Origin of the sequence: Pseudomonas sp. SWRI111 (genome assembly GCF_014268555.1) — a bacterium.
In the GTDB taxonomy this organism is placed as follows: Bacteria; Pseudomonadota; Gammaproteobacteria; order Pseudomonadales; family Pseudomonadaceae; genus Aquipseudomonas; species Aquipseudomonas hamedanensis.
The window spans coordinates 113,732-171,402 of sequence record NZ_JABWQQ010000012.1 but is presented as its reverse complement, the minus strand read 5'-3'; the positions used below and the strand labels follow the sequence as shown (position 1 = coordinate 171,402).

Annotated in this window: 48 protein-coding genes (2 of these 48 running past the window's edge); 32 read left to right on the top strand and 16 right to left on the bottom strand. The window is 59.7% G+C overall.

The window, feature by feature from the left end; translation table 11 throughout:
• Window positions 1–707 carry the final stretch of an ABC transporter transmembrane domain-containing protein gene (locus HU755_RS15945; protein ID WP_186634312.1) on the top strand. 1,060 nt of this gene lie to the left of the window's left edge, so only the last 707 of its 1,767 coding nucleotides appear in the window; the start codon falls outside the window, past its left edge; it ends in the stop codon at window positions 705–707.
• A 58-nt stretch (window positions 708–765) separates the two neighbouring features.
• Window positions 766–1,065 carry a Fic family protein gene (locus tag HU755_RS15940; RefSeq protein WP_186634309.1) on the top strand — a complete coding sequence of 100 codons (300 nt, stop codon included), beginning with the start codon at window positions 766–768 and terminating at the stop codon, window positions 1,063–1,065.
• A gap of 113 nt (window positions 1,066–1,178) precedes the next feature.
• Here the strand turns inward: HU755_RS15940 and HU755_RS15935 are convergent, their stop codons facing one another.
• On the bottom strand, window positions 1,179–3,107 hold the full coding sequence (locus HU755_RS15935; RefSeq protein WP_186634306.1) for a transglycosylase SLT domain-containing protein: 1,929 nt from the start codon (window positions 3,105–3,107) through the stop codon (window positions 1,179–1,181).
• 214 nt (window positions 3,108–3,321) lie between these two features.
• On the opposite strand from HU755_RS15935, the gene HU755_RS15930 reads away from it, so the two are divergent.
• Window positions 3,322–5,244, top strand: a complete 1,923-nt coding sequence (locus tag HU755_RS15930) for an ATP-binding cassette domain-containing protein (RefSeq protein ID WP_186621870.1) — start codon at window positions 3,322–3,324, stop codon at window positions 5,242–5,244.
• 174 nt (window positions 5,245–5,418) lie between these two features.
• On the opposite strand, the gene HU755_RS15925 is transcribed toward HU755_RS15930, so the two are convergent.
• A complete protein-coding gene (locus HU755_RS15925) occupies window positions 5,419–5,856 on the bottom strand; it encodes a universal stress protein (protein ID WP_093099866.1) in 438 nt (145 codons plus the stop codon).
• Window positions 5,857–5,958: 102 nt separating this feature from the next.
• Here HU755_RS15925 and HU755_RS15920 point away from each other — a divergent pair, with 102 nt between their 5' ends.
• The 7 genes from HU755_RS15920 to HU755_RS15890 all read left to right on the top strand — a co-directional run bounded on the left by HU755_RS15920 (window position 5,959) and on the right by HU755_RS15890 (window position 14,355).
• Entirely contained in the window at window positions 5,959–6,396 is a 438-nt protein-coding gene (locus tag HU755_RS15920; protein WP_186634303.1) for a hypothetical protein, read from the top strand.
• Between the two features lie 517 nt (window positions 6,397–6,913).
• Window positions 6,914–9,061: a fatty acid oxidation complex subunit alpha FadB gene (gene fadB, locus HU755_RS15915; protein WP_186550366.1), complete on the top strand. Its 2,148-nt coding sequence runs from the start codon at window positions 6,914–6,916 to the stop codon at window positions 9,059–9,061.
• A 29-nt stretch (window positions 9,062–9,090) separates the two neighbouring features.
• Window positions 9,091–10,266, top strand: coding sequence for an acetyl-CoA C-acyltransferase FadA (gene fadA, locus HU755_RS15910; protein ID WP_186634300.1), 1,176 nt, complete (start codon window positions 9,091–9,093; stop codon window positions 10,264–10,266).
• Window positions 10,267–10,360: 94 nt separating this feature from the next.
• The gene (locus HU755_RS15905; protein ID WP_186634297.1) at window positions 10,361–10,597 is read left to right on the top strand and encodes a DUF1653 domain-containing protein; all 237 of its coding nucleotides are present in this window, start codon (window positions 10,361–10,363) and stop codon (window positions 10,595–10,597) included.
• Window positions 10,598–10,711: 114 nt separating this feature from the next.
• On the top strand, window positions 10,712–13,345 hold the full coding sequence (topA, locus tag HU755_RS15900) for a type I DNA topoisomerase (protein WP_186550368.1): 2,634 nt from the start codon (window positions 10,712–10,714) through the stop codon (window positions 13,343–13,345).
• A 145-nt stretch (window positions 13,346–13,490) separates the two neighbouring features.
• Complete coding sequence (locus HU755_RS15895; protein ID WP_186634294.1) at window positions 13,491–14,015, top strand: DUF6586 family protein; 525 nt, start codon at window positions 13,491–13,493, stop codon at window positions 14,013–14,015.
• A 106-nt stretch (window positions 14,016–14,121) separates the two neighbouring features.
• Window positions 14,122–14,355: a hypothetical protein gene (locus HU755_RS15890; protein ID WP_186550372.1), complete on the top strand. Its 234-nt coding sequence runs from the start codon at window positions 14,122–14,124 to the stop codon at window positions 14,353–14,355.
• 96 nt (window positions 14,356–14,451) lie between these two features.
• Here the strand turns inward: HU755_RS15890 and sulA are convergent, their stop codons facing one another.
• Window positions 14,452–14,925 carry an SOS-induced cell division inhibitor SulA gene (gene sulA, locus HU755_RS15885; RefSeq protein ID WP_186634291.1) on the bottom strand — a complete coding sequence of 158 codons (474 nt, stop codon included), beginning with the start codon at window positions 14,923–14,925 and terminating at the stop codon, window positions 14,452–14,454.
• A gap of 10 nt (window positions 14,926–14,935) precedes the next feature.
• Window positions 14,936–15,544, bottom strand: coding sequence for a transcriptional repressor LexA (gene lexA / locus HU755_RS15880; RefSeq protein WP_186550376.1), 609 nt, complete (start codon window positions 15,542–15,544; stop codon window positions 14,936–14,938).
• A 231-nt stretch (window positions 15,545–15,775) separates the two neighbouring features.
• Here lexA and HU755_RS15875 point away from each other — a divergent pair, with 231 nt between their 5' ends.
• From HU755_RS15875 to HU755_RS15860, 4 genes are all read left to right on the top strand, one after another.
• Entirely contained in the window at window positions 15,776–16,483 is a 708-nt protein-coding gene (locus tag HU755_RS15875; protein WP_186550378.1) for a TetR/AcrR family transcriptional regulator, read from the top strand.
• Between the two features lie 158 nt (window positions 16,484–16,641).
• On the top strand, window positions 16,642–17,652 hold the full coding sequence (nagZ, locus tag HU755_RS15870) for a beta-N-acetylhexosaminidase (protein WP_186634288.1): 1,011 nt from the start codon (window positions 16,642–16,644) through the stop codon (window positions 17,650–17,652).
• 12 nt (window positions 17,653–17,664) lie between these two features.
• Window positions 17,665–18,402, top strand: coding sequence for an S-methyl-5'-thioinosine phosphorylase (locus HU755_RS15865; RefSeq protein WP_186634285.1), 738 nt, complete (start codon window positions 17,665–17,667; stop codon window positions 18,400–18,402).
• Between the two features lie 9 nt (window positions 18,403–18,411).
• Entirely contained in the window at window positions 18,412–21,705 is a 3,294-nt protein-coding gene (locus HU755_RS15860; RefSeq protein WP_186634282.1) for a DEAD/DEAH box helicase, read from the top strand.
• A gap of 126 nt (window positions 21,706–21,831) precedes the next feature.
• Here HU755_RS15860 and HU755_RS15855 read toward each other — a convergent pair whose 3' ends face one another.
• From HU755_RS15855 to mfd, 3 genes are read right to left on the bottom strand one after another with little or no spacing between them, the layout of a single operon-like run.
• Entirely contained in the window at window positions 21,832–24,522 is a 2,691-nt protein-coding gene (locus HU755_RS15855; protein ID WP_186634279.1) for a DEAD/DEAH box helicase, read from the bottom strand.
• Between the two features lie 11 nt (window positions 24,523–24,533).
• The gene (locus HU755_RS15850) at window positions 24,534–25,115 is read right to left on the bottom strand and encodes a CsiV family protein (RefSeq protein WP_186550388.1); all 582 of its coding nucleotides are present in this window, start codon (window positions 25,113–25,115) and stop codon (window positions 24,534–24,536) included.
• Between the two features lie 10 nt (window positions 25,116–25,125).
• The gene (gene mfd, locus HU755_RS15845; protein WP_186634276.1) at window positions 25,126–28,575 is read right to left on the bottom strand and encodes a transcription-repair coupling factor; all 3,450 of its coding nucleotides are present in this window, start codon (window positions 28,573–28,575) and stop codon (window positions 25,126–25,128) included.
• Window positions 28,576–28,929: 354 nt separating this feature from the next.
• Between mfd and HU755_RS15840 the strand changes: the two genes are divergently transcribed.
• Window positions 28,930–30,393: a glyceraldehyde-3-phosphate dehydrogenase gene (locus HU755_RS15840; protein WP_186550392.1), complete on the top strand. Its 1,464-nt coding sequence runs from the start codon at window positions 28,930–28,932 to the stop codon at window positions 30,391–30,393.
• A 205-nt stretch (window positions 30,394–30,598) separates the two neighbouring features.
• On the opposite strand, the gene HU755_RS15835 is transcribed toward HU755_RS15840, so the two are convergent.
• A complete protein-coding gene (locus HU755_RS15835) occupies window positions 30,599–31,897 on the bottom strand; it encodes an MFS transporter (protein ID WP_186634272.1) in 1,299 nt (432 codons plus the stop codon).
• 76 nt (window positions 31,898–31,973) lie between these two features.
• On the opposite strand from HU755_RS15835, the gene HU755_RS15830 reads away from it, so the two are divergent.
• Both HU755_RS15830 and sthA read left to right on the top strand, forming a co-directional pair.
• On the top strand, window positions 31,974–33,020 hold the full coding sequence (locus HU755_RS15830) for an FAD:protein FMN transferase (RefSeq protein WP_186634269.1): 1,047 nt from the start codon (window positions 31,974–31,976) through the stop codon (window positions 33,018–33,020).
• A 201-nt stretch (window positions 33,021–33,221) separates the two neighbouring features.
• Window positions 33,222–34,616 carry a Si-specific NAD(P)(+) transhydrogenase gene (sthA, locus tag HU755_RS15825; RefSeq protein ID WP_186550398.1) on the top strand — a complete coding sequence of 465 codons (1,395 nt, stop codon included), beginning with the start codon at window positions 33,222–33,224 and terminating at the stop codon, window positions 34,614–34,616.
• Between the two features lie 42 nt (window positions 34,617–34,658).
• On the opposite strand, the gene HU755_RS15820 is transcribed toward sthA, so the two are convergent.
• Both HU755_RS15820 and HU755_RS15815 read right to left on the bottom strand, forming a co-directional pair.
• Window positions 34,659–35,381 carry a glycerophosphodiester phosphodiesterase family protein gene (locus tag HU755_RS15820; protein WP_186634266.1) on the bottom strand — a complete coding sequence of 241 codons (723 nt, stop codon included), beginning with the start codon at window positions 35,379–35,381 and terminating at the stop codon, window positions 34,659–34,661.
• A gap of 14 nt (window positions 35,382–35,395) precedes the next feature.
• Window positions 35,396–35,977 (bottom strand): PilZ domain-containing protein, encoded by a 582-nt coding sequence (locus HU755_RS15815; protein WP_186621850.1) that lies wholly within the window; start codon window positions 35,975–35,977, stop codon window positions 35,396–35,398.
• Between the two features lie 94 nt (window positions 35,978–36,071).
• Here HU755_RS15815 and HU755_RS15810 point away from each other — a divergent pair, with 94 nt between their 5' ends.
• The 3 genes from HU755_RS15810 to HU755_RS15800 all read left to right on the top strand — a co-directional run bounded on the left by HU755_RS15810 (window position 36,072) and on the right by HU755_RS15800 (window position 39,321).
• Window positions 36,072–37,322: a lipoprotein-releasing ABC transporter permease subunit gene (locus tag HU755_RS15810; RefSeq protein WP_186634263.1), complete on the top strand. Its 1,251-nt coding sequence runs from the start codon at window positions 36,072–36,074 to the stop codon at window positions 37,320–37,322.
• A gap of 7 nt (window positions 37,323–37,329) precedes the next feature.
• Window positions 37,330–38,013 (top strand): lipoprotein-releasing ABC transporter ATP-binding protein LolD, encoded by a 684-nt coding sequence (gene lolD, locus HU755_RS15805; RefSeq protein ID WP_186634260.1) that lies wholly within the window; start codon window positions 37,330–37,332, stop codon window positions 38,011–38,013.
• A gap of 63 nt (window positions 38,014–38,076) precedes the next feature.
• Window positions 38,077–39,321: a lipoprotein-releasing ABC transporter permease subunit gene (locus tag HU755_RS15800; RefSeq protein WP_186634257.1), complete on the top strand. Its 1,245-nt coding sequence runs from the start codon at window positions 38,077–38,079 to the stop codon at window positions 39,319–39,321.
• A gap of 99 nt (window positions 39,322–39,420) precedes the next feature.
• Here HU755_RS15800 and HU755_RS15795 read toward each other — a convergent pair whose 3' ends face one another.
• Together HU755_RS15795 and HU755_RS15790 are read right to left on the bottom strand one after the other, a co-directional pair.
• Window positions 39,421–40,767: a heavy metal sensor histidine kinase gene (locus tag HU755_RS15795; RefSeq protein WP_186634254.1), complete on the bottom strand. Its 1,347-nt coding sequence runs from the start codon at window positions 40,765–40,767 to the stop codon at window positions 39,421–39,423.
• Window positions 40,767–41,447 (bottom strand): heavy metal response regulator transcription factor, encoded by a 681-nt coding sequence (locus tag HU755_RS15790; RefSeq protein ID WP_186634252.1) that lies wholly within the window; start codon window positions 41,445–41,447, stop codon window positions 40,767–40,769. The genes HU755_RS15795 and HU755_RS15790 overlap by 1 nt, the downstream gene beginning before the upstream one ends.
• A 163-nt stretch (window positions 41,448–41,610) precedes the next feature.
• On the opposite strand from HU755_RS15790, the gene HU755_RS15785 reads away from it, so the two are divergent.
• Both HU755_RS15785 and queF read left to right on the top strand, forming a co-directional pair.
• Complete coding sequence (locus tag HU755_RS15785; RefSeq protein ID WP_186634249.1) at window positions 41,611–42,144, top strand: plastocyanin/azurin family copper-binding protein; 534 nt, start codon at window positions 41,611–41,613, stop codon at window positions 42,142–42,144.
• 61 nt (window positions 42,145–42,205) lie between these two features.
• Window positions 42,206–43,036 (top strand): NADPH-dependent 7-cyano-7-deazaguanine reductase QueF, encoded by an 831-nt coding sequence (gene queF, locus HU755_RS15780; RefSeq protein WP_186634246.1) that lies wholly within the window; start codon window positions 42,206–42,208, stop codon window positions 43,034–43,036.
• 166 nt (window positions 43,037–43,202) lie between these two features.
• On the opposite strand, the gene HU755_RS15775 is transcribed toward queF, so the two are convergent.
• Window positions 43,203–43,469: a DUF4404 family protein gene (locus HU755_RS15775; protein ID WP_186634244.1), complete on the bottom strand. Its 267-nt coding sequence runs from the start codon at window positions 43,467–43,469 to the stop codon at window positions 43,203–43,205.
• Window positions 43,470–43,577: 108 nt separating this feature from the next.
• A complete protein-coding gene (locus HU755_RS15770) occupies window positions 43,578–44,198 on the bottom strand; it encodes an HAD family phosphatase (RefSeq protein ID WP_186634241.1) in 621 nt (206 codons plus the stop codon).
• A 199-nt stretch (window positions 44,199–44,397) separates the two neighbouring features.
• Here HU755_RS15770 and HU755_RS15765 point away from each other — a divergent pair, with 199 nt between their 5' ends.
• The 3 genes from HU755_RS15765 (at window position 44,398) to rssC (ending at window position 47,096) form a co-directional block, all read left to right on the top strand.
• Window positions 44,398–45,087, top strand: a complete 690-nt coding sequence (locus tag HU755_RS15765) for a VacJ family lipoprotein (RefSeq protein ID WP_186550422.1) — start codon at window positions 44,398–44,400, stop codon at window positions 45,085–45,087.
• A 345-nt stretch (window positions 45,088–45,432) separates the two neighbouring features.
• Window positions 45,433–46,614, top strand: coding sequence for a two-component system response regulator RssB (gene rssB, locus HU755_RS15760; RefSeq protein ID WP_186550424.1), 1,182 nt, complete (start codon window positions 45,433–45,435; stop codon window positions 46,612–46,614).
• On the top strand, window positions 46,614–47,096 hold the full coding sequence (rssC, locus tag HU755_RS15755; protein ID WP_003226553.1) for an anti-sigma factor antagonist RssC: 483 nt from the start codon (window positions 46,614–46,616) through the stop codon (window positions 47,094–47,096). Before rssB ends, rssC begins: the two co-directional genes overlap by 1 nt.
• Window positions 47,097–47,307: 211 nt before the next feature.
• Here the strand turns inward: rssC and tal are convergent, their stop codons facing one another.
• On the bottom strand, window positions 47,308–48,234 hold the full coding sequence (gene tal / locus HU755_RS15750) for a transaldolase (RefSeq protein WP_186550426.1): 927 nt from the start codon (window positions 48,232–48,234) through the stop codon (window positions 47,308–47,310).
• A 203-nt stretch (window positions 48,235–48,437) separates the two neighbouring features.
• The gene (locus HU755_RS15745) at window positions 48,438–49,394 is read right to left on the bottom strand and encodes a glycosyl hydrolase family 5 (protein WP_186634238.1); all 957 of its coding nucleotides are present in this window, start codon (window positions 49,392–49,394) and stop codon (window positions 48,438–48,440) included.
• A gap of 288 nt (window positions 49,395–49,682) precedes the next feature.
• Between HU755_RS15745 and HU755_RS15740 the strand changes: the two genes are divergently transcribed.
• The 7 genes in view from HU755_RS15740 to HU755_RS15710 are tightly spaced (at most 42 nt apart) and all read left to right on the top strand, a layout consistent with a single transcriptional unit that may run on beyond the window.
• On the top strand, window positions 49,683–50,123 hold the full coding sequence (locus tag HU755_RS15740) for a low molecular weight protein-tyrosine-phosphatase (RefSeq protein WP_186621841.1): 441 nt from the start codon (window positions 49,683–49,685) through the stop codon (window positions 50,121–50,123).
• Window positions 50,124–50,162: 39 nt separating this feature from the next.
• Entirely contained in the window at window positions 50,163–52,385 is a 2,223-nt protein-coding gene (locus HU755_RS15735; RefSeq protein ID WP_186634235.1) for a polysaccharide biosynthesis tyrosine autokinase, read from the top strand.
• A gap of 42 nt (window positions 52,386–52,427) precedes the next feature.
• The gene (locus HU755_RS15730; RefSeq protein WP_186634233.1) at window positions 52,428–53,510 is read left to right on the top strand and encodes a glycosyltransferase; all 1,083 of its coding nucleotides are present in this window, start codon (window positions 52,428–52,430) and stop codon (window positions 53,508–53,510) included.
• 15 nt (window positions 53,511–53,525) lie between these two features.
• Window positions 53,526–54,638, top strand: coding sequence for a polysaccharide pyruvyl transferase family protein (locus HU755_RS15725; protein WP_186634230.1), 1,113 nt, complete (start codon window positions 53,526–53,528; stop codon window positions 54,636–54,638).
• Window positions 54,635–55,867, top strand: coding sequence for a phosphoribosylaminoimidazole carboxylase (locus HU755_RS15720; protein ID WP_186634226.1), 1,233 nt, complete (start codon window positions 54,635–54,637; stop codon window positions 55,865–55,867). The genes HU755_RS15725 and HU755_RS15720 overlap by 4 nt, the downstream gene beginning before the upstream one ends.
• The gene (locus HU755_RS15715; protein ID WP_186550440.1) at window positions 55,858–56,961 is read left to right on the top strand and encodes a hypothetical protein; all 1,104 of its coding nucleotides are present in this window, start codon (window positions 55,858–55,860) and stop codon (window positions 56,959–56,961) included. Before HU755_RS15720 ends, HU755_RS15715 begins: the two co-directional genes overlap by 10 nt.
• A gap of 12 nt (window positions 56,962–56,973) precedes the next feature.
• Window positions 56,974–57,671, top strand: partial view of an acyltransferase family protein gene (locus HU755_RS15710; protein WP_186634223.1) — the 5' portion only. 349 nt of this gene lie beyond the right edge of the window; the window shows 698 of its 1,047 coding nt (coding positions 1–698); it begins with the start codon at window positions 56,974–56,976; the stop codon falls past the right edge of the window.

Here is a 57,671-nt window from a genome sequence, read left to right as displayed (position 1 = left end):
CCTACCCGTCGCGCCCAGAAAGCTATGCGGTCGATGGCTTGGATCTGACGGTGAAGGCGGGCGAAACCCTCGCTTTGGTCGGGCCGTCCGGCGCGGGCAAGTCCACGGTTTACGATTTGTTGTTGCGCTTTTACGATCCGCGCGAGGGCCAGATTCTGCTCGATGGCGTGCCGCTGACCCGTCTCGATCCACTGGATCTGCGCCGCTGTTTTGCCCTGGTCTCGCAAACGCCTGCGCTGTTTTTCGGCAGTGTGGAGGAAAACATTCGCTACGGTTGCCCGACGGCCACGCTCGCGCAGGTCAAGGAAGCCGCACGAATCGCCCACGCCCACGACTTCATTGAACAAATGCCCGACGGTTACCAGACCCATCTGGGCGACGGTGGCCTCGGCCTGTCCGGCGGCCAGCGCCAGCGCCTGGCCATCGCCCGCGCGCTGCTGGTGGACGCGCCGATTCTGCTGCTCGACGAAGCCACCAGTGCTCTCGACGCGCAAAGCGAGCATTTGATCCAGCAGGCGCTGCCAACGCTGATGCAAAATCGCACCACGCTGGTGATTGCCCACCGCTTGGCCACGGTGAAAAACGCCGATCGGATCGCGGTGATGGACCAGGGCAGGCTGGTGGCCGTCGGGACACATCAGGAATTGATCGCGAGCAATCCGCTGTATGCGCGGCTGGCGGCGTTGCAATTCAATGATGGCAATTGAGACGACTAAACAGGACTGATGCCTTGCGCCCACATCGGGCATCATGGCGAACTAATACATGCTCCACGCGTTGAGCCTTGCACTGCGCGAGGCGGTCGAAAGTGAGCAAGCGACCGACCCAGTAACCGACCCAGTAAAGAAGCTGTTGCAAGCATTGGAAAACCGGGCGCTGAGAACCAGCGAGCTAATGGGTGAGTTGGGCCTTACACATAAAGCGACATTCAGATCCAACTACCTTAAACCCGCGCTGGCGGCGGGATTTGTACAAATGACGGACCCCCAGAGTCCGAACAGTCCCGTTCAGAAATACCTGCTCACCGAAGCCGGCAAGCTCAAGATGATGCAGGCACTACGATAGATTTACAGCGCTCAAAAAAATGCCCGCATCCAGATGCGGGCATTTTCCATGTAGCAAAAACGTTCGATCGCGTCCTGAGCCTTCGGCCGCTTCTGCGTAACCAGTATTACCGATTACTGATCATCAAAATACCGCTCATGCCAATCCACCAGTGGCTGTGGCGAGTTGAGCTTCTGGCCGTAGATCACCGAGTACGACAGCACGTTCTGCACGTACTGGCGGGTTTCGTCGAACGGGATGCTTTCCACCCACACGTCGAAGCTCAAATGATCGGCGCCGCGCAGCCACTGACGTACGCGGCCCGGGCCCGCGTTATAGGCGGCGGAGGCAAGAACGCGGTTACCGTTGAACTGGCTGTGCACCTGGCTCAGGTAGGCGGCGCCCAGTTGAATATTCTTGTCCGGATCGAGCACTTGCTGCGGTGAGGCCAGCGGGATGCTGAACTTGCGTGCGGTTTCCTTGGCGGTGGCGGGCATCAATTGCATCAGGCCGCTGGCGCCAACGCCGGAGCGCGCGTCGTCCATGAACGCGCTTTCCTGCCGCGTGATGGCGAATACCCAGCTCGAATGCAGGCCGCGGACCTTGGCTTCACGCACCAGGGTGTCGCGGTGGGCCATCGGGAAACGGATATCCAGATCGTCCCAATATTGCGCCTGGCTGATGGTGCGGATCGCCGGGAAATACCACTTCAGGTCATAGGCCAGTTTGGCCTGGGCAACCATTTCGTCACGGTTGAAATGGCGGCTGACGTGATACCACTCGCGACGGCCATCGACGATCTGCCCGCGGGCGTGGAATTCGAGGGCGCGGCGTACGCCCGGTGTGTTGCGGACTTTGTTGATCAGCGCCTGGCTGAGCACCAGCGGCTTATTGTTCAGCGAGTACGGCGATTGCGAGCGGTCGGCCGCGAGGAAACCGTAGAAGTCACGTTCCCGCGCAAGGTTCTTGTACAGGCTCTGGACTTGCGGGTTCTGCGGCTGTGCCAGTTCCAGGCTGCGCGCCTGCCAGTAGCGCCAGCGGTTGGTGGTGGCCAGATCTTGTGGAAGGCGTTTGGTCAGTTCATACGCGTCGTCCCAGCGAGCCAGGCGCAGCAACAGACGCAAGCGCCATTCCGACACGGTGTTGTCACGCAGTTCCGGGTCGTATTTGGTCATCACGTCCAGCGCGCGGCTGTCGAAACGCCGGGCCAGAGTCAGACCGATTTCCCGGGCGATCGCGACTTTTTCATCGCGGGAAAAATGCATGCTGCTGGCGTAGCCGTCGAGCAAGGCCATGGCCTTGTCCGGGTCCTGACGGGCGAGGCGGCGCAGGCCGAGGCTGACCACGTCGGACATCGGCTCATCAGCCGGGGTGAAACGCGAGGGTTGGTTGAGTAGCTCGGGTTTCTGCGCGACGTCAACCAGTAAACGACCGCGCGGGGCGAGGGTGGTCAGGCCGTTGATCAGGCTGTTGGCCAGCGGATAGTTGCGCGCCTGGGCTGCGAGTTTGGTGCGTTCCCAGCGTTTCTGTTCGGTGAGCTGGCCGTCGGCAGCCCAGATACCGAACAAGGCGTCACAGGCGGCCGGTTGCGATTTACCGGTCAGCCAGAGTTTTTCAGCGTTGGCGTAACCCTCGGCCTTCTGGTTATGGCTGATCTGGTACTGCGCGTTGAGGCAGTCGAGTTCGGTGAAATTGAGCTTCGGGTCGTAATACTTGACGAAGGTTGCCCAGTCGCCACGGTCGGCCAGCCAGCGCAACCAGCGCAGTTTCATCCAGTTGGCCTGGGGCAGGTCGCCATGTTCGGCGAGGAACTTCTCGATTTCCGCATTGCTCGCGGTTTTCAGGCGCGCGGTCAGTTCGTCGTAGGCCAGGTACGGCTCCAGCGGATAATCGGCCAGCGCCTGGCTATAGCGAAAATACGGGCCGGTATCGCCCTTGGCCAAGGCGCGCTTGGCTTCATCGTAATACTGGCGTTGGGTGGACAGGTCCACCGCCTGGGCGGATTGAGCGGCAGCGGCGGTAAGTAGCAAACACGACAAAACACTGAAAAGGCGACTGCGCATGAGACATCCGGGCAGAGAAATCATGACAAGTGCCGACCTCGATCAGCACTGAATTGTCTGTAGCTTAGCCTTTTGCCAGCAAGCGGCGAAAGCTTTGCAAGCCTCGTTGCACAAGTTCGCAACAAATGTTGTGCATAGTGCTTCGACAGACAAATTGCCGGCCTGTTGAAGCCCTAAGTCAGGTAGAATGCGCGCCCGGTTTTTGGAGAAGCTCATGACCCTGCTCAAATTCAGCGATGTGTCCCTTGCGTTCGGCGCTATGCCGTTGTTGGACAAGGTGTCCTGGCAGATCGCCCGTGGTGAGCGGGTGTGCATCATCGGTCGCAACGGCACTGGCAAGTCCAGCATGATGAAACTGGTCAAGGGCGACCAGAAGCCCGATGACGGCTCGGTGTGGCGTGCCCCCGGTCTGAAAATCGGCGAATTGCCGCAAGAGTTGCCGGTGGCCGACGAGCGGACGGTATTCGACGTGGTCGCCGAGGGCCTCGATGGCGTGGGCGCCTTGCTTGCCGAATATCATCACCTGAGCCAGAACATCGTCACCGATGCCGATCTGGACAAGCTGATGCACGTCCAGCACGACCTCGAAGCCCGTGACGGCTGGCGCTTGCAAACGCTGGTCGACAGCACTCTGAGCCGCCTGCAATTGCCGGCCGACAAAACCCTCGCCGAACTGTCCGGCGGCTGGCGTCGCCGTGTCCTGCTGGCGCAGGCGCTGGTCTCCGAGCCGGATCTGCTGCTGCTCGACGAGCCCACCAACCACCTGGACATCGGTGCGATTGCCTGGCTCGAAGAAGCGCTGAAAGATTTCCAGGGCGCCGTGCTGTTCATCACGCACGACCGTTCCTTTCTGCAAAACCTCGCCACGCGCATTCTCGAACTGGACCGCGGCGGTCTGATCGACTGGAACGGCGACTACGCCAGTTTCCTCGTCCACAAGGAGGCGGCGCTGGCCGCGGAAGAAACCGCCAACGCGCTGTTCGACAAAAAACTGGCCCAGGAAGAAGTCTGGATCCGTCAGGGCATCAAGGCGCGCCGGACCCGTAACGAAGGCCGCGTCCGCGCTTTGAAAGCCTTGCGCGTCGAGCGTAGCGAACGTCGTGAGCGCACTGGCAAGGCTAACATTCAGTTGGATACTGCCGACAAGTCCGGCAAGCAAGTGATGGTGCTCGAGAACGTCAGCTTCGCGCACCCGGGTGGCCCGTTCCTGATCAAGGATTTCTCGATGGTGCTGACGCGCGGCGACCGTATCGGTCTGCTCGGCGCCAACGGTACCGGCAAAACCACACTGTTGAAGCTGATGCTCAGCGGTCTGCAACCCACCAGCGGCAAGGTCGAAGAGGGCACCCGGATCGACGTCGCCTACTTCGACCAGTTGCGCCACCAACTGGATCTGGAAAAAACCGTGATCGATAACGTCGCCGAAGGTCGCGACTTTATCGACATCGATGGCCAGAGTCGTCACGTACTCAGCTACCTCGGTGACTTCCTGTTCAGTCCGCAGCGTGCCCGCACGCCAGTCAAGGCGCTGTCGGGTGGTGAGCGTGCGCGGCTGTTGCTGGCCAAGCTGTTCAGCAAGCCGGCCAACCTGCTGGTGCTCGACGAACCGACCAACGACCTCGATGTGGAAACCCTCGAGTTGCTTGAGGAAGTCCTGTTGACCTTCAACGGCACCGTGCTGATGGTCAGCCACGACCGGGCATTCCTCGATAACGTGGTGACCAGTACGTTGGTCTTCGAAGGTGAAGGCAAGGTCCGTGAGTACGTTGGCGGCTATCAGGACTGGATCCGTCAGGGCGGTTCGCCGCGTCTGTTGGGCGTGACCGAGAGCAAGTCGGGCAAGGCTGACCTGAACTCGGCTGTGGTGACCGCTGAGCCGGCTCCGGTGGCTGCGCCTGCCGCAACTGCGCCGGCGGCGAAGAAGAAATTGAGCTACAAGCTGCAGCGTGAGCTGGAAGCCCTGCCGGGCGACATCGACGCCAAGGAACAGCAGATCGCAGCGGTTGAAGCCGAAATGGCTGAAGCCGGTTTCTATCAGCGTCCGCCGGCGGAGACGGCCAAGGTGATTGCCTCGCTGGAGCAATTGCAGGCTGAGCTGGATGCGCTGGTGGAACGTTGGGCCGAGCTGGATGCCTGATTGATGCGCACGTGAAAAAGCCCGGCGCTCAGTGATGAGCGCCGGGCTTTTCATATGTCAGCGCTGAACCTCTGTAGGAGTGAGCCTGCTCGCGATAGCGTCCTGATATTCGACACTTTCGTCGCCTGAAAAAACGCCATCGCGAGCAGGCTCACTCCTACATTGATCGGTGTTTCAGCGTTTGACCAGGTGCACCGCCAATACATCGCAAGGCGCACCGTGCAGCACGTCATTCGCGGTCGAGCCAAGCAGCAATGCCAGACCATGGCGGCCATGGCTGCCGACCACGATCAGATCGCAGGTTTGTTCCTTGGCGAAATGGTGGATTTCCTGGCGTGGCTGACCATAGGTCAGGTGACAGTTGGCGCCTTCGAGTTCGGTGTATTTGAGCTTCAGGCGTTCAAGACGCTCCTTGGCCTGATCGAACTGCTGTTGTTGCAGTTGTGACAGGTCCATTGGCACGTCGCCGCCGAACGCCATGGCCATCGGTTCAACGATATGCACCAGTGACAGCTTGGCGCCATTACTCACCGACAACTCGCGGGCGCGGTGGATTACAGGGTCGCACTCTTCAGTCAGATCTACAGCGACCAGGATGTGGTGGTAGGGCATGAGGTGCTCCTCCGAAGGTTCAATATTGGTAAGTATGGCTGGTTTCAAGCGCATTGGTTGCGAAGTGACGCAATGGGCTCATCAAAAATCGGGAGTAGAGATATGACGGTCTGGATAGTGGTGTCAATCCTGCTGGTGGTTTTAAGTCCGCTGGCCTGGTTGCGCCCCTCGCGCGCGCAAAGCGGTCGCATCGCCCTGCGCATGGAGGCTCGCCGCATCGGCCTGGCCATGCAACTGGCGCCGCAGGAATGGCCGCACTGGCTTTCCCAGGAGCCGCCCAACCCTTGCGCGCAGTACCACCGGCCCCGGCGCGGCAGTCAACCTGCATGTTGGACTTATTGGCAGAAGACGCCTGGTGTCTGGGTCAATCAATGGCAGGAAGTGTGCGAAGACCGGTTGCTGCTCAATCATTTCGAAAAGTTGCCAGGCAACGTTTTCAAAATCGAGGCCGACAAGCAGATGATCGCTTTGTACTGGGGCGAAAAGGGCGATGCCTCGATTTTGCAGACCTTCGACGCAACACTGAAAGCGCTGGCGTGATGCTCGGACTTTTCGCACTGCAACGGTGCGAAGCGTCCGGCAGACGAGCAATAAAAAGCCCGACATGATTCATCGGGCGGGATTGGCCAGGCAGGCCGGTCATTCTTTCGGGCCGATCACGCTCGGCACATCTCAAGGTAGTCCCGCCAGCGTAGCCTGTTAAACAAGGCCGTGAAGGTATTAGGGCGAATTTTCTAATTATTGATTCTATGAATGGCTGTGCATGCAGGTGCGTGTTGCTTCTCCTTGTCTTACGGAAATGACCGCAAAGTCGCGTTTCAACCGGCATTTTGGGCGATTGACAATTGTCAGAAATTCCGTGAAGGTGACGTACCCGAATCAAACGGGCGTATGAATTGAGCGTTTGTCTTACTGACCGCTCCTACAGAATCCCGACTATCGCGTTGGCGGGTGTGCCGGGTGGATTGGCGTTAGCATCGACGAAAAAGCGTCCTGCCGAGCCATTCGCCTGCGTCCGACGTGTACTGTTCAGCTTCCATATCGTGGAGATCAGTTGATGATTTACGAAGGTAAAGCCATCACGGTTAAAGCTCTTGAAAGTGGCATCGTCGAATTGAAATTCGACCTCAAGGGTGAGTCCGTCAACAAGTTCAACCGTCTAACCCTGAACGAGCTGCGTCAGGCCGTTGACACCATCAAGGCAGATGCTTCGATCAAGGGCGTGATCGTCAGCAGTGGCAAGGACGTGTTCATCGTCGGCGCCGACATCACCGAATTTGTCGAGAACTTCAAGCTGCCGGATGCCGAGCTGGTTGCTGGCAATCTCGAAGCCAACAAGATCTTCAGCGATTTCGAAGACCTCAACGTACCGACCGTAGCCGCCATCAATGGCATCGCGCTGGGCGGCGGTCTGGAAATGTGCCTGGCGGCTGATTACCGCGTCATGTCCACCAAGGCCAAGATCGGCCTGCCGGAAGTCAAGTTGGGTATCTACCCGGGCTTCGGCGGTACCGTACGCCTGCCGCGCCTGATCGGCGTCGACAACGCCATCGAGTGGATTGCCGCCGGCAAGGAAAACCGTCCCGAAGACGCGTTGAAAGTCAGCGCCGTCGACGCCGTGGTTGCGCCTGAGAAACTGCAGGAAGCTGCCCTTGAACTGATCAAGCGCGCCATCTCCGGTGAGTTCGATTTCAAGGCCAAGCGTCAGCCGAAACTTGAAAAACTCAAGTTGAACGCCATTGAACAGATGATGGCTTTCGAAACCGCCAAAGGTTTCGTCGCCGGTCAGGCTGGCCCGAACTACCCGGCGCCGGTTGAAGCGATCAAGACCATTCAGAAAGCCGCCAACTTCGGTCGCGACAAGGCGCTGGAAGTCGAAGCCGCCGGTTTCGTCAAACTGGCCAAGACCTCTGCCGCGCAGAGCCTGATCGGTCTGTTCCTGAACGATCAGGAACTGAAGAAAAAGGCCAAGGCCTACGATGAAATCGCCAAAGACGTGAAGCAGGCCGCCGTACTCGGCGCTGGCATCATGGGGGGCGGTATCGCTTATCAGTCGGCTTCCAAAGGTACGCCGATCCTGATGAAGGACATCAACGAACACGGCATCGAGCAGGGCCTGGCAGAAGCCGCCAAGCTGCTGGTCGGTCGCGTTGATAAAGGCCGCATGACCGCCGCGAAAATGGCTGAAGTGCTCAACGGTATTCGTCCGACCCTGTCCTACGGTGATTTCGGTCACGTGGATCTGGTTGTCGAAGCCGTGGTCGAGAATCCGAAGGTCAAGCAAGCTGTACTGGCCGAAGTCGAAGACAAGGTCAAAGAGGACACGATCCTCGCGTCCAACACCTCGACCATTTCCATCAGCCTGCTGGCCAAGGCCCTCAAGCGTCCGGAAAACTTCGTTGGCATGCACTTCTTCAACCCGGTGCACATGATGCCGCTGGTGGAAGTGATTCGTGGCGAGAAGTCCAGCGAGCTGGCCGTTGCCACCACCGTTGCCTACGCCAAGAAAATGGGCAAGAACCCGATCGTCGTCAACGACTGCCCGGGCTTCCTGGTCAACCGCGTGCTGTTCCCGTACTTCGGCGGTTTCGCCAAGCTGGTCAGCGCCGGTGTCGACTTCGTCCGCATCGACAAGGTCATGGAAAAGTTCGGCTGGCCGATGGGCCCGGCGTACCTGATGGACGTGGTCGGCATCGACACCGGTCACCACGGTCGTGACGTGATGGCTGAGGGTTTCCCGGACCGCATGAAAGATGACCGTCGTTCGGCTATCGATGTGCTTTACGAGGCCAAGCGCCTGGGCCAGAAGAACGGCAAGGGCTTCTACGCCTACGAGGCCGACAAGAAAGGCAAGCAGAAGAAAGTTGCCGATCCATCGGTACTGGAAGTGCTCAAGCCGATCGTTTACGAGCAGCGCGAAGTCACCGACGAAGACATCATCAACTGGATGATGATCCCGCTGTGCCTGGAAACCGTGCGTTGCCTGGAAGACGGCATCGTTGAAACGGCTGCCGAGGCCGACATGGGTCTGGTCTACGGCATCGGTTTCCCTCCATTCCGTGGCGGTGCGCTGCGCTACATCGATTCGATCGGTGTGGCCGAGTTCGTTGCCCTGGCTGACCAGTACGCTGATTTGGGCGCGCTGTACCACCCGACCGCGAAGCTGCGCGAAATGGCCAAGAACGGCCAAAGCTTCTTCGGTTAAGCGCCCCCAACTAGAGTGAGAGTGAACTTATGAGCTTGAATCCTAGAGACGTCGTGATTGTCGACTTCGGTCGTACTCCGATGGGCCGCTCCAAGGGCGGCATGCACCGCAACACCCGTGCCGAAGACATGTCGGCGCACCTGATCAGCAAATTGCTGGAGCGCAATGCCAAGGTCGACCCGGCGGAAGTCGAGGACGTGATTTGGGGCTGCGTCAACCAGACCCTGGAGCAGGGCTGGAACATCGCGCGCATGGCGTCGCTGATGACCCAGATTCCGCACACTTCGGCCGGCCAGACAGTCAGCCGTCTGTGTGGTTCGTCGATGAGCGCGCTGCACACCGCTGCGCAAGCGATCATGACCGGTAACGGCGACGTGTTCGTGGTCGGCGGCGTCGAGCACATGGGCCACGTGAGCATGATGCACGGTGTCGATCCGAACCCGCACATGTCTCTGTACGCGGCGAAAGCCTCGGGCATGATGGGCCTGACCGCGGAAATGCTCGGCAAGATGCACGGCATCACCCGTGAGCAGCAGGACGCATTCGGCGTGCGTTCCCACCAGTTGGCCCACAAGGCAACTGTGGAAGGCAAGTTCAAAGACGAAATCATCCCGATGCAGGGCTACGACGAGAACGGTTTCCTGAAACTGTTCGACTACGATGAAACCATTCGTCCGGAAACCACCCTGGAAAGTCTGGCGGCGCTCAAGCCGGCATTCAATCCAAAGGGCGGCACCGTGACGGCCGGTACTTCGTCGCAGATCACTGATGGTGCTTCGTGCATGATCGTGATGTCGGCCCAGCGTGCGCAGGACCTTGGCATCCAGCCGATGGCGGTGATCCGTTCGATGGCAGTGGCTGGTGTGGATCCGGCAATCATGGGCTATGGTCCAGTGCCGGCAACCCAAAAAGCCCTGAAACGCGCGGGCCTTGGCATCAGCGATATCGACTTCTTCGAGCTCAACGAAGCTTTCGCCGCACAGGCCCTGCCAGTGCTGAAAGATTTGAAAGTTCTCGACAAGATGAACGAGAAGGTTAACCTGCACGGCGGCGCGATCGCCCTGGGTCACCCGTTCGGTTGCTCCGGTGCGCGTATTTCCGGCACCCTGCTCAATGTGATGAAGCAGAATAGCGGCACCTTCGGGGTAGCCACTATGTGCATTGGTCTCGGCCAAGGCATCTCCACCGTCTTCGAACGCGTTTAAGCGTCTCGTCGATGGAAGCCGGGGCCCAGTGCCCCGGTTTTTGTTTTTTGGGTTTTTTATTTTATTTTGAAAAAATTTCAGTGAGGGCCGAAGCATGCCGATACAACCTGGGCTCTACCAACATTACAAAGGTCCGCGGTACCGCGTATTCAGTGTTGCGCGGCACTCCGAGACCGAAGAAGAGGTGGTCTTCTACCAAGCCCTGTATGGCGATTACGGCTTTTGGGTGCGCCCGTTGAGCATGTTCGTCGAGTCCGTCGAAGTTGACGGCGAGCAGGTACCACGCTTTGCTTTGGTGCAAGCCGAACCGAGCCTTTTTGACAGGGTTTGAGGCGAGTGCGCACAGAACCCTGTGCTTGACCTCACCTTGTATCAACTATATATAGCGGTGCCGCGTCAGGCGCCAACCGCCTTTCACTTCTAGAATTCAGGAATTTTCTGATCCATGGGCAAATCGCTGGTCATTGTGGAATCCCCGGCTAAGGCCAAGACCATCAACAAGTATCTGGGTAACCAATACGTGGTGAAGTCGAGTATCGGCCATATCCGAGACCTGCCCACCAGCGGTTCGGCTAGCGCCAGCAAAGAGCCTGCTGCCAAGCGCGGCAAGGCTGCTGCAGGCGAAGGTCCGGTGCTCTCGCCGAAAGAGAAAGCGCGCAAGCAGCTGGTCTCGCGTATGGGCGTCGATCCCGAGCACGGCTGGAAAGCCCAGTACGAGATCCTTCCTGGCAAGGAAAAGGTCATCGAGGAGCTGCGCCGGCTCGCCAAGGATGCTGACACCATCTATCTCGCAACCGACTTGGATCGCGAGGGGGAAGCCATTGCCTGGCACCTGCGCGAAGCCATCGGTGGTGATGACAGCCGCTACAAGCGCGTGGTGTTCAACGAAATCACCAAGAAGGCGATTCAGGAGGCATTCTCCGAGCCGGGCGAGCTGGACATCGATCGTGTCAACGCGCAGCAGGCGCGGCGCTTCCTCGATCGCGTGGTCGGCTACATGGTTTCGCCGCTGCTGTGGGCCAAGATCGCCCGCGGTCTGTCTGCTGGTCGCGTGCAATCGGTTGCCGTGAAGCTGGTGGTCGAACGCGAGCGCGAGATTCGTGCCTTCAATCCGGAAGAGTACTGGGAAGTGCATGCCGATCTCGGCACCGCCAAAGGCTCGACTGTGCGTTTCGAAGTGGCACGCGAGAAAGGCGAAGCCTTCAAGCCGCTGAACGAAGCCCAGGCCATGGCCGCGCTGGAGAAGCTCAAGGCCTCCAGCTACAGCATCGTCAAGCGCGAAGACAAACCGACCAGCAGCAAGCCGTCGGCGCCGTTCATCACCTCGACCCTGCAGCAAGCCGCGAGCAACCGCCTGGGCTTCGGCGTGAAGAAAACCATGATGATGGCCCAGCGTCTGTATGAAGCTGGCTACATCACCTATATGCGTACCGACTCGACCAACCTCTCGGCTGACGCCGTGGCGATGGCGCGTACCTACATCGAAGACGAGTTCGGCAAGAAGTACCTGCCAGAGACGCCGAACGTCTACAGCAGCAAAGAAGGCGCACAAGAGGCTCACGAAGCGATTCGTCCTTCCGACGCCAACACCACGCCGAGCAAGCTTGCGGGCATGGAGCGTGACGCTGAGCGTCTCTATGAGCTGATCTGGCGTCAGTTCCTCGCTTGCCAGATGTTGCCGGCGCAATACCTGTCGACCACAGTCAGCGTCGGCGCTGGCGACTTCGAGCTGCGCGCCAAGGGCCGTATCCTCAAGTTCGACGGTTACACTCGCGTTATGCCGCAGATTGCCAAGCCGGGCGATGATGACGTTCTGCCGGACATGGCGCAGGGCGATGTGATGAAGCTGATCAAGCTTGATCCTTCCCAGCACTTTACCAAGCCGCCGGCCCGTTACTCGGAAGCCAGCCTGGTGAAGGAAATGGAAAAGCGCGGCATTGGCCGTCCTTCGACGTACGCAGCGATCATCTCGACCATTCAGGATCGCGGTTACGTGACCCTGCATAACCGTCGTTTCTATTCGGAAAAGATGGGTGACATCGTCACTGAGCGTTTGTCCGAGAGCTTCTCGAACCTGATGGACTACGGCTTCACCGCCGGTATGGAAGAGAATCTCGATGACGTGGCGCAGGGCGAGCGCGACTGGAAAAGCGTACTGGACGAGTTCTACGGCGACTTCAAAAAGAAACTCGAAGTCGCGGAAAATCCGGACAATGGCATGCGTGCCAACCAGCCGGTGATGACCGATATCCCGTGCACAACGTGTGGTCGTCCGATGCAGATTCGTACGGCTTCCACCGGCGTGTTCCTCGGTTGCTCGGGTTACAGCCTGCCGCCGAAAGAGCGTTGCAAGGCCACCGTCAACCTGGTGCCGGGCGACGAAATCGCTGCGGACGATGAAGGTGAATCGGAATCTCTGGTATTGCGTGGCAAGCATCGCTGCCCGATCTGCAGCACGGCAATGGACGCTTATCTGCTGGATGAGAAGCGCAAGCTGCACATCTGCGGTAACAACCCGGATTGCGCCGGTTATGAGATTGAAGAAGGCAGCTATCGCATCAAGGGCTATGAAGGCCCGAGCCTGGAATGCGACAAGTGTGGCAGTGAGATGCAGCTCAAGACCGGCCGTTTCGGCAAGTTCTTCGGCTGCACCAATCCGACCTGCAAGAACACCCGCAAGCTGCTCAAGAGCGGCGACGCGGCACCGCCCAAGATGGATCCGGTGAAGATGCCTGAGCTGAAATGCGAAAAGGTCAACGACACTTACATCCTGCGTGACGGTGCGTCCGGTCTGTTCCTGGCGGCCAGCCAGTTCCCGAAAAACCGCGAGACTCGCGCTCCGCTGGTGATCGAGATCCTGCCGCACAAAGATGAAATCGATCCGAAGTATCACTTCCTGTGCGAGGCACCACAGAAAGATCCTGACGGTCTGCCGGCGGTCATTCGCTACAGCCGCAAGACCAAGGAGCAATACGTGCAGACCGAAGTCGACGGCAAGCCTACGGGCTGGAAGGCGTACTACGACGGTGGCAAGTGGACGGTCGAAGACAAGCGCAGTGCCAAGGCGAAGGCTGAGTAAGCCTTAGTCTGCCTACTGAAAAGGCCGCATGAGAACCTCCCGGTTTTCAGGCGGCCTTTTTGTTTTGTGCTTGCGGTGGGATCGGCTGATCCACGACACTGTCCGGCCTGTGTGAAGCAAATATTTCGTTGTGGAGACTGCCCTCATGGCCTACGAACTCTATACCCGTACCAATCAGAAGATCTATTTCGCCGGTCTGTCGCTGGAAGCCCTGGCTCGCGCTGAAGAGGGGCGGGCGATGAATGCTCTGGCGTTGATTCAGGCTGGGCGTGAGTCAGCGTTGTTTCATCTTTATGGCGCGCTGTTGGGGCTATGTCATGAAATCGCCGGCTTCTATCGTTTGCCTCAGGCGAATGCCGCGCGGGCTGAGCTGTTGCTGACGCCTGAAATACTGGAGTCGATGGCGATTCCCGAACTGGCAGAAATGGTCGAGCTGGCGGGGAACCCGGAAACCTGGCTGGCGAAATTGCTGGCGGCGCATTCAGCGCTGTTCCAGCCACCGCGCGTACCGCACAAGCCCAAGGGCGACGTGACGCAGCCGTTGATTCAAGCTGTTAATCTGGATGAAGAGCAGACGCCAGCGGAGCTGAGTCGTGAGGAGCTGGAGAGCTGGAGGCAGAACCTCAAGAGTCTGGCCATCCGTTTTCGTGAAGGCTTGAACGAGTGCTGACAGTGATTGACGCGGTGGCAATCTGAAACATGCTGCTGGTCAAGATCCCAAGCGAAGCCCGAATGATGTCTATATAATCGCTGCCTTTCGTGGAGAACAGACTTATATGCCAACGTCCTTTCTAGAAATTGTCGAGTTACCAGACGGCCGAATCGAACTGCGCAGGGCTGAGGACGAAGGTTCTCTGGTGACGCTGGATTTCTCCGAGGATGCCAAGGCGTTCCTGCAAGGCCAGCATGTGGAAATCGCTAAAGCGATGTTGAGCGTCGGCGTGCAGATGGCGGGTCGTATGGTCGAAGGCGAGTTCGACAAGGAAGAGGGAACGCGGGTTCTTCACTGATCTGCGCTCGTTTTTTCTTTAGCCGTAACTGCTACAGATCGGCTTCTCTGTCCCTTGAGAAGCCCTGCGCTTCACACAGCGCTCGTTATTCGCCAATCAACCCAATCGAATGTTCAGGCTCTGAGCATCGCCCGTGCGCGCGGCGCTGATCAACTGTTGCCGTGAGCTGCTGTTCAGCGGGTTGAGCCAAGTGATCACCGTGTGGCTGCGACCCAGGCGCAATGCTTCGCACGCCAATTGCTGGGCGCTTTGAGTGCCCCGGGGCTGCAACAGCAGAATGCGTTCGCGGTTCAGGCCGGCATCCCGCAGCCAGGTTTGAGTCAGGCTGGCTGGTGGTGCAATCAGTGTCAGCCAGCGGGCGTCCTGGTCTTCGCTCAGTTCGCGAAGGATCGGGGCAAGCAGGTTCAGGCAATTCTCTGCCGCACCGCGCAGTGACAGCTCACTGAATACTTCGGGTTCGGCATGCCATTCGCGCGCGACCACGTCTTTCAGGATCGGCGCCATGGGTTGTGCCAGAAACGCTTCGAATAAAGGCAGTTGTGTTTGCTGAGGTATGTGTGGGAACTGCATAAAGCCTCCTTTAGCGGCGGATGACGCCGACACTCAAGCCTTCGATCACCAGTTCCTGATCTTTCAGGTCAACTTCGATAGGGGCGAACTCAGGGTTTTCGGCAATCAGCCAGACTTTGCTGCCTTCACGTTTGAAACGTTTTACCGTCACTTCGTCACCGATGCGGGCAACCACGACCTGGCCGTTGCGCGCTTCGCGAGTGGTGTGAACCGCCAGCAGGTCGCCGTCGAAAATGCCGATGTCCTTCATGCTCATGCCATGGACGCGCAACAGATAGTCGGCGCGAGGATGGAAGAACGCTGGATTAATGTTGCAGGACTCTTCGATGTGCTGCTGGGCGAGGATCGGCGCACCGGCTGCTACCCGGCCAATGATCGGCAGGGTGGATTCATCGGGCTTGGCTTCAAAGCCGGGAATTCGAATGCCGCGGGAGGCACCAGGCGTCATTTCGATGGCGCCCTTGCGAGCCAGGGCCTTGAGATGCTCTTCGGCGGCATTGGGTGACTTGAAGCCCAGTTCCTGAGCGATTTCTGCGCGGGTAGGCGGATAGCCGTTGTCTTCAAGGCATCGTTTGATGAAGGCCAGAATCTCGGCTTGGCGTGGCGTCAGCTTTAGCATATTGATCGCTCTGTCTTTTTATACAGTGACTGGGATTATATACAGTGAAGCGGTCTTGGCAATGGCCGTTTTTGCGCATGCCGCCGGACGGTCGACAGACACGTTTATTAATGCGCCAGCCTTGTGTGGTTAAATAGCTGACCGACCATTCCCAAAACGAACCGCCAGGCTTGACAAGGCACAGGCTGAAACGTATGTTTCAAACAAGTGTTTGTCAGGCGCGGAGTAGCCATGGCCCAGTCGGAAACCGTTGAACGCATTCTTGATGCTGCCGAGCAGTTGTTCGCGGAGAAAGGTTTCGCTGAAACCTCATTGCGTTTGATTACCAGCAAGGCTGGCGTCAACCTGGCAGCAGTGAACTATCACTTCGGGTCGAAAAAGGCGCTGATTCAAGCGGTGTTTTCGCGTTTCCTTGGACCGTTTTGCGTCAGTCTCGATAAAGAGCTGGAGCGGCGCCAGGCCAAGCCGGACAACAAACCGACCCTTGAAGAACTGCTCGAAATCCTCGTCGAGCAAGCGCTCGTGGTCCAGCCGCGCAGCGGTAATGACCTGTCGATCTTCATGCGCTTGCTCGGCCTCGCGTTCAGTCAGAGCCAAGGTCACCTGCGGCGTTACCTGGAGGACATGTACGGCAAGGTGTTCCGCCGCTACATGCTGCTGGTCAACGAAGCGGCGCCACGCATTCCGCCGATTGAGCTGTTCTGGCGTGTGCACTTCATGCTCGGCGCCGCCGCGTTCAGCATGTCCGGGATCAAAGCGTTGCGCGCGATTGCCGAGACCGACTTCGGCGTCAACACGTCCATAGAACAAGTCATGCGCCTGATGGTGCCGTTTCTCGCCGCCGGCATGCGCGCCGAGACCGGCGTCACCGACACGGCCATGGCCACCGCGCAATTGCGCCCGCGCACCAAGTCAGCCCCGGTAGCCGCCAAGGTTTAACCGCGCACGGGTGGGCGCGGCAGCTGGTATCCGCTAAGCTAGCCGCCCATGCCGACTCTCGTTCTGAACCCGATCCGCATGGATTCTGCTGACCGTCCGGGCGCCGCCCGCGGTAGCGGACGTGTGCCGATCGGGTTTTTCGTTTTCAAGGAATTTTTATGACTGCTGGCCTGCAAGGCTCGTTGATGGTGGACGTCGCCGGTACCTGGCTGACGGCCGAAGATCGCCAATTGTTGCGTCAGCCCGAAGTGGGCGGTCTGATCATTTTTGCCCGCAACATCGAACATCCACGCCAGGTGCGCGAGCTCAGCGCCGCCATTCGCGCGATTCGCCCAGATCTGCTGCTGGCGGTGGATCAAGAGGGCGGGCGCGTACAGCGCCTGCGTCAGGGTTTTGTACGTCTGCCGGCCATGCGCGCGATTGCTGACAATCACAATGCCGAATACCTCGCCGAGCAATGCGGCTGGATCATGGCGACGGAAGTCCTCGCCGTCGGCCTCGACCTCAGCTTTGCCCCGGTGCTGGATCTGGATTATCAGCGCAGCGCTGTTGTCGGTACCCGTTCTTTTGAAGGTGATCCGCAGCGCGCTGCGTTGCTCGCCGGGGCATTCATCCGGGGCATGAACAGCGCGGGCATGGCCGCCACTGGCAAGCACTTTCCCGGCCACGGCTGGGCAGAAGCGGACTCTCACGTCGCCATCCCGAACGACGAGCGCAGCCTCGACGAGATCCGCGCCAACGACCTCGTGCCCTTCGCCCGTTTGAGCAAGCAACTGGCCGCGGTCATGCCCGCTCACGTCATCTATCCGCAAGTCGACTCACAGCCTGCCGGTTTCTCCCGGCGCTGGCTGCAGGACATTCTGCGCGGCGAATTGCAATTTGACGGCGTGATCTTCAGTGACGACCTGTCGATGGCGGGCGCCCATGTGGTTGGCGACGCCGCCAGCCGCATCGAAGCCGCGCTTACGGCCGGTTGCGACATGGGCCTGGTGTGCAACGACCGCGCCGCAGCCGAGTTGGCGCTGAGTGCTGCGCAACGCATGAAAGTCAAGCCGTCCGCGCGCATCGCCAAGATGCGCGGCCAGGCCTTCGCCAGCACTGATTATCGTCAGGACCCGCGTTGGCTTACCGCCCTCGGCGCGCTCAAAGACGCTCAACTGATCGATTAAGGATTTTCCGTTATGACCGTTTACGCAATCATCGGTGGCACCGGCCTGACTCAGCTCGAAGGCTTGAGCATTCGCCAGTCGCTGGCAGTCGATACCCCTTACGGCGCGCCTTCGGCCGAGGTGCAGATTGGCGAATACGCCGGCAAGGAAGTGTTGTTCCTCGCCCGTCACGGTCATCCGCACCGCTTTCCTCCGCACAAGGTCAACTACCGCGCCAACCTGTGGGCGTTGAAGCAGGCAGGCGCGCAAGCAATCATCGCGGTGAATGCGGTCGGCGGGATTCACCCGGCCATGGGCACCGGGCATTTTTGCGTGCCGCATCAGATCGTCGATTACACCAGCGGGCGCGAGCACACCTATTTCGCCGATGATCTGGAGCACGTCACTCACATCGATTTCAGCTTTCCCTACAGCGAGCCGTTGCGCCAGCAATTGATTGCCGCCGTCGCCGCCGAAGGCTGCGAATACAGCGATCAGGGCGTATACGCCTGCACGCAGGGCCCGCGGCTGGAAACGGTCGCCGAGATCGTCCGGCTGGAACGTGACGGCTGCGACATCGTCGGCATGACCGGCATGCCGGAAGCGGCACTGGCTCGTGAGCTGGACCTGGATTACGCCTGTCTGGCGCTGGTGGTGAACCCTGCAGCGGGCAAGACCACCGACGTCATCACCATGGCCGAAATCGAGCAGGCGCTGCACGATGGCATGGGCAAGGTCAAGTCGACACTGGCGCGGGTGCTGGCCGGCTAAGGATCGCCCATGAGCATTTTCATCGAACGGCTTAAAGGACTGGCATGGACCCAGGCATTCAACAGTAAAACGCTGGCCAAGGCCCGCGCTTATGCCGACGATGATCGGGTAGAGATCATCGAGATCGATGCCAGAAAGATCGAGGCATTCTGCGTCGGTTCCGAAAGTCAGGCGTATGAACAAATCATTTACCTGTCCGAAGATCGCTTGGGATCGGTTAATTTGCGTTGCATATGCACCTGCCCCGTCGCGATCGACTGCAAGCATTGCGCGGCGGTGCTCTATTCTTTGCAGGGCAGTGACCCTGATGTACCGGAAAGTGCCGCGCAGGTCCCGTTGGGTCGGGCATTGGAGCACTGGCTTTCGACAATCCCGGTCCCGGCCAAACCCACCGAAGAAAGCGCGCAACCCGCAGGTACACGCCTGTTTTACAAGCTCAAACCCACGTCTGCGAGCGGCAAATGGCTGCTCGATATTTTCAAGGTCTACCAGCTCAAGAGCGGCGAGTTACGCGAAGCCAAACCGATGTATTCGCTGGCGGAAATGCTCATGCGCCAGCCCGGCTACCTGTCCGAGCTGGATTTGCGCGTCGCCAGGCTGCTGGTTGCCATGCATTCACATCACGCCTATTACAGCGGTTATCCGCTGGAGGGCAGCAGTGGCGCCGAACTGCTGGAAATGCTCCTGCGCACCTCGCGGCTGTTCCTCGATTTCGAAGACCTGCGACCGCTGACGCCGGGGGCAAAACGCGTGGGTCAGTTCGCCTGGGCCGAACAGGCTGATGGTGGGTTCCGCGCGCAGTGGAGCAGTGCCGAAGCGGCGCAGGAAACCGTGCTGGCGCTGGAGCCGCTGTATTACCTCGATCGTGAACAGCGGCAGGTTGGCCCTCTGTTCAATGAGCTGGAAGAAAAACTGGCCTGCCATTTGGCCCTCGCACCGGACATTCCGGCGCGTCAGGCCATGCAGTTCAGCCATCGAATGAGCGCGGCGACAAAAATCCCGCCGCCACACAAACTCACCGAACGCATCATTGATGACGTACTGCCGCAGCCGCAACTGATCCTTGCCAGCGGTCGAGAGCACTCCCGCTGGGAGTATGTGCTGGAGCACCGCGCCGCTCTGGTGTTCACCTACAACGGTCATCCGGCGCTGGATCGCAACCCGGAGGTGATGATCCTCGACGGTACCGAAACCCAGCGTATTCAACGCCAGCCCGCGGTGGAAAAGGAACTGCGCCAGAGCCTGCAAAGGCACGGCTTCAAGAAAGCCACGCGCAAGAGTTCGCTGGATCGTCCCGGAGAAATGTTTACGTTACCGGACGATTCCGCCTGGCTCGCATTCATGCACGAAGGGCTTGCCACGCTGCGCGCCGCGAATTGGCAGATCGACATCAGCCCCGGTTTTCATTTCAACGTGCAACCGGTTGAGCAGTGGTACGCCGAGGTCGAGGAGGAGGCCGGGCATCAATGGTTTGATCTGCAATTGGGCATCGTCGTCAACGGCGAGCGCTACAGCCTGTTGCCGATCCTTTTGCATCTGTTGCGCACCCAGCCGCGCTTGCTCGACCCGGTCAATCTGGCGGAACGCAGCGATGATGAAAAACTGCTGATCGAACTCAAGCCCAGCGGTTTCGGCGGCGATGCGGGCGCCAAGGTGGCGTTGCCGCTGAGTCGGGTCAAACCGCTGATGGCCACGTTAGGCGAGTTGTATCTGGGCGGTCATCACGGCGATGCGCTGCGCTTGACTGCGCCGGATGCTGCGCGCCTGAGTCTGCTCGACGGCGTGCCGCTGGATTGGCAGGGCGGCGAGCGGCTGCGCAACTTTGCCAAGCGCCTGCAAAATTCCAGTCACACCCAAGTCGCTGCGCCGGTTGGACTTAACGCGCAACTGCGTCCGTATCAGCTCGAAGGCCTGAACTGGATGCAAACCCTGCGCGAGCTTGAGGTCGGTGGCATTCTTGGCGATGACATGGGCCTGGGCAAAACCCTGCAGACCCTGGCGCATCTGCTTGCGGAGAAAAACGCCGGCCGGCTGGATTGCCCGGCGCTGGCAGTCATGCCGACCAGTCTGATTCCCAACTGGCTCGACGAGGCCGAGCGTTTTACTCCGCAGTTAAAAGTATTGGCGCTGCACGGGACTGGGCGGCAAAAAGATTTCGCCAATCTCGCCGAATACGACTTGGTGCTGACCACTTACGCGTTGCTGCCGAGGGATCTTGAGATTTTGCAGCCACAATCGTGGAGCGTATTGATTCTCGACGAAGCGCAGAACATCAAGAACCCGCTCAGCAAAGCCGCCCAGGCCGCGCGTGACCTGCAGGCCCGTCAGCGCCTTTGCCTGAGTGGCACGCCGTTGGAAAACCACCTCGGCGAACTGTGGTCGCAGTTTCACTTCCTGATGCCGGGTTGGCTGGGCGACAGTAAATCCTTCAATCGCGATTACCGCACGCCGATCGAGAAGCACGGCAACGTGCAGCGCATGCAGCACCTGACCGCGCGCATCAAGCCGTTTTTGTTGCGACGCAAAAAAGATCAGGTCGCCACGGAGTTGCCGCCGAAAACCGAGATCATCCACTGGGTCGAACTCAGCGATGGGCAGCGCGATGTGTATGAAACGGTGCGTGTAGCGATGGACAAAAAGGTCCGCGACGAAATCGCCCGCAGTGGCGTGGCGCGCAGTCAGATCATTATTCTCGATGCGCTGCTAAAGCTGCGTCAGGTCTGTTGCGACTTGCGCCTGATCAACATGCCGCTCTCGGCGAAGGCCCTGCGCTCGGGTAGCGGCAAGCTGATCAGCTTGATGGAGATGCTCGAGGAATTGCTCGGCGAGGGGCGCAGGATTCTGCTGTTCTCCCAGTTCACGTCGATGCTGGCGCTGATCGAGCAGGAGTTGCAGCAACGAGGGTTAAGTTACTCGTTGCTGACCGGCGATACCACGGACCGACGCACGCCGGTCAAGGATTTCCAGGGCGGAAAAGTGCCGTTGTTCCTCATCAGCCTCAAGGCCGGCGGAACGGGTTTGAACCTGACGGCGGCGGACACGGTGATCCACTTTGACCCTTGGTGGAATCCTGCGGTGGAGAATCAGGCCACTGACCGGGCGTATCGCATTGGCCAGAACAATCCGGTGTTCGTTTACAAGTTGATTGCCAAAGGCACGGTTGAGGAAAAAATCCAGGCGCTGCAGCAGGAGAAGGCTGCGCTGGCCGGGGCAGTGCTGGAAGGGGGCACGACGGGTGGTTTCAAACTGGAGCAGGGCGATATCGAGGCGCTGTTTGCGCCGTTGCCTGTTTCCAGGGATTGAGCTTCGGTTTCAATCGTTAGACCGAGGTGATGCCTTTCGCGAGCAGGCTCACTCCTACAGTTTGAAATGCGTTCCCCTGTAGGAGTGAGCCTGCTCGCGATAACAATCTAACCGGCGACGCCGATCTCAACGCTTGTCGATCTTGTCCGGCAACGGCGCAAACAACGCTTCAATATCATCACTCTGCAACTTCCAGTCCCCGGCCTTGCGCCCATCCAGTACGCCTGCCGCCAGATCAGATTTCTCCTTCTGCAGGTGCTGAATCTTCTCTTCCACCGTGCCGCGGGCAATCAGCTTGTAAACGAATACGGGTTTTTCCTGACCGATGCGATACGCCCGATCAGTTGCCTGATTCTCGGTCGCCGGGTTCCACCACGGATCGTAGTGAATCACCGTATCGGCTTCGGTCAGGTTCAAACCGACACCGCCAGCCTTCAGGCTGATCAGAAAGATCTGACGCTTGCCGCTCTGGAATTCCTTCACGGGCGTGCGCCGGTCGCGGGTTTGCCCGGTCAGTAGCGCATAGGCGACGTTACGTTTTTTCAGCTCATCCTCAATCAATGTCAGCATCGAGGTGAACTGCGAAAACAGCAGAACCCGCCGACCTTCCTCGAACAGCTCTTCAAGCATTTCCATCAAGCTGTCGAGCTTGCCCGAGGTGCTGGCACGAGCGGGCAGGGCCGTGTCGCTGACCAGACGCAGATCGCAACAGACCTGACGCAACTTCAGCAGTGCCTCAAGAATAATGATCTGACTGCGCGCCACGCCTTTGCGCGTGATCTCGTCGCGGACCTTTTTGTCCATGGCCAGACGCATGGTTTCATAGACATCGCGCTGCGCTTCGTTGAGTTCGACCCAATGGATGATTTCGGTTTTCGGCGGCAGTTCGGTGGCGACCTGTTCTTTGGTGCGGCGCAGCAGAAACGGCTTTATCCGACCGTTGAGGTGCTGAAGTCTGACTTCACTGCCGCGCTTTTCGATCGGCACGCGGTAATCGGCATTGAAACTTTTCACATCGCCGAGCCAGCCCGGCAGCAAAAAGTGAAACAGCGACCACAGCTCGCCCAAGTGGTTTTCCAGTGGGGTGCCGCTCAAGCACAAGCGCTGGCGCGCATTCAGCTCGCGCGCGGCCTGGGCCGCTTTGCTGTTGGGGTTCTTGATGTACTGCGCTTCGTCCAGCACCAGCACGTGCAGCGGCTGTTTCGCCAGGCGTTCGACGTCCTTGGGCAGCAGCGCATAGGTGGTAAGAATCAGGTCGAAGTCGGCGAGGTTGTCGAAGTGCTTTTTGCGCGTGGCCCCGTACAACGCCACCACCCTCAATTGCGGCGTGAAGTGCGCGGCTTCATCGAGCCAGTTGGGGATCAGGCTGGTCGGCATCACCACCATGCACGGGCGATCCAGGCGCCCGGCGTTCTTCTCGCTGAGGATATGCGCCAGGGTCTGTAGGGTTTTACCCAGACCCATGTCGTCCGCGAGAATCCCGCCTACCTCCAGTTGCCGTAGCGACTGCATCCAGCTCAAGCCTTCGAGCTGATAGGGACGCAACGTCGCGTTCAGGCCTTGCGGCGCTTCGGCGCTGTAATCGCGGATGTCGCGCAGGCGTTGGGCGAGTGTGCGCATCTGTTCGCCGCCCTCCCACAACAGTGGAATGCCGTCCAGCGCATTGAGGCGCGTCGCATCGGCCTTGCTCAGGCGCAAGGTGGTTTCGCCGGGCTCTTGCAGGTAAAACTCGCCGAGGGTGGTCAGTACCGGTTTCAGGCGGCCGAGCGGCAGCGCGACCTGCAGCGGACCGTGTTCGCTGGTCCGTTGTGGAATATTGACCAGAATCAGCTCGTCATCGCGGCGGCGCGCCAGGCGTTCCGGGTTGAGGATTTCGGCGTGTGAGCGCATCAGATTGAGCAAAATCGGCAGCAGGCTCAGGCGTTCGCCATTGACGATGATGCCCAGTTCCAGATCAAACCAGTCGCGTTCCGGGACCTGTTCAACCGTGGCGTACCAGTCGTCGACGGCAGTCAGGTCGAAGCCGAACTCCTCGTCGATCTGTAATTCCCAGCCCAGGCTGCGCAGCTTTGGCAGGTCGTTAAGGGTGAAGGTCAGCCAGGCGCTGTCGTTGACCATTTCGTACAGCTCGCCCGCGCTCTCCGGCAAGGCTTTGCTCTGCCGCGTGGCGATACGGAAGCCGAGTATGCGCAGTTGTTCCCGGTAGGACTGTTCGACGTCGGGGTGGCGCTTGACGCGCAGGGTCTGGGTCTCTTGGCGAATCAGGATATCGCTGTTCTTCTGCCCGCTGACGTACTCGTCCAGATAGCTGAACGAGAGTGCCGCGCGGTGCTGGATATAGCGCTGCATCTTGCCGTTACGCGGCTCGAACGCGCTGAACTCGGCGCTCGCCAGCCACAGGCGTGGCAGCGGTTGCACGTTGTCCACCAGCACCTGCGGCGGCGCTTTCGGGCTGCGGTTTTCCAGGACAGCCTGGAGCTTTTCCAGCAGCTCGGCATCTTTCGCGGCGGCGGGGTAATCGAGGGTTTCCTGGACTTTCAGCAGCACCGCTGCACAGTGCTTGCAGTTGCTGCGGACCGGGCAGGTGCAAGTGGCGTCGACCAGCAGCAGCGTGCCTTTGGCCGACTCGCGCAAGTGAATCGTCTGGCGATAAACGCTGCCACCGGAGCCTTCGCAACTGGCCGTGATGGTCGCATCGCCGACCTGTGCGATGCGTACCCGGTTTTCCAGGGCGTAGCGACGGCCACGCTCCAGGCTCTGTTCCTTGAATCGGCTGACCCAGGAGGGCGCCAACGGTTTGCTGAGGGGCGGGGGCATAAGGACTTCGATCAGTCCGGAATCGCTTCAGGTGCTTCCCGTGGCGCCGGCGCGGTCAGGGAAGTGATCTTGATCAGCAAAGCCAGGTGGCCGTTGTCGAGGTAGTTGAGTTGGCCGTTTTTGGTGTGGCTGTCCTGGCGCAGCCGTTCACTGGCGGTGACCAGACCGTTGGCGTCGATCTGGTTGACCCAGAAGTCGGCCGTTACGTCGGTGAAGCGACCGAGTTTCATCTCCAGCGTGCCTTCGATCGGGAATTGCCCAAATTGCTCCTGGCCGTCACTGACTGCGACTTTCACCGGCGTTTCGCCGAGGCTTTGCTGCCAGGCTTTGTGCATCAGCACGGTGTACTCGCCGCTGGCGGTGAGTTTGCTTACGACATCATTCAGCGCAGGCGTGCGCAGGCTGTCGTTGCCCAGGCGTTGGGCGCCGGCGGCCCAGTCTTCCGGCGCGGCGCGGCTGACGATGGCCGGCACGGCATTCTGGCGCACCAGAATCATTTCGACCTGATACGTGTCATCGGCAAACGCCATCGGTGCCAGCACTGTTATGGACAGCGAGGTGAGCAGCAAAGTCAGAGAGCGGAACAGGCGCATTGGGCGTCCTTCAAGCGGATTTCGGGATGAGACGCTCAAACAGCGCCTCTACAGTATTAAAACGTTCTTCCGGGCGCTCCATCGGCACCTGAAATTTAAACATCGTCGCGCCTTCGAATTTGTAGCGTTTGGGCTGGGTCTGGATCAGCTTGATCAGCGTCATCGGGTCGACTGGCGTCTGCGCTTCGAACTCGATACGCCCGCCCTGCGGCCCGCCATCGACTTTTTTGATGCCGAGCTTTTCCGCCTGCAGTTTCAACGCGGTGATCCGCACCAGGTTCTTGGTCGGCTCCGGCAGCAGGCCGAAACGGTCGATCATCTCGACCTGCAGATCCTTCAGACCTTCTTCGTCGGTCGCCGAGGCGATGCGTTTATACAGAATCAGGCGCGCATGCACATCCGGCAGATAGTCTTCCGGAATCAGCGCCGGCACCCGCAGATTGACTTCCGGGCCACCGCCTAGCGGTTGATCGAGGTTCGGCTGCTCGCCTTTGCGAATCGATTTCACCGCGCGCTCGAGCATTTCCATGTACAGCGTGAAGCCCACCGCCTGAATCTGCCCGCTCTGACCGTCGCCGAGCAGTTCGCCAGCGCCGCGGATTTCCAGGTCGTTGGTCGCCAGCACGAAGCCGGCGCCGAGGTCCTGGGTGTTGGCGATCGCTTCCAGACGCTTTTCCGCGTCCGAAGTGATTTGCTGGCGCGGCGGCGTCAGCAGGTAGGCGTAAGCCTGGTGGTGACTGCGGCCGACGCGGCCACGCAACTGGTGCAGCTGTGCCAGACCGAACTTGTCGGCACGTTCGATGATGATGGTGTTGGCGCTCGGCACGTCGATGCCGGTCTCGATGATGGTCGAGGCGATCAGCACGTTGAAACGCTTGTGGTAGAAGTCGCTCATCACCTGTTCGAGTTCGCGCTCGCGCATCTGTCCGTGGCCAATACCAATGCGCGCTTCCGGCACCAGTTCGGCGAGGTCGGCGGCGCATTTTTCGATGGTCTTCACATCGTTGTGCAAGTAATAGACCTGGCCGCCACGCAGCAGCTCGCGCAGCAGGGCTTCTTTGACCGTGCTCTTGTTCTGCTCCATGACGAAGGTGCGCACCGACAGGCGTCGCGCTGGCGGCGTGGCGATGATCGACAGATCGCGCATGCCCGACACCGCCATGTTCAGCGTGCGCGGAATCGGTGTGGCGGTCAGGGTGAGAATGTCGACTTCGCTGCGCAGCGCCTTGAGCTGTTCTTTCTGACGCACGCCAAAGCGGTGTTCTTCGTCGATGATCACCAGGCCGAGGTTTTTGATTTTCACGTCGTCGGACAGCAGCTTGTGCGTGCCGATGACAATGTCGATCTTGCCTTCCGCCAGATCGGCAATCGCCGCGTTGACTTCCTTGGCGGACTTGAAGCGGCTCATCACCTCTACGGTCACCGGCCAGTCGGCGAAGCGGTCGCGGAAACTGTTGTAGTGCTGCTGGGCGAGCAGGGTGGTCGGTACCAGAATCGCCACCTGACGACCGCCGTGCACCGCGATGAACGCGGCGCGCATGGCCACCTCGGTCTTGCCGAAGCCGACGTCGCCGCAGACCAGGCGATCCATCGGTTTCGGCGCGAGCATGTCTTCGCGCACGGCTTCGATGGTCGCTTGCTGGTCCGGGGTTTCTTCGAACGGGAAACCAGCGCTGAACGTGGCGTAATCGGCTTTCGGGTCGGCGAACGCGTAACCTTCGCGGGCGGCGCGACGGGCATAAATGTCGAGCAGTTCGGCGGCGACGTCGCGCACCTGTTCGGCGGCTTTGCGCTTGGCTTTCTGCCAGGTTTCCGAGCCGAGACGATGCAGCGGCGCCAGCGAGTCGTCGCTGCCGGTGTAACGGGCGATCAGGTGCAGGTTAGCGACCGGCACGTAGAGCTTGGCGTTCTCGGCGTATTCGAGGGTGAGGAATTCGGCGGCCTGGTTGTCGATTTCCAGAATCGTCAGGCCCAGATAGCGACCGACACCGTGGTCAATGTGCACCACCGGGGCGCCTTCGCGCAGCTCGGTGAGGTTCTTGATCACCGCATCGTTGCTGACGTCGCTGCGCTTCTCGCGGCGACGGCGCTGCATCACCCGTTGGCCGAACAGCGGACTTTCCGCGACCAGCGCCAGTGCCGGGTCGTCGAGCACCAGACCTTCGTCGAGCGGGGCGATGGTGATCGCCAGACGATCCTTGCTGGCGACGAAGTCCGGCCAGCTGTCGACGGTTTTTGGTCGTAGCTTCAGGCGTTCGAGCAGTTCCAGCAGCACTTCGCGACGGCCCGCCGATTCGGCGGTGAACAGCACGCGTCCGGGGAATTGTTCGAGGAAGCCGGCCAGCGCCGCCAGCGGTTGGGTGGCTTTGGCTTCGATCGCCAGATCCGGCAATGCATGCGCCGGGAAGCGTTCACGGCCGACACCGCTCTCAACGTCTTGCTGACTCGCCACTACCCGTGGCCAGTTCTTCAGCCGTGCAAAGCAGTCTTCCACCGGCAGGAACAGTTCGGCCGGTGGCAATAAAGGGCGCGAAGGGTCGACGCGGCGCTCTTCATAACGATTGCGCACGTCGTTCCAGAAATTTTCCGCCGCCTGCTCGATACCCGGCAGCGAGAACACCTGGGTGTCCTGCGGCAGGTAGTCGAACAGCGTCGAGGTTTCGTCGAAGAACAGCGGCAGGTAGTACTCGATACCGGCCGGTGTGATGCCACTGCTCAGGTCCTGAAAGATCGGGCAGCGGCGGAAGTCGACGTCGAAGCGCTCACGGAAGCGCGCCTTGAAGCGGGTGACTGCGTCTTTCTGCAACGGAAACTCGCGGGCCGGCAGTAGCTTGACCGACTCGACCTTGTCGATCGAACGCTGGGTTTCCGGATCGAAGGTGCGCAGGGTTTCGATTTCGTCATCGAACAGGTCGATGCGATAGGGCAGTTTGCTGCCCATCGGGAACAGGTCGATCAGCGCGCCACGTACGGTGAATTCGCCGTGCTCATAAACTGTGTCGACATAGCGATAGCCGCTGGCCTCAAGCCGCGCGCGCATCTGCTCGACATCGAGCTTCTGGCCGATGTCCAGCACCAGGCTGCTGCCGAGCAGGAATTTGGTCGGCGCCAGTCGGTGCAGGGCCGTGGTAATCGGCACCACCAGTACGCCATGCGCCAATTCCGGCAGCCTGTATAAGCTGGCGATGCGCTGGGAAATGATGTCCTGGTGCGGCGAGAACAAATCGTACGGCAGGGTTTCCCAGTCGGGAAAATGCAGCACGGGCAAATCCGGGGCGAAGAAACTCAGCTCCTGTTCCAGCCGTTCGGCGCTTTGGCTGTCGGCGGTCAGCAGCAGGGTGAAGCGCTTGGCAGCGCTGGCAGCCTCGGCAATCGCCAGGCTGAGGGCAGCACCGGGCAGATTGCCCCAATGCTGTTTACCTGCCTCGGCAGGGAGTAGCGGTAGACGCAGAACAGGCACGGAAGGTTGAGCTCCAGGCGTTGCGACAAAGTCGGTAATTGTAGCGGTCTGCGGTGCCACCTGTCAGTTGCAGACTACGTCTATCTTGGCGGTTTGGACGAAATGTAGTGGTAACCATAAAAACGAGCACTTTTTAAGTGGTTATGTAGTGCCGAAACCGGGTCGTGTTTCGGAGGGTTACAGACATCGTCTAACAGTCGTCGAAAAATTGACTGCGCTGAAAGCCGCGGTTTTACTGGGCTGGAGAGCGGCGTAATTTTTTTGAACAGGATTTTGTTAACGGATTGGCGACAAGCGCGCATTGCTGAAAGAGGTTGTCGGCGGCATAATGTAGCCCCTTTTTTCTGCCCCTACATGTGGAAGGTTACCGTGACTCAGAAGCCCGACCAGTGTCTTGGTGAATGGATCGACCGTGAAGCACTCGCAGAAGCGATGATCCCGCTTATCGGTCAGCTCTACCGCAATAACAACGTGGTGAGCTCGATCTATGGCCGCAGCCTGATCAACCAGTCTGTCATCGCGATTCTCAAAGCTCACCGCTTTGCTCGCCACCGTTCCTCCGACGACAGCGAACTCTCCGTCCACGAAACATTCCCACTGCTCAAGGCCATGAGCGAGCTCAAGCTCGGCGCGGCTTCGGTAGACCTGGGCAAGTTGGCGTTCAAATTCCGTAACGAAGGCAATGGCCGCAGCGCCGAGCAGTTCGTGCGTGAAGAAATGGCTGACGTGGTGGGTCAGCAAAACGCTTCGCCCCGCAAAGGCACCGACGTTGTGCTGTACGGCTTCGGTCGTATCGGCCGCCTGCTGGCGCGCATCCTGATCGAAAAAACCGGTGGTGGCGACGGCCTGCGTCTGCGCGCCATCGTCGTGCGCAAAGGCGCCGAGAACGACCTGACCAAACGCGCCAGCCTGCTGCGTCGCGATTCGGTGCACGGTTCGTTCAACGGCACCATTACCATCGACGAAGAAAACAACACCATCACCGCCAACGGTAACCTGATCCAGGTGATCTACGCGAAGAACCCGACCGAGGTGGATTACACCCAGTACGGCATCAAAGACGCGCTGCTGGTGGACAACACCGGTGTATGGCGTGACGCCGATGGCCTGGGGCAGCACCTGGCCTGCCCGGGTATCGACCGCGTTGTTCTGACCGCACCTGGCAAGGGCAAGCTGAAGAACATCGTTCACGGCATCAACCACGGTGAAATCACCGCTGACGACAAGATCGTGTCGGCTGCTTCCTGCACCACCAACGCCATCGTGCCGGTGCTCAAAGCGGTCAACGACAAGTTCGGCATCATCAACGGTCACGTCGAAACCGTTCACTCGTACACCAACGACCAGAACCTGATCGACAACTTCCACAAGGGCGATCGCCGTGGCCGTAGCGCCGCGCTGAACATGGTGATCACCGAGACCGGTGCTGCCACCGCTGCTGCCAAGGCCCTGCCTGAGCTGGCCGGCAAGCTGACCGGCAACGCGATTCGCGTGCCGACGCCGAACGTGTCGATGGCCATTCTCAATCTCAACCTTGAGAAAGCCGCCACCCGTGAAGAGATGAACGAGTACCTGCGCTACATGGCGCTGCACTCCGAACTGCACAAGCAGATCGATTTCGTCAATTCGCAGGAAGTAGTTTCGACTGACTTCGTCGGTTCGCGCCACGCCGGTGTGGTCGATGCTGAAGCGACCATCGTTCAGGACAACCGCGTTGTGCTGTACGTCTGGTACGACAACGAGTTCGGCTATAGCTGCCAGGTGGTTCGCGTGATGGAAGACATGGCTGATGTAAATCCGCCAGCGTTCCCGCGCTAAGCCTCAGGCTTGAATGAAAACGCCCCGGCATTTTGTCGGGGCGTTTTTGTTTGTGGAGTGATCGTTCCCACGCTCTGCGTGGGAATGCCTCAAGGGACGCTCCGCGTTCCAATGGGACGCAGAGCGTCCCGGGCTGCATTCCCACGCAGAGCGTGGGAACGATCGCGTCTCCTGTGGGAGCGAGCCTGCTCGCGAAAGCATTCTGTCAGGCGCCGCTGGCAACCGACGCTTGCGCCGTGCGCAGTTCATGCCGATTGCCGCGAAACAACACCAAGGTCGCAATCAACCCCAACACCGCCGCGCCACTGAGCCAGATCCCCGGCGCTGCCTTGTTGTCCAGCACATGAATCAGATAAGTACATGCCGCCGGGGTAAATCCGCCAAACGTCGCCGTCGCCAAGCTGTACGCCAGAGAGAAACCGGTCGTGCGCACTTCCACCGGCATGATCTCGGTCAGCGCTACAACCATCGCGCCGTTGTACGAGCCGTACAGGAAGGACAGCCATAACTCGACAATCAGCAAGTGGCTGAAGCTTGGATTGGCGACCAGCCACGACAGGGCAGGATAGGCGGTAAGAATCGCCAGAATCGTCGCCGCCAGCAGTAAGGGTTTTCGCCCGATTTTATCGGACACCGCACCCATCACCGGCAACCAGAAGAAGTTCGACAGGCCGATACACACCGTCACCAGCAACGCATCGAGATCTGACAGGTGCAACTCGGCCTTGCCGAATGTCGGCGTGTACGCGGTGATCAGGTAGAACGACACCGTGGTCATCACCACCAGCGCCATGCCGGCGATGACGATGCCAACGTTCTGGCCGATCGAACGGACGACTTCGCCGAGGGTAGGGCGGTGGGTGCGCGCCTGGAATTCCGGGGTTTCCTCCAGCGAGCGGCGGATGAAGAAAATCACCGGCACGATCAGGCAGCCAATCAGAAACGGCACGCGCCAGCCCCATTCGCCCATTTGCTCCGGGCTCAGCCAATGGTTGAGGCCGACCCCAAGCAGGCCGGCGAAGACCACCGCAGCCTGTTGGCTGGCAGACTGCCAACTGACGAAAAAGCCTTTGCGCCCCGGTGTGGAGATTTCTGCCAGATAGACCGAGACGCCGCCCAGCTCCACGCCGGCCGAGAAACCTTGCAGCAGTCGTCCGAATAACACCAGCAGCGGTGCCGCGACCCCGAGCGTCGCATAGCCCGGCACGCAGGCAATCAGCACGGTGCCGGCCGCCATCATCGCGAGCGTAATGATCAGGCCTTTGCGCCGGCCGTGGCGGTCGATGTAGGCGCCGAGGAAAATCGCCCCCAGCGGGCGCATCAGGAATCCGGCACCGAAGGTCGCCAGCGACAGCATCAGCGAAGCGAAGGCGCTGTCGGTGGGGAAGAAGGTTTTGGCGATGGCCGTGGCATAGAAGCCGTAGACCATGAAATCGAACATTTCGAGGAAGTTGCCGCTGACAACGCGGAAAATCGCTTTGCCTTTGCCCGGGGTGGAGGACATGGTCGGTTACTCACTGTTTCAATTTTGTAGAAAGGCATTGCAGCCGTGCGGGAGCGAGCGGGCGCTGTAGTCCATAATGGCCGCCGCGGTTTTGCGGGGAGATGAAGAATTGTTAACTGGACGCTGGGTGGGGCTTGTGGTGCTGGCGATGCTGTGCGCCGGCTGTGGCAACGGCGATTCCATGGAGCGCATTGGCGGCCCGACGATGGGCAGTACCTGGTCGGTCAAGTACGTGCGCCATGCCGGCCTCGCCGATCCTGCGCAAGTGCGCGGCGAAGTGGCGCGCATCCTCGCTGAAGTCGATCTCCAGATGTCGACCTATCGGAGCGATTCGGCTATCGAGCGCTTCAACGCCTTGCCCGCCGATAACTGTCTGGCCATGCCCGCCTCGGTATTGGAACTGGTCCGTGTCGGCGAACACCTGTCGGCGCAAAGCGCGGGTGTTTACGACCTGACCGTCGAACCGCTGATCAACCTTTGGGGCTTTGGTCCGCAAGGGCGCACGGAAAAGATCCCCGACCCGGCGGCGGTAAGCGAGGTCATGCAGCGTGTCGGCTATCAGCACTTGCACATCGACGGCAACCGCTTGTGCAAGGACGCCGCTGTCGAAGTCGACCTGAACAGCATCGCAGCCGGCTACGCCGTGGACAGCATTGCCGCGAGGCTGGAGGCCATGGGCATCCACGCTTACCTCGTCGAAGCCACGGGCGAATTAAAGGCCAAGGGAAAAAAACTTGATGGCTCGCCCTGGCGCATCGCATTGGAAGAGCCTCGCGACGACCAGCAAGTGGCCGAGCGCATTATTAATGTCGACGGCTACGGCGTGTCCACGTCCGGCGATTACCGTAACTATTTTCTGCAGGATGGCCGGCGCTATTCCCACACCGTCGATGCGCGCAGCGGTGCCCCGGTCCTACACGACCTGGCGTCCGTCACGGTGATTCATCCTTCAGCGCTGATGGCCGATGGACTATCGACGCTGTTGCTGATTCTCGGCCCGGAAAGGGCGCGGGACTATGCCCAAAAACATGCCATTGCTGCATTCTTTGTCTTGCGTGCCGATACAGGTTTTATCATCCGCACCAGTCCGGCATTCGATCAGCTCGCGGGTGCAAAAAATTGATTGAAGACAAGACGAAAGCTGGCGTTGTAGTGCAGGCAAAAGTAGCCTACGACGCGACCAAGGGTTAATGTGCGCGGCGTTGACGCTTCTATAGACTGTGTCCGGGTTCTCTACTGGCCCCCAATTGTTCCTTCGCGCCGTTGTTCGGCGTGATTTAGCCGCCGGTGCTGCTGGCACCGCGGCCTGTTCTGAGGAGTACGCATGGCTGTCTACAACTACGACGTGGTGGTGCTGGGTTCCGGCCCGGCGGGAGAAGGCGCGGCAATGAACGCCGCCAAAGCAGGGCGCAAGGTCGCGATGGTCGACAGCCGTCGTCAGGTCGGCGGCAACTGCACCCACCTCGGCACCATTCCGTCCAAGGCACTGCGTCACTCGGTGCGGCAGATCATGCAGTTCAACACCAACCCGATGTTCCGGGCGATCGGCGAGCCGCGCTGGTTCTCCTTCCCGGACGTGTTGAAAAGCGCCGAAAAAGTCATTTCCAAACAAGTCGCATCGCGCACCGGCTACTACGCCCGTAATCGCGTCGACGTATTCTTCGGCACCGGCAGCTTCGCCGACGAGCAAACCATCGAAGTGGTCTGCGGCAACGGCGTGGTCGAGAAACTGGTCGCCAAGCACATCATCATTGCCACCGGTTCGCGCCCGTATCGTCCGGCGGACATCGATTTCCATCACCCGCGTATCTACGATAGCGACACCATCCTCAGCCTCGGCCACACTCCGCGCAAACTGATCGTTTACGGCGCCGGTGTGATCGGCTGTGAATACGCCTCGATCTTCAGTGGCCTGGGTGTGCTGGTCGAGCTGGTCGACAACCGTGGCCAGTTGCTGAGCTTCCTCGACTCGGAAATCTCCCAGGCGTTGAGCTATCACTTCAGCAACAACAACATCACCGTGCGCCACAACGAAGACTACGACCGCGTCGAAGGCGTGGACAACGGCGTGATCCTGCACCTCAAGTCGGGCAAGAAGATCAAGGCCGACGCCTTGCTCTGGTGCAACGGCCGTACCGGCAACACCGATACGCTGGGTCTGGAAAACATTGGCGTCAAGGTCAACAGCCGTGGCCAGATCGAAGTCGACCAGAACTACCGCACCTGCGTGGAAAATATCTACGGTGCCGGTGACGTGATCGGCTGGCCGAGCCTGGCCAGTGCCGCTCACGACCAGGGCCGTTCGGCCGCTGGCAGCATCGTCGATAATGGCAGCTGGCGTTTCGTCAATGACGTGCCGACCGGCATCTACACGATTCCGGAGATCAGCTCGATCGGCAAGAACGAGCAGGAACTGACTCAGGCCAAAGTGCCTTACGAAGTCGGCAAGGCGTTCTTCAAGAGCATGGCGCGGGCGCAGATTGCCGGCGAGCCGCAAGGCATGCTGAAGATCCTGTTCCACCGCGAAACCCTGGAAGTGCTCGGTGTGCACTGCTTCGGTTATCAGGCGTCGGAGATCGTCCACATCGGTCAGGCGATCATGAACCAGCCGGGCGAACTGAATACGCTGAAGTATTTCGTCAACACCACGTTCAACTACCCGACCATGGCCGAAGCCTATCGGGTAGCTGCATACGACGGCCTCAACCGGCTTTTTTGACGGGCTCCGGCCGGTGGCCTGAGCCGGCCGGGGAGACCGATTTCAGCAATTCTCAAGGGTGGCAGTGGCCAAACCGGGAAAGTCTGTAATCAGGCTGTCAACGCCGAAGTCGGCGAGTCTGCGCATCAGCGCGGGCTCGTTGACGGTCCACACCGACACATGCAGACCTTGGCGCTGCGCCTTCTGCAGGCGTTCCGGCGTACACAGTGTCCAGTTCAGCGCGAGAATCTCACAGCCATAGCTGGCCGCGACTTTCAGCGGATCGAGCCAGGCGTATTCGGCCACCAGGCCACGAGATACGTCCGGGACCAGGTCCATTGCCGCTTTCAACACTTCCCGCGAACTCGAGGTGATCGTGACCTTGTCGAGCAAGCCATGGCGCTGAGCCATTTCCCGAATCGCCAGCACGGTGGTTGCGGCGCGTGTGCGTGAAGCGCTTTTGACTTCCAGCTGCCAGTGCTCGAAATCACATTGTTCGAACAACGCTTCCAGCGTGGGAATCGGGCAGGGCTTGATCCAGCCCGGGCCACCCTTGCGCGCGTCGTAGGTCACCAGCTCGGCGGCGGTGTGCTCGACAACTTTGCCGCGACGGTCGGTGGTGCGCTTGAGCGTAGGGTCATGGATGACCATCAGCTCGCCGTCCTTGGACAGGTGCAGATCCAGTTCGCAACGGCGCACGCCGTGCTTGAGACATTCCTGAAAACTGCTCAGGGTATTTTCCGGTGCTTCGCCCTTGGCGCCGCGGTGGCCGTAAATGAGGGTCACGGTGCTTCCTTAAATTAAATGCCGGATTCGTTCTGTTCGCGGGCCAGGCGTCGTTCCTGGGCCTGCTTTTGCAAAATATAACGGGCGAGCAATTGACGCTGGGCATCGGTCAGGTGTTCGAACTCGGTGCCGACGTCATAGCCATCGCCCTTGCGGTCGCAATGGGTGACGCGGGCGCGCAGCAGCAGGCCCAGTGCCTGCGGCATCAACACCAGCTTGACCGACAGGTGTGCGCCGGTGGCAATCGCTGTCGGGTACTGAAAGTCGATCCCGCCTTCGGAGATGATCACCGGTTGTGGCTCGCCGATCTGGCCGAGCACGGTCAGGGCGACCACCTGGCTGAGCAGGTCGATGCGTTTGTTCTGGGATTTTAGGAACGCGGCGATTGCCCGGTCGCGCTCGCTGATCTGGCGCAACAGGTGCTGCGACTCGAATTCGCTCAGGTGCAGTTCGCTGAGCAGGTTGAAGAGTGGGGAAGCATCCTGCAACACTTCCTCGCCTGCGGCTTCGGGAGCGGACAGGGGCCGAATTTCCAGTGCGATCGTGTCCTCGATACGGTAGTATTCGCGGCGATCTTCTTCATCTAATGTCGACATGGCGAACCCATGGTAGCGGCGGTGGTCTGAGTGTAAAGCTGGTTATCGACCCCCGCCACAAGGACGTTCCTTTTCCCTCCGAACAAGCCCCGACATGTTCAGACCTCTCTTCGTATTTATCGGCACGCGTTATACCCGTGCAAAGCGTCGCAATCATTTTGTGTCATTCATTTCCCTGACTTCGATGATCGGGCTCGCCCTTGGCGTGGTCGTGATGATTGTCGTGCTGTCGGTGATGAACGGCTTCGATCATGAGATGCGCACCCGCGTGCTGGGCATGGTGCCCCACGCCACTCTTGAGACTGGCGAGCCGCTCAATGATTGGCAGAGCCTCGCCGCCAAGGTCAAGCAGAACCGGCAGGTGACGGCGGTGGCGCCGTTCACCCAGATGCAGGGCCTGCTGACCAACAACGGTCAGGTCTCCAAGGTGTTGCTCAATGCCATCGACCCTGCGCTGGAGCGCAATGTGTCGATCATCGACAACTTCATGAAGCAGGGCAAACTCGACGACCTGACGCCGGGCAGCTTCGGCATCGTCATCGGCGACAAGGCGGCGACCAAGCTGGGCGTCGGCATCGGTGACAAGGTCACTTTCGTCGCGCCGGAGGTCAGCGTGACCCCGGCCGGGATGTTCCCGCGCATGAAGCGCTTTACCGTGGTCGGCATTTTCCATGTCGGCGCCGGTGAGCTCGACGGCTATCTCGGTGTGACCAACCTGCAGGATCTGGCGAAGATGCACCGCTGGAAGCCGGATCAGGTGCAGGGCCTGCGCCTGAAGTTCGACGACCTGTTCCAGGCCCCACGCGAGGCGTGGAATATTGCCCAGCAGCTCGGCGAAGACCGCTACTACGCCCGCGACTGGACCCGCACCCACGGCAATCTCTATCAGGCGATCCGCATGGAAAAAGCCATGATCGGCCTGCTGTTGCTGCTGATCGTTGCGGTGGCGGCGTTCAATATCATCTCCACCCTGGTAATGGTGGTGAACGACAAGAAGGGCGACATCGCCATTCTGCGCACACTGGGCGCGACGCCGGGCACGATCATGCGTACGTTCATGGTGCAAGGCACGGTGATCGGTGTGGTCGGCACAGCCATTGGCGCGGTGGTCGGCATTTTCGCCGCGCTTAACGTCAGCGCGGCCATCTCGGCGCTGGAAGGGCTGATCGGCCACAAATTCCTTAATGCTGACGTGTATTTCATTGATTATCTTCCGTCGCAGGTGCAGAGCCAGGATGTCGTCATGGTTTGCGCCGCCGCGTTGGTCCTGAGTTTCCTCGCCACCCTGTATCCCGCCTGGCGTGCCGCGCGCACCCAGCCGGCGGAGGCGTTACGTTATGAGTGAGTCGGGCATGAGTGAACAAGCAATTCTGAGCTGCCGCAACCTGGGCAAATCCTACGAGGAAGGCCCGGAGTCGGTAGAAGTGCTGGCCGGTCTGCAACTGGAGTTGCACCCGGGCGAGCGTGTGGCGATCGTCGGCAAGTCGGGTTCGGGCAAAAGTACCTTGCTCAACCTGCTTGGCGGCCTCGATACGCCGAGCAAGGGCAGCGTCTGGCTCGACGGTGAAGAGCTGTCGGCGCTGAGCGAGAAGAAGCGTGGCCTGCTGCGCAATCGTGCCTTGGGCTTCGTCTATCAGTTTCACCACTTGCTGCCGGAATTCACCGCGCTGGAAAACGTCTGCATGCCGTTGCTGATCGGCAAAACGGCAATTCCCGAAGCACGTCGGCGTGCCACGGCATTGCTGGAGCGTGTCGGTCTCGGCCATCGCCTCGAACACAAACCTTCGGAGCTGTCCGGCGGCGAACGCCAGCGTGTGGCCATCGCCCGCGCGCTGGTGAACAATCCGGGCCTGGTGATGCTCGACGAGCCGACCGGCAACCTCGACCTGCACACCGCTGAAGGCATCCAGGATTTGATGCTGGAGTTGAGCACCTCAATGCGCACGGCGTTCCTGGTGGTCACGCACGACATGAACCTGGCTCGCCAGATGGACCGCGTCCTGCAATTGCAGGAAGGTTGCCTGACCCCCATCTGACTGGCTGAAACCCGGCGCCCGTAATGGCGCCGGGTCTTTTATTTTTCTACGGTGCCCCAGCGAATGTTCAGACCGTTATCGATCTTTATCGGCACGCGCTATACCCGCGCCAAGCGCCGCAATCGCTTTGTTTCGTTCATTTCGATGACCTCGATGATCGGCCTCGCCCTCGGCGTGCTGGCGATGATCGTGGTGTTGTCGGTGATGAACGGCTTTCAGCGCGAAATGAGCTCGCGCATCCTCGGCATGGTGCCGCACGCGACCATCGTCGGCGTCAAGCCGATCGATGACTGGCAGCCGGTGGCCGCCGCCGCGATGAAAAATCCGGAAGTCACCGCCGCTGTGCCGTTCACCGAAATGGAAGGCATGCTTTCCTATAAGGGCGCGATGCAGCCGATCCAGATCAGCGGTGTCGATCCGGCGCAGGAAGGCAAGGTCTCGATCGTTGCTCAGCACATCGTCCAGGGCCGTCTCGATGCTCTCAAACCGGGTGAGTTTGGCGTGGTGATCGGTGAAATCACCGCGCGGCGTTTTCGTCTGAATGTCGGCGACAAGATCACTCTTATTGTCCCGGAAGTCAGCACCGCGCCGGGCGGTATCACCCCGCGCATGCAGCGGCTGAATGTGGTGGGTGTGTTCAAGGTCGGCGCCGAACTGGACGGTTCGATGGGCCTGATCCACGTGGCCGATGCCGCGACCATGCAGCATTGGCAACCGAATCAGGTGCAGAGCGTGCGGCTGGCGGTCAAGGATCTGTACGCGGCACCCAAGGTGTCGTCCGACATTGCCAGTGGCCTCGGTGCCGACTTCAAGGCTGACGACTGGACCCACACCCAGGGCAGCCTGTTCAGTGCGATGAAGATGGAAAAGACCATGATCGGCCTGCTGTTGCTGATGATCGTTGCGGTGGCGGCGTTCAACATCATCGCGACGCTGATCATGGTGGTGAACGACAAAGGCGCGGACATCGCGATCCTGCGCACCATCGGCGCCACGCCACGGCAGATCATGGCGATCTTCATGGTGCAAGGCACGGTGATCGGCATTGTCGGCACGATCATTGGCGGTGTGTTGGGCGTGGTTGCCGCGCTCAATGTCAGTGAATTGGTCGGCTGGGTCGAGCGCGTGACCGGGCAGCATATCTTCAGTTCGGACGTGTATTTCGTCAGCAATCTGCCGTCGGAACTGCAAGGCGGCGATGTGCTGTTGATTTGCTCGGCAGGCTTTATTCTCAGCTTTCTGGCAACGGTGTACCCGGCGTGGCGGGCGGCGAAGATTGAGCCGGCGCATGCGCTGAGATATTCGTAAACTTCAAAACCGCTATCGCGAGCAGGCTCACTCCTACAATTGGAATGCGTTCCCCCTGTAGGAGCGAGCCTGCTCGCGAAGGGGCCGGACCTGCTGGCCTCAGGTTCGGGGTAGTTGAATTACAAACCGCGTCACCCCCACCTCCGATTCGCAATGAATCGTCCCGCCATGCGCCCGCACGATCGACTGAGTAATCGCCAGCCCCAGCCCCGCATGCTCACTGCTGCCTTCCTGTCGAGCCGGATCGGCCCGATAGAATCGATCAAACAAGCGTGGCAACAACTGCGCTGAAATGCCCTCACCACTGTTCTCGACGCAAACGCGCACGGCGTTCGTTTCATCGACAATATTCAAGCGTACGTAACCCTCGGCCGGGGTAAACCGCAACGCGTTATCCAGCAGGTTCGACAGGGCCCGGCGCAACATGCCGCGATCACCTTCGATTCGCGCCTTACCTTCACGACTCAAACGCACGCCGGCGTCTTCCGCCAATGGCGCAAAAAACTCCAGCAACATGTCGGCCTCATCTGCCAGCTCCAGCGCTTCGCGCTTGGGCATCAGCAAGCCGTGGTCAGCCTTGGCCAGATACAACATGTCATTGACCAACTGCGCCATCCATTGCAGTTCTTCAAGATTGCTGTGCAGCGCTTCGCGGTAGTCCTCAAGCGTCCTGGGGCGGGTGAGGGTGACTTGAGTGTGGGTCAGCAGGTTTGACAGAGGCGTGCGCAGCTCATGGGCGATGTCGGCGGAAAACGCCGAGAGCCGCTGAAACGACTCGTCGAGTCGGGCGAGCATGGCATTGAAGCTGTGGGCCATTTGCGCAAGCTCCGGCGGCATGTGTGCTTGCGGCAATCGCGCATTCAGCGATTGTGCGGAAATACCCCCGGCCACCGCACTCATGCGCCTTAGCGGGCGTAAACCGCTGCGCGCGGCCCAGGCCCCAAGCAGCGCGGTGGCCAGTGCCGAGAGGCCGACCGTCAGCCAGATCAGATGCTGCATGCGCTGCAAAAAATGCTGGTGATGGGTGATGTCGAGCAGCAGTGTCAATTGCGGTGAGTCAGGTTGGCCCGGATAGAGCGGGGCATTGAGCAGGCGGTAATCGGTGCCATCGTGGCTGATGGTCGACAGGCCCGCGGCTTGCGGCAACTGCTCGGGGATCTTCGGCGAACTGGCGTACCAGTGCTGGCCGTCGCTGCCGGTAATGCGCAGGGACAGATCGGCCTGACGGCTCAGTTCATCGGCCAGGCGCGTTTCCCGTTGATCGGCTTGCACGCCCTGCAAGGCACGGCGCAGACCGAGCAAGCGGGCATCGAGTTGTTGCTGGTCGAGTTCGATGAAGTGCGCCTCGCTGGCGCGATCGAACAGCACTCCGGCGAACAGCGAAACCACGGCGGTGCAGGCGGCAAACAGCAAGGCCAGACGGGTACTCAAGGACAACCGGCGCATCAGACGCCGCGCTCTTCCAGCACGTAACCCATGCCGCGCACCGTGTGGATCAGTTTTTGCGGGTATTCGTCGTCAATCTTCAGACGCAAACGCCGAATGGCGACCTCGATGACGTTGGTGTCACTGTCGAAATTCATGTCCCAGACTTGTGAGGCGATCAACGATTTTGGCAGCACTTCGCCCTGACGGCGCAACAGCATCTCCAGCAGGGCGAACTCCTTGGCCGTCAGGTCGATGCGCTGCCCGCTGCGTTCGACGCGACGGCGAATCAGGTCCAGGCGCAGGTCGGCCAGTTGCAGGCTGGTTTCCTGTGTGCTGGCGCTGCCGCGGCGTAACAGGCTGCGCACCCGGGCCAGCAGTTCGGAGAAGGCGAAGGGCTTGACCAGATAATCGTCGGCGCCGAGTTCGAGGCCGTGAACCCTGTCTTCCACCGCGTCTTTGGCCGTCAGAAAAAGCACCGGCGTCTCCAGCCCGGCGCTGCGCACCGCTTGCAGGATTTGCCAGCCGTTACGCCCGGGCAGCATCACGTCGAGGATCAGCAGCGCGTAATCGCCGCTCAGCGCCAGTTGCTGGCCACTGATGCCGTCGGCCACCAATTCGGTGTTGAAGCCGGCTTCGGTGAGGCCCTGGCGCAGGTATTGGCCGGTTTTCGCTTGGTCTTCGACGATCAACAGTTTCATGGGCGACTCGGGTGGGTTCGGGTGTCAATACGCAGGCTTTATATCGTGAGAACGCTCCCCCGGCATGAACCTGACAAAGTTGTAATCTGCTTGTCAGGTCGATGCCAGCGCGGGGCGCTTAGAGTTTCCCACAGGCTGAACCTTTTCTTGTTGGAGTACGACCATGTTTTTGCGCAAAACCCTGACGCTGGCTGCCTGCTGGCTGGCAATCAGTTCGCCGGTGTGGGCCGCGCCCGCCCACACCTATGACTTCGGCCAACCGGCGTCTGCCAGCCAGGCTTCGCGAAGCATCGAGATCGTCATGGGGGACATGACGTTCGAGCCCAAGACCCTTGAGCTCAAGGCCGGTGAGACGGTTCGCTTTGTGCTGGTGAATAAAGGCCAGTTGCTGCACGAATTCAACCTCGGTGATGCGGCGATGCATGCCAGTCACCAGCAGGAAATGCTGAAAATGCAGCAGAGCGGCATGCTCACGCCGACAGGCATGAAAGAAATGTCCCACGGCATGGCGGGCATGGATCATGCGGCGATGGGCCACGGGATGAAGCATGACGACCCCAATAGCGTGCTGGTCGAACCGGGCAAGCGCGCCGAGTTGACCTGGACATTCAGCAAGGCAACGAACCTGGAGTTCGCCTGCAATATCCCCGGGCATTATCAGGCAGGCATGGTCGGCAAACTGACTGTCAGTCAGTAAGCACTCAAAGGCGGACGCAAAGGCTGGTAGAATCCGCTGATTCTTCAGTCAGGTTTCCGCCATGCATCCCGCAGCCGAACACTCGCCGCTGGGCAAATCCAGCGAATACATCGCCACGTACACACCGTCCCTGCTGTTCCCGATTCCGCGCACGGCGAAATGGGCCGAGCTGGGACTGACCGCCGAAACCCTGCCGTACAAAGGCTTGGATTTCTGGAACTGCTTCGAGCTGTCGTGGCTGTTGCCGTCGGGCAAGCCGGTGGTGGCGATCGGCGAATTCAGCATCCCGGCGGATTCGCCGAATATCATCGAGTCGAAGTCGTTCAAGCTGTACCTGAATTCGCTGAACCAGACGCCGTTCGCCGACGTTGCCACGCTGGAAGCGACGCTGGTCAAAGACCTTTCCGCTGCCGCCGGCAAACCGGTGGGCGTGCGGGTTCGCAGTCTGAAGGACGTGGAAGCGGAAGGCGTCGTGGCGTTGCCGGGCGTGTGCATCGACGATCTGGATATCAGCGTCAGCAACTACGAGCATCCGCGTCCTGAGCTGTTGCGTTGCGATGATTCACGGATCGTTGAAGAGAGCGTGCACAGCCATCTGCTCAAATCCAACTGCCCGGTGACCAGTCAGCCGGACTGGGGCAGCGTGGTGGTGCAATATCGTGGCGCGGCGCTGGATCACGCCAGCCTGCTGGCATACATCGTCAGCTTCCGCCAGCACTCGGATTTCCATGAGCAGTGCGTGGAGCGGATTTTCCTCGATCTGCAGCGGTTGTTGAAGCCCGAGAAACTGACGGTGTTTGCTCGTTACGTTCGCCGTGGTGGACTGGATATCAACCCGTATCGCAGTACAGAAGATATGCAGTTGCCGAACCATCGTCTGGTGCGTCAATAAATGTAGGAGTGAGCCTGCTCGCGATTGCGGTGTAACAGTCAGCATCAATGGTGAATGTAAAGCAGCTATCGCGAGCAGGCTCACTCCTACAGGGGGATTGCGTTTCAAATTGTGGAAATGAAAAAGCCCTGCCATCGCTGGCAGGGCTTTTTTGTGCGGCGGGGCTTCAGATGCCCATGCTGCCCAGAGTGTTCATGATGTTGCGCAGGGTGCCGGCAATTGTCGGATGGTCCACTTCAAAACGCTCCACAGCAAGGTTCACCCCATCCACCAGGTTGTTGTCCTGTAGCTGATTCTCCAATTCAATTTCTGCTTCGATCTGTGCCATCAACTGGTGTAGGTTTTCACGTTCAGACTCAGACAGCGGCGGGTTCTGCTCCAATTGATCACGCAAGGTGTTGAGCTGATCCTGCAGTTCTCGTCGGGCGGGCATGGTGGTTTCCTTTTATCAATAGGCACTGGCATTGACCGCAGCCGCGCGCCAAAGGTCGGTGGCTGACCTTTAGATTAATCCACTCTCGCTTAACCTGCATGATCCTGATCAGGGCTTTTCGCCTTTGAGGCGGCGCAGGCTGATGTCGGCCAGGCAGGTGTCGAGTTCACCCAGATGGTCGATCACCGAATGCACGCCCAGCGCGAATAACTGCACGGTGGCCTTGCCACGCAACTGCTCACGTTCTTTGTGATCCAGGGCCTGCCATTCCTCCGGTGTCAGGCCGCACAGCGAGCCGCAGGAGGCGAGGCCGATGGTCCACAGCCCGGCGTTGAGGCCTGCTTGCAACAGCCGGGGTTCGCCGCTGACCAGTACGCAACCGTCCAGGCTGTCGACCTTCAAATCCATCAAGGCTTGCCAGCACGCGTTCGGGGCGGGCCACGGATTGATTGTTGCCGAATGTTGCGCGGGTTTGATCCAGGCCGGCAGGGCGGCTGACAAGGGTTGTGCGAGGGCAGGGGACAATTCGTCCAGCCAGGCACAGGGAATCTGCTGGCGCTGCAAACTGCGTAAGCTCTCCAGAGCGCCCGGGGTAGGAGCGGCGTGCTCAGGCCGCGCGATGCTCTGGCGTCGCGCGCCACCACCGAAATCCACCAGGCAGCCGCTGAGCCCGAACAGTACGGCGGTCAGACTGGGCGCGGCGACGGGCAAGGTTTCGGCGTGAGTCATGGCAACGTCCCTGAAATAAACCCTAAGGCTAGGGGCGGTCGATGACAGTTGGATGACAATCAGGCGCAGGAGATAGCGCGAATATTCCTACAGTCTGCTGCATCGCCGCACTGCCCAAATCGCCTTTTACGCTTATACTAGCGGCCTTAACGCTTGGGCTCCGAAGCCTTCGCCAGTATCAAATCCAAGGAGTTTTTCTATGCGCTGGAGCCATCCGCTCGCTCAGCTAAGTGTATGTGCCGGCCTGTTGCTGGCGCCGTTTGCCAGTCAGGCGGCAACAGAAGAAGACCCTTGGGAAAGCGTTAACCGGCCGATTTTCCAGTTCAACGATTTCCTTGATACCTACGCGCTGAAGCCGTTGGCGCAGGGCTATCAATACGTCACACCGCAATTTGTCGAAGACGGCATTCACAACATGTTCCGCAACGTCGGTGACGTCACCAACCTGGCGAACAACCTCTTGCAGGCCAAACCGGCTGCTGCTGGCGTTGATACCGCACGACTGATTTTCAACACCACGTTCGGCCTGCTCGGCTTCTTCGACGTCGGTACTCACATGGGCCTCAATCGCAGCGACGAAGATTTCGGCCAGACCCTCGGCTACTGGGGCGTGGGCAGTGGCCCATACGTGATGCTGCCGCTGATGGGCCCGAGTACCCTGCGTGACGCGCCGTCCAAGTACGTCGACGGCTTCACCGGCCCGTACCGTTACATCGACCACGTGCCGACGCGTAACTCGATTTTCGGCCTGAACATCGTCGACACCCGCGCCGGCCTGCTGTCGAGCGAGAAGCTGATCAGCGGCGACAAGTACACATTTATCCGCAACGCCTACTTGCAGAACCGCGAGTTCAAGGTGAAGGACGGCCAGGTCGAAGACGATTTTTGATTTCGGCCGCTGCACAGGAAGGCGACCCTCGGGTCGCCTTTTTTGTCGGTGCCAGCGCATCGCCCAGAGCCTGTGGGACCTTCCATCGGGTTACGCTGCGCGCCGTTCTTATAACTCTCGGTGCTTTGACAAACAAAGTCGCGAAGCGACCATCGGCGTACGCTTGAAACGCCCCGCGGATGGGAGTACCGTCTGCGCCTTAGAAGGGCACCTCTGGTGTAACCGCGTTTGGAGCCGATGCTCGAAACCGCTGTGCCAGAGAGGCTAGAAAGCGAATCCAGTAGTCTGCGCAGGGGCCAATGCTCCGCCAACTACGCCAACCTAATTCTGGCGCCGTTTGCCCACATGCCAAAAACCAGTGCCACGCTGCTGATAATCGATGATGACGAAGTAGTGCGCGCGAGTCTCGCGGCCTATTTGGAAGACAGTGGTTTCAGCGTCCTGCAGGCCGGCAACGGTCAACAGGGCCTTCAGGTATTCGAGCAAGACCAGCCCGATCTGGTCATCTGCGATCTGCGCATGCCGCAGATGGGCGGACTCGAACTCATCCGCCAGGTCACCGAGCTGTCGCCGCAAACGCCGGTGATCGTGGTGTCGGGTGCCGGCGTGATGAACGACGCGGTCGAGGCCCTGCGCCTGGGTGCGGCGGATTACCTGATCAAGCCTCTCGAAGATCTGGCCGTGCTCGAGCATTCCGTGCGCCGGGCCCTGGATCGTGCGCGGCTGTTGCTGGAAAACCAGCGCTACCGCGAGAAGCTGGAAAAGGCCAACCGCGAACTGGAAGCCAGCCTGAACCTGCTCCAGGAAGACCAGAACGCCGGTCGGCAGGTGCAGATGAACATGCTGCCGGAAAGCCCGTGGCGCATTGACGAATTCAGCTTCGCCCACCAGATCATCCCGTCGCTGTACCTGTCGGGGGATTTTGTCGACTATTTCCGCGTCGACGAGCGCCGGGTTGCGTTTTACCTGGCGGATGTCTCGGGCCATGGCGCGTCTTCAGCCTTCGTGACAGTGCTGCTGAAGTTCATGACCACGCGGTTGCTGTTCGAATCCAGGCGCAGCGGTACATTGCCTGAATTCAAGCCGTCGGAAGTGCTCGGTCATATCAACCGGGGGCTGATCAGCTGTAAGCTGGGTAAACACGTCACAATGGTCGGTGGAGTCATCGACGAGGAGACCGGTTTGTTGACCTATAGCATCGGCGGGCATCTGCCGTTGCCAGTGTTGTACACGCCAGACAGTGTTCGTTACCTGGAAGGACGTGGTCTGCCGGTGGGCCTCTTCAATGAAGCCACCTACGAAGATCACGTGCTTGAGCTGCCGCCGTCGTTCAGCCTGACGCTGATGTCGGATGGCATTCTGGATCTTTTGCCAGAAGCTACGCTCAAAGAAAAAGAAGCTGCTTTGCCCGAGCGGGTGAAGTTGGCGGGCGGCAGCCTGGATGGTCTGCGGCAAGTGTTTGGATTGGCCACGCTAGGGGAGATGCCGGATGATATCGCCCTGTTGGTGTTGAGCAGGAATCTTTAATGAGTACCGGTAGAATCCAGTTCGCCGAGCAGGACGGCACCTTCGTCCTGAAGTTCGTCGGTGAAGTTCGCCTGACCCTGTGTTCGGCGTTGGATGCGACTATCGAGAAAATCTTCACGGCGCTGAATTTCAACGCGATCGTGATCGATTTGACCGAAACCCGCAGCATTGACAGCACGACGTTGGGCCTGCTGGCCAAACTGTCGATCCTGTCGCGCCAGAAGGTCGGCCTGTTGCCGACCGTCGTCACCACCCACGAAGACATCACCCGTCTGCTGCAATCGATGGGTTTCGAGCAGGTGTTCAACATCGTCAACCACCCGGTGCCTTGCCCGGAGTGCCTCGATGACCTGCCGGACCAGGACCAGTCGGAAGAAGTGGTGCGGATCAAGGTGCTCGAAGCGCACAAGATCCTCATGGGCCTGAACGACTCCAATCGTGAAGCGTTTCATGATCTGGTGAATGCGCTGGAGCGGCATTGATCCGCTGAATTGATGGTGCATGGGCTGGCCCCATCGCGAGCAGGCTCACTCCTACAGGTTCTTTATCGACACACAATCTCGATCACTCCACAGTTCCCCTGTAGGAGTGAGCCTGCTCGCGATAGCGCCCATAAGAGCACCACATATTCAGCAGACATAAAGAAGGGCGAACCCTCACAGGTTCGCCCTTTTTGCATTTCACACAGTCAAATCACAGCTTGGCCTGCAACAGCGCCTCAAGCTTCTCCTGATCACGCGCGAACTGACGAATGCCCTCAGCCAGTTTCTCGGTGGCCATCGCGTCTTCGTTGGACAACCAGCGGAATTGCGCTTCGTTGAGGCTCAGACGGGCTTCGCCGGCATTGCCCGGCGCCAGTTTGCGCTCCAGCTTGCCGGTATCGGCAGCCAGCTTGTCGATCAGGTCCGGGCTGATGGTCAGGCGGTCGCAGCCGGCCAGTTGCTCGATCTGGTTGAGGTTGCGGAAGCTGGCGCCCATGACCACGGTCTTGTAATCATTGGCCTTGTAGTAGTTGTAGATGCGCGTTACCGACTGTACGCCAGGGTCATCGGCACCGGTGTAGTCGTTGCCGTTGGCCTTCTTGTACCAGTCGTAGATGCGCCCCACGAACGGCGAAATCAGAAACACCCCGGCGTCGGCGCACGCGGCGGCCTGTGCGAAGGAGAACAGCAGGGTCAGGTTGGTCTGGATGCCTTCCTTCTCGAGGATCTCGGCGGCGCGAATGCCTTCCCAGGTCGAGGCGATCTTGATCAGTACGCGATCGCGGCCGATGCCGGCCTTGTCGTACAGTTCGATCAGGCGATGCGCACGCTTGAGGATGGCATCCTGATCGAACGACAGGCGCGCATCCACTTCGGTGGAGATACGGCCCGGAATCACCTTGAGAATTTCCTGACCGACCGCGACGCCAAAACGATCGCTGGCCAGGCCGACATCGCCGCGGCAATCGCTGACGCAAGCGTTCAGCAGCTCGGCATAGCCAGGGATCGCTGCGGCCTTGAGCAGCAGGGAAGGGTTGGTGGTGGCGTCGACCGGCTTGACCCGGGCGATCGCTTCGAAGTCGCCGGTGTCGGCAACGACGGTGGTGAACTGTTTGAGTTGTTCCAGCTTGGAAGTCATGGGCGTGCTCTATCCTATGGGTCTGATGACATTACCCGAGCGCTGACGGCCACTCAAGGGTGTGTACGTGTATCGATGGCCCCTGCGGCAACAACCTGAAAACGATTGTTTGAAAGGCGGGGCGCGGTGCCGATGAATACGATGCCAAAACCGCCCACAGGTTCAAAGCAACCGACCTGTGAACAGGTCGGTCGCCCAAGGCGCTACTCGGCGTTTAACAGCGGCTCGACCGACAGCCGTGCCGGTTTCGCCTGACCGTCGGAGGTCAGCAAGCCAAAATTCTGCTCGCGTTCGTTACTGCCCGTGGCGCTGTTTCTCCATTCGTAGATAGAGGTCAACGGGATATTCAGCCGTTTAACGTCCGTGATAAATGCGTTGATCCTGGTCGCTTGCCCTTCGGGGCCACCGTTGGATGCAAGCGCGGAAACCCCCCACTCACTGATGACGCCCGGCAGATTGAAGTTCTGCTGGATGAACGTCTGTGCGTTGCTGATCTGGGTGGCCGTCATGCCATACGGGTGGTAGGAGACGGCGTTCAGGCATTTAGGGTGTTCGCTGACGATGCGTTTCAGCGCAACGGTCGAGGCCGAGGCGGCGCTCGGTGCCCGGGCAAAGCCGAAACCGACTCGCGGCGCCAGCTGAGGCTGAGCTTCCAGCGCTTTACACATACCCGCCATGAACGGCACGAAGGTGGTGTCGAAGTTGCCCGTTGGCCAGTAGGTTGGCAGGTCTGGTTCGTTCCAGATTTCAATCGCCACCAATTGCGCGCTGTAGGACTTTTCCAGTCCGCTCACGGCGTTGGCAAACTTACCGCCGGCTGCGTCCAGTTCAGTGGGCGTAGTGGCGGGCAGTGCCTTGATTGCGCGCACGGTCAGCAGCACGGGTAACCCGGCCGAGGCGGCGGCGGCGAAAGCATCGCTGACCTGTTTCTGGTAGGTCTGGGCGGTCAGGCTGTCGCTCCATACGCCGAAGCGCACGAAGCTGAAGCCGGCTGCCTTGATTTGGGCGGCATCGGCGGCGGTGAAGCTCTGGATCTTGACCTGAACACCGATGGTTTTTGCTGGAAGGTTAGGGAACAGCTCACTGGCGTGAACCTGGCTGGTTGCACCGAGCGCCATCAGGGCGAGGGCGCCGAGTTTATTCAGATGTGCTGATTTCATGTCTGCTCTCCCGGAGAGAATGACAACTACGAATAATGATCCCGTTACTCAATTTTCGATAAGGGTGATGGCACTTAGTGCGCGAATGTTATTTTTTGTCAGGAAAATCGCAACTGAAAATCACAGTTATTTTTAGTCCGCTAATTGTGGTTGGGGCGGCTTAAAACGCTGTGGTACTTAATGTCCTGTACTAACAGGGCGAAGCTATTTCTGAGTGCAGGAAAGTCGCGAGGGTTCATTAACTTTTGCGGCATGTTGGCTGTTTGATATTACACAGGAAAGCAAGACTTGTTCAAAAAGATCCTCGTTGTCTGCGTGGGCAATATATGCCGAAGTCCGACGGCTGAACTACTGCTGCGCAACGCGCTGGGCCCGTCGGCCATCACGGTGTCCTCCGCCGGCCTCTCCGCCCGCGTGGGCGAGGGCGTTGAGCCTTCGGCGCGGCAGGTACTCGAAGACCACGGGCATTGCGCCGAAGCGTTTAAGGCGCGGCAACTGACTTCGGACATCGTCAATGACTCGGATCTGATTCTGGTCATGGAAAAGAAGCATGTCGATCAAGTGCTGAAGATTGCCTCGCACGCCAGGGGCAAAGTGTTTTTGCTCGGTAAATGGCAGAGCGAGCGCGAAATACACGACCCGTATCGTCAAGGCAAGGCCGCTTTTATTCATGCCCACGCATTGATTGAAGATGCTGTTAGTTCATGGGCAAAGCGTCTCGGGCATTGACCAATATTCTTCAGAACAGTGAATGGTAAGAACAGACTTATGCAGTTACCGTCCGTAATCGGCAACCGTGACAACGATCAAGACAGTATTGATCTGATGGGCATCTTTGGCAGTCTGATTGACCAGAAATGGCTGATCGGCGCGCTCACCGGTGCCTTCATGGTCACCGGCGTCGCCTATGCGGTTCTGGCCACCCCGGTCTACCTGGCGAACGCACTGGTGCAGGTCGAACCGAAAAAGAACGACATGCTCGGTTTTTCCGACCTCAACAGCATGCTCGGTGGGCAATCGCCGTCGGTGACCGAAATCGGCATCATCAAGTCTCGCGCGGTGATCGGTAAAACCGTTGACGATTTGCGCCTGGACATCGACGTCACCCCCAACACGTTCCCGTTGATCGGCGGCTTTCTTTCGCGTCGCTATCGCGGCGACAGTGAGACCAGCGTCGCGCCGCCGCGTTTGGGCCTGAACAGCTACGCCTGGGGCGGTGAGCGCCTGGAGTTCAGCCGGCTCGAACTGCCGAAAGACCTGCTCGGCAAGAAACTCACGCTGATCGCCGGCGAGCAGCAGCGCTTCCAGCTGTTCGATGAAAACGACAACCTGCTCGTTGAAGGCGTGGCGGGTGAAGCGTTTACCAACGACGGTGTAGAAGGGCAGATCGCTCAGTTGGCGGCCAATCCCGGCACACGTTTTCAGGTGGTGCGCAATCCGCGGATCGTGACCATTCAGGGTTATCAGGACGCGCTGGACATTTCCGAGCAAGGCAAGGAATCGGGGATCATTCGTCTGGCGCTGGCCAGCTCGGACGCCGCCGAAGCAGTGAAAATCCTTAACAAGATTGCCGCTCTGTACGTCGAGCAGAACGTGCGTCGCACCTCGGCGGAAGCGGCGCAGAGCCTGGCGTTTCTGCAAAGCCAGCTGCCCCAGGTCAAACGCGATCTGGCCAAGGCCAGCGATGCCTTGAACGCCTACCAGACCCACGGCAAGACCGTGAACATCTCGCTGGAAACGCAATCGGTGCTCGGTCAGTCCGTGGCGCTTGAAACGCGGATTTCCGAGCTGAAAATGCAGCAGGCGGAACTCGATCGCAAGTTCACCAAACAGCACCCGGCCTACCGCGCGTTGATGACGCAGATTGGCGAGTTGACCCAGCAGCAGAAATCCCTTGAAGGCAAGGTTCAGGACCTGCCGGCCACTCAACAGGAATTGCTCAACCTGACCCGCGACGTCGAAGTGGCCTCGCAGATCTACACGCAATTGCTGAACAAATCCCAGGAGCTGGACATCGTCCGCGCCGGTGCCGTCGGTAACGTTCGTCTGGTCGATACCGCCGACGTCGACCTGACCAGCCCGATCAAGCCGAAAAAGCCGCTGATCGTGCTGATTGCCACATTCCTCGGGGCGTTTGTCGGCGTTGCCCTGGTGTTGCTGCGCAAATCCCTCAGCCGTGGCCTGGAAGGCCCCGAGGCCATCGAGCAGTTGGGCTTGCCGGTGTACGCGTCGATCCCGTACAGCGCCTTGCAGGAAGAAGAGGACAGCAAAAAGGGCCGCGCGCGCGATGGTGTGGACAAGCCGGCGTATCTGCTGGCCCTGCGCAACCCGACGGATCTGTCGATCGAATCGATTCGCAGCCTGCGCACCTGCCTGCACTTCGCCGGGCTGGATTCGACCAACAACCGCATCATGATTTCCGGGCCGAGCCCACAGGTCGGCAAGACCTTCGTCTCGTCCAACCTCGCCGCGGTCATGGCCCTCAGTGGTCAGCGCGTGGTGCTGATCGATGCCGACATGCGCAAAGGTCATTTGCACAAGACCCTCGACACGCCGATTGCCAACGGTCTGTCCGACCTGCTGGTCAAGCGCTGCACCCTTGAGCAGGCGATCAATAAGGTCGAAGTCGACAACCTGCACTTCATCAGCCGTGGGCAGGTCCCGCCCAATCCGTCCGAGCTGTTGATGCACGCCAACTTCCGCGAGCTGCTGGCGCAACTCAGCGACCTCTACGACCTGGTGATCATCGACACGCCGCCGCTGCTGGCGGTGACCGACGCCGCCATCGTCGGCCGCGAAGCCGGCATCAGCCTGATCGTCACCCGTTTCGGCGTGAACCCGGCCAAAGAGATCGAGCTGACCATTCGCCGCTTCGCGCAAAACGGCATCGAGTTGAAAGGCGCGGTGTTCAACGGCGTCGAGAAGCGTGCGGCCAGCTATTACGGCGGCAACGGCTATTACAACTACGAATACGCGTCCGACAAGGCCTGACTGTCAGCGATTGTTTTTTTTCCTGTTTGAAGTGGGTGAGTTGTGAAAAAAATATTGCATGTGGCAGAGACGATCAAAGGTGGTGTCGCGACGGTCATCCGCACCATTTCGGCCTCGCCGGAAGGTGACGCGGCGAAGTATGAAATGGTTTATCTGGTGCCTGATGACCAGGCCAGGGAGCTGCACGGTATCGCGCCGCAACAGATTCGCACTTTTCCACGCAGTGGCCGCAATGTGCCGTCGCTGCTGCGTTTTGCCTGGCGCCTGACCCAGGTGATGCTCAAGGAAAAGCCCGATGTGGTGCATTTGCACAGCACGTTTTCCGGGGTGATCGGCCGTTGCGTGTGCGTGCTGTTACGGCCCTGGCGCAAACCGAAAATCGTCTACTGCCCGCACGCGTTTTCATTTCTGATGGAAAGCTCGCCGATCAAGCAGAAAGCGTATGCGTGGATCGAGCGGGTGCTGCAAAAAGTCACCGACGTGATCATCTGCGTCAGCCAGTACGAGCTGGATAAAGCCGCACGGTTCGGCATCGAGCGCAAGCGCATGAAGCTGATCTACAACGGCATTCATCACAAGGACGACGCGCCGAAAGCCACCGGCAGCGAGCCGATTCATCTGCTGTTCGTCGGCCGCCTCGACTACCAGAAAGGTTTCGACGTGCTGCTCAAGGCCTACGCCAAGGTCAACCGCAACGACCTGAAATTGACGGTGGTCGGCAGTGCGGTCAACGAGGATTCGGTCGAATGTCCGCCCATGGACTCGGTTGAATACTTGCCGTGGGTCACGCCGAGCGAAGTGCAGGCGCTGTATCAAAAAGCCGACGCGCTGATCGTGCCCAGTCGCTGGGAAGGCTTTGCCATGGTCCCGCTCGAAGGCATGGCCATGGGCTTGCCGGTGATTGCCAGCAACTGCACCTCGCTGCCTGAACTGGTCACCAACGAAGTGTCCGGCTATGTCTTTCCGTCCGGTGACCACCAGGCGCTGGCCGATGTGCTGACGATCATCCAGAAGCCACGCCTGCTCGACCTCGGCAACGAAGGCCGCAGCATCGTGCGCGAGCGCTTCAGTGCCGCGCTGATGATCCGCCAGACCTACGACTTGTATCGCGCTCCCACTTATTAAGTAGAACTCAAGCTTATGAACGTAACGATTTTGCATGGCTACAGTGCGTCCAACTCTGGTGACGGCTTGCTCGTCGATCTGGCGATTGCCCTGGTGCAGCGCAATTTTGGTGAGGACACTTCGATCAATGTCGTGGCCTCCGATCCGGACTCCTTCAGCTACTTGCCGCACCCGCGCTTCGACGCGCCAGTGATGGCGGCCAAGGGACTGGGCCGGGTCAAGCAAGCGGTGTTCCTCAATCAGTCCTATGCCGGGCTCGCCGAACTGCTGAAAAAAACCGACCTGATCGTGGGTGTCGGCGGCGGCTACATGCGCTCCAAAAGCGCTTTCGAACACATCAAGTTAAAGCTCGGTCACGCCAAGCAACTGGAGACGGCGATTCTCAGCAAAGTGCCGTCGGTGTATTTGCCGCAAAGCATCGGTCCGTTCCACGGCGAGAGCAGCAAGATCGTTGAACACTACGCCGGTGCCGACGCGGTGTTTGTGCGCGACAACCGTTCTTCGGCGATCTTCGATGCCTGTGAAAATGTCTATCGCGCGCCGGATCTGGCGGTGCAGTCGCTGGCGAGCAAGATCCTCGCGCAACCGAAATTCACCCGCTGCGCCGCCTCGCCGGCCACGGTCTGCGTGGTGCTGCGCAAGCCACCGGAGTGGAGCAAGGAAAAGAAGCTCGCCTATGTCGCCAATCTCAAGCTGTTACTGCAGCGCCTGAAGAACAAAAGCGAAGTGGTCTGCGCCGTGCAGAGTGCTGTGCGCGGCAACGATGACGGGGCGTTCTATCGCGAGTTGGGTATTACCGAAGACCTGCTGTCACTGAAGGCGACCATCGCCAAATACCAACCGGATCTGGTGATTTCCGTGCGCTTGCACGGTGCGATCGAATCGCTGCTCTCCGGCGTGCCGGCGTATCACATCAGCTACGAGCGCAAGGGCTTTGGCGCGTATCAGGACATGGGCGTGGAAGACTGGGTGATCAATGGCGGCGACATCGATGTCGACACCATCATCAACACGGTCTACAAGCCCAACGCATTGTCTGATTTCGGCCAGCGCCTGACCGACACCTGCCGTGAAATCGAGGCGAAGACCGTGGCCATGGACGAGATCATCAAGGGTGTCATTCGATGATATTTCGGCTGTTGCTTCGCGGCGGAGCCTTGGGCGCGAAGTTCTTGCTGGTGCTGGCGATCACTCATTACCTCGGTTATGAGGCGCTGGGTTTTTACGGCGTGGTGGTCGCGGCGTCGCTGATCGCTTCGAAGTTTTACAGTGTGGGTTTCAGTTCCGAGATCAACCGGCTGATCAGCGTGGGTGGCAGTTCCCGTCGTGTGGTCGACAAAGTCCTGCTGCTGTACCTGGCGGTGGGGCTGCTGCTGTCGGTGGCGACGGTGCTGGTGTATTCGCTGTTCCAGCAGGTGGAAGCGGCGGCGCTGCTGATCCTTTGCGTGACCCTGGTGTTGCTCACCGAGCACCTGTCATTCGAGATCAATTCCTTTGTGTTTTCCGCGCAGAAAGCCACTGCGGGCGCGTTGCTGTTCTTCATCAAGACTGGCCTGTGGGCGCTGTTGGCGGTGGGAGGGATGATGCTCGGCTGGATCGCGGGCATCGCCAGTGTGTTGTGGTTGTGGGTGGTCGCCAACGTGTTGGTGATCGCGGTCGGTTACCTGCTTGTGGTGAAGGTACACAAGGGCCGCGAAGCGGTGGCGCTGGACACCGCGACCGTGTGGAAAGCCGGTTTGCCGTTCTATCTCGGCACCGGGCTGATTGCCCTGAGTCAGTACGCCGAGCGCTTTCTGATCATCGATCTGGAGCCCTACGCCAGCCTCGGCAAATACGTCTATGCGTGGTCGGCAGCGAACACTTTGCAGGCATTGTCGTATGCGGTGGTGGCGGTGGTCGGCATTCCGGTGTTGGCCAAGCGTTTCCAGGCTGATCAGCAGGCGTTCACGGTCAAGCAACTCTTTATCAACAAGTGGGTGATGCGCTCGCTGGTCGTCTCGGCTGCGGTGGCGGTGGCGATTTATCTGTTCTTCAACGTGGTGCTCGATTATGTCGCCACCAGCGTCCCGCGTCCGGACAACGCAATCCTCGGCGTGCTGATCTTTTCCTTCGCCTTGCGCGCAATTGGCGACATCGTCTGGGGCGGCTTGATCGCTTCGAAAAACAGCCGGGTGTCGCTGGCCAGCGCGGCCCTCTGCCTGATGATTTCGGTGCCGGTCAGCTACCTGCTGATCAAGCATTACTCGATCTACGGCGCGGCGTGGGGCAATGTCTTTGCGATCGTCGTGCAACTGGCCGTGATTGCCCTGTTGACTCGCGTCACCGGCGCGAAGAAGGCCGCGCTGTCATGGGCCTGAAGCTGCCGTGCATCGAGTTTCGTGGGCGCAGACTCGATTCGTCCATTTCGTTCCTGATCCTGTTCACCGGGCTGTTTCTGTCGGTGGCAATGCCGCTGCTGGTACCCCGCGATCCGGGCCCGGACGCGATGACGTTGTGGTCGTCCTACGCGCGCGCCGACAACTGCAATTTCTGGAACCCATTCTCGCCGGATCGCTCGTCCTACGAGTGTTCGGCGTTCCTGCTGCGGCCGACCGGAATCAACCTGACCAATGCCTGGGCCTACGGCATGTTCTGCAATTTTTTCCTCACGGCGATTCCGGTGATTGTCTTTCGGCGCATGCCGCTGACGATCTTCGGCACCCTGTGCCTGTGGGGCGTTGTGCGTTCCTTTTTCCTCGAGAACCTGACCAAGGAAATTATCGTTTCGGTGGCGGTGCTGAGCATTTTGCTCAGCTCGTTGACACGCAAATATCGCGGCGGCTTTTTCCTCTCAGCGGTCATTTACGGCGTGTTGATCCGCCCTTACTGGATTTTGTTTTCGCTGTCGTGGGTCGGCGTCTGCGTGATGAAAAAGTACGTGTCGCGCTTCACCTTCTTTCTGATGTTGTTCCTGTTTTACCTGGCGGTGGCGATGGCGATTCAGGTGGCGCTGGGCTTTCCGGTGTCGTCGATTCGCGCCAGCAACAACGAGCTGCGCACGGCGGGCGAGGAGGGCTCCAAGTCGCTGATCGTCTCGTGGCTCAGCGGCAGCGACTTCGTCTCGCAAGCGCTGGACTCGATGATCATTTTCTTTCGCCTGTCGTTCCCGGTGGAGCTGATTCTGCTGTCCGGGCCGGGGCAGGTGATCTTCGTTGCGCTGATGATCATGACCGCGCTGCTGCTGTTCAAAGTCATCACTTCGACCGATTACAAGGGCGCGCCGATCCAGACCAAACCCAAGGAACTGATCGCGATTCCGTTGGCGTTTCTGCTGGTGCAGGGCTTGTTCGAGCCAGACTTCGGCTCCTTCGCCCGGCACTTTTCGATGGTGGTGCCGGTGTTGTTCGTTGGTCTGGGATTGATGCTGCGGGCGAACAAACCGGCGCAGGTCGAATCACGAATTCTCACTTAAGGCAGGTGCTCTATGTCGAGCAAGAACAAGTCCCTGGAAATCGAAACCCTGCGCGGCCTGGCGTGCCTGCTGCTGGTGCTCTATCACGTCATCGGACCGCTGGGCGGCGGCTTGAAGATCGACATCGGCTCGCCGTTTCGGGTGATCGCCGATTCGATGGTGTATGTGCGCATGCCGCTGTTCACGTTCATTTCCGGGTACATCTATTCGATCTACAAGATTCGCGGCAATGATTTTTCGGCGTTTTTCAGCGGCAAGGTGCGGCGCTTGATCGTGCCGCTGATTTGCGTCGGTGTGCCGTTTTCGGTATTGCAAGCGGTGGGGCCGGGGGTGAACAAAGACGTCGGCGTGATCGATGCGCTGTTGTCGTTCTGGGTGCCGATCAACCACTTCTGGTTTTTGCAGGCGGTGTTCATCATTTTCATGTTCGTCGGCCTGCTGGAGTGGCGCGGCCTGCTGCGTTCGGCGACGCGGCTGTATGGGCTGTTTGCATTTGCAGCTGTGTTGTTTTTGCTGCCGCCGTTGCCGCTGGATGCGTTCGGCATCAATGGCGCGATTTACCTGCTGCCATTTTTTGTCGCGGGGATGATCGGCCAGGAAAACGTCGAGCGCTTGAAAAGCACGTTCAAAGTCAGCGGGCCACTGCTGTTTGTGGTGATCTCGCTGACGCTGCTGTACGTGGCGGCGATGGATCGCGAGTTGATTGTCGA

Coding starts and splice junctions, on each gene's coding strand:
- HU755_RS15940 (WP_186634309.1), top strand. CDS start 766: ATGCTCCACGCGTTGAGCCTTGCACTGCGCGAGGCGGTCGAAAGTGAG.
- HU755_RS15935 (WP_186634306.1), bottom strand. CDS start 3,107: ATGCGCAGTCGCCTTTTCAGTGTTTTGTCGTGTTTGCTACTTACCGCC.
- HU755_RS15930 (WP_186621870.1), top strand. CDS start 3,322: ATGACCCTGCTCAAATTCAGCGATGTGTCCCTTGCGTTCGGCGCTATG.
- HU755_RS15925 (WP_093099866.1), bottom strand. CDS start 5,856: ATGCCCTACCACCACATCCTGGTCGCTGTAGATCTGACTGAAGAGTGC.
- HU755_RS15920 (WP_186634303.1), top strand. CDS start 5,959: ATGACGGTCTGGATAGTGGTGTCAATCCTGCTGGTGGTTTTAAGTCCG.
- fadB (WP_186550366.1), top strand. CDS start 6,914: ATGATTTACGAAGGTAAAGCCATCACGGTTAAAGCTCTTGAAAGTGGC.
- fadA (WP_186634300.1), top strand. CDS start 9,091: ATGAGCTTGAATCCTAGAGACGTCGTGATTGTCGACTTCGGTCGTACT.
- HU755_RS15905 (WP_186634297.1), top strand. CDS start 10,361: ATGCCGATACAACCTGGGCTCTACCAACATTACAAAGGTCCGCGGTAC.
- topA (WP_186550368.1), top strand. CDS start 10,712: ATGGGCAAATCGCTGGTCATTGTGGAATCCCCGGCTAAGGCCAAGACC.
- HU755_RS15895 (WP_186634294.1), top strand. CDS start 13,491: ATGGCCTACGAACTCTATACCCGTACCAATCAGAAGATCTATTTCGCC.
- HU755_RS15890 (WP_186550372.1), top strand. CDS start 14,122: ATGCCAACGTCCTTTCTAGAAATTGTCGAGTTACCAGACGGCCGAATC.
- sulA (WP_186634291.1), bottom strand. CDS start 14,925: ATGCAGTTCCCACACATACCTCAGCAAACACAACTGCCTTTATTCGAA.
- lexA (WP_186550376.1), bottom strand. CDS start 15,544: ATGCTAAAGCTGACGCCACGCCAAGCCGAGATTCTGGCCTTCATCAAA.
- HU755_RS15875 (WP_186550378.1), top strand. CDS start 15,776: ATGGCCCAGTCGGAAACCGTTGAACGCATTCTTGATGCTGCCGAGCAG.
- nagZ (WP_186634288.1), top strand. CDS start 16,642: ATGACTGCTGGCCTGCAAGGCTCGTTGATGGTGGACGTCGCCGGTACC.
- HU755_RS15865 (WP_186634285.1), top strand. CDS start 17,665: ATGACCGTTTACGCAATCATCGGTGGCACCGGCCTGACTCAGCTCGAA.
- HU755_RS15860 (WP_186634282.1), top strand. CDS start 18,412: ATGAGCATTTTCATCGAACGGCTTAAAGGACTGGCATGGACCCAGGCA.
- HU755_RS15855 (WP_186634279.1), bottom strand. CDS start 24,522: ATGCCCCCGCCCCTCAGCAAACCGTTGGCGCCCTCCTGGGTCAGCCGA.
- HU755_RS15850 (WP_186550388.1), bottom strand. CDS start 25,115: ATGCGCCTGTTCCGCTCTCTGACTTTGCTGCTCACCTCGCTGTCCATA.
- HU755_RS15840 (WP_186550392.1), top strand. CDS start 28,930: ATGTGGAAGGTTACCGTGACTCAGAAGCCCGACCAGTGTCTTGGTGAA.
- HU755_RS15835 (WP_186634272.1), bottom strand. CDS start 31,897: ATGTCCTCCACCCCGGGCAAAGGCAAAGCGATTTTCCGCGTTGTCAGC.
- HU755_RS15830 (WP_186634269.1), top strand. CDS start 31,974: ATGGCCGCCGCGGTTTTGCGGGGAGATGAAGAATTGTTAACTGGACGC.
- sthA (WP_186550398.1), top strand. CDS start 33,222: ATGGCTGTCTACAACTACGACGTGGTGGTGCTGGGTTCCGGCCCGGCG.
- HU755_RS15815 (WP_186621850.1), bottom strand. CDS start 35,977: ATGTCGACATTAGATGAAGAAGATCGCCGCGAATACTACCGTATCGAG.
- HU755_RS15810 (WP_186634263.1), top strand. CDS start 36,072: ATGTTCAGACCTCTCTTCGTATTTATCGGCACGCGTTATACCCGTGCA.
- lolD (WP_186634260.1), top strand. CDS start 37,330: ATGAGTGAACAAGCAATTCTGAGCTGCCGCAACCTGGGCAAATCCTAC.
- HU755_RS15800 (WP_186634257.1), top strand. CDS start 38,077: ATGTTCAGACCGTTATCGATCTTTATCGGCACGCGCTATACCCGCGCC.
- HU755_RS15795 (WP_186634254.1), bottom strand. CDS start 40,767: ATGCGCCGGTTGTCCTTGAGTACCCGTCTGGCCTTGCTGTTTGCCGCC.
- HU755_RS15790 (WP_186634252.1), bottom strand. CDS start 41,447: ATGAAACTGTTGATCGTCGAAGACCAAGCGAAAACCGGCCAATACCTG.
- HU755_RS15785 (WP_186634249.1), top strand. CDS start 41,611: ATGTTTTTGCGCAAAACCCTGACGCTGGCTGCCTGCTGGCTGGCAATC.
- queF (WP_186634246.1), top strand. CDS start 42,206: ATGCATCCCGCAGCCGAACACTCGCCGCTGGGCAAATCCAGCGAATAC.
- HU755_RS15775 (WP_186634244.1), bottom strand. CDS start 43,469: ATGCCCGCCCGACGAGAACTGCAGGATCAGCTCAACACCTTGCGTGAT.
- HU755_RS15770 (WP_186634241.1), bottom strand. CDS start 44,198: ATGACTCACGCCGAAACCTTGCCCGTCGCCGCGCCCAGTCTGACCGCC.
- HU755_RS15765 (WP_186550422.1), top strand. CDS start 44,398: ATGCGCTGGAGCCATCCGCTCGCTCAGCTAAGTGTATGTGCCGGCCTG.
- rssB (WP_186550424.1), top strand. CDS start 45,433: ATGCCAAAAACCAGTGCCACGCTGCTGATAATCGATGATGACGAAGTA.
- rssC (WP_003226553.1), top strand. CDS start 46,614: ATGAGTACCGGTAGAATCCAGTTCGCCGAGCAGGACGGCACCTTCGTC.
- tal (WP_186550426.1), bottom strand. CDS start 48,234: ATGACTTCCAAGCTGGAACAACTCAAACAGTTCACCACCGTCGTTGCC.
- HU755_RS15745 (WP_186634238.1), bottom strand. CDS start 49,394: ATGAAATCAGCACATCTGAATAAACTCGGCGCCCTCGCCCTGATGGCG.
- HU755_RS15735 (WP_186634235.1), top strand. CDS start 50,163: ATGCAGTTACCGTCCGTAATCGGCAACCGTGACAACGATCAAGACAGT.
- HU755_RS15725 (WP_186634230.1), top strand. CDS start 53,526: ATGAACGTAACGATTTTGCATGGCTACAGTGCGTCCAACTCTGGTGAC.
- HU755_RS15720 (WP_186634226.1), top strand. CDS start 54,635: ATGATATTTCGGCTGTTGCTTCGCGGCGGAGCCTTGGGCGCGAAGTTC.
- HU755_RS15715 (WP_186550440.1), top strand. CDS start 55,858: ATGGGCCTGAAGCTGCCGTGCATCGAGTTTCGTGGGCGCAGACTCGAT.